68 protein-coding genes are annotated in these 40597 nt (G+C 63.6%); 61 read left to right on the top strand and 7 right to left on the bottom strand.

All coding sequences use genetic code 11. From position 1 onward, the window contains the following. The first annotated feature begins 165 nt into the window (after positions 1–165). From NKI72_RS26610 to NKI72_RS26640, 6 genes are all read left to right on the top strand, one after another. Entirely contained in the window at positions 166–1908 is a 1743-nt protein-coding gene (locus tag NKI72_RS26610; RefSeq protein ID WP_352851245.1) for a portal protein, read from the top strand. Continuing rightward, entirely contained in the window at positions 1905–2225 is a 321-nt protein-coding gene (locus NKI72_RS26615; RefSeq protein ID WP_023675729.1) for a Bbp19 family protein, read from the top strand. Before NKI72_RS26610 ends, NKI72_RS26615 begins: the two co-directional genes overlap by 4 nt. A gap of 37 nt (positions 2226–2262) precedes the next feature. Further along, positions 2263–2544, top strand: a complete 282-nt coding sequence (locus tag NKI72_RS26620) for a hypothetical protein (RefSeq protein ID WP_352851246.1) — start codon at positions 2263–2265, stop codon at positions 2542–2544. A gap of 2 nt (positions 2545–2546) precedes the next feature. Further along, positions 2547–2984: a hypothetical protein gene (locus NKI72_RS26625; protein WP_352851305.1), complete on the top strand. Its 438-nt coding sequence runs from the start codon at positions 2547–2549 to the stop codon at positions 2982–2984. A 202-nt stretch (positions 2985–3186) separates the two neighbouring features. Further along, positions 3187–3504 (top strand): SMI1/KNR4 family protein, encoded by a 318-nt coding sequence (locus NKI72_RS35500; protein WP_352816918.1) that lies wholly within the window; start codon positions 3187–3189, stop codon positions 3502–3504. Between the two features lie 165 nt (positions 3505–3669). Continuing rightward, positions 3670–3984, top strand: a complete 315-nt coding sequence (locus NKI72_RS26640; RefSeq protein ID WP_352816916.1) for a hypothetical protein — start codon at positions 3670–3672, stop codon at positions 3982–3984. Positions 3985–4012: 28 nt separating this feature from the next. On the opposite strand, the gene NKI72_RS26645 is transcribed toward NKI72_RS26640, so the two are convergent. From NKI72_RS26645 to NKI72_RS26660, 4 genes are all read right to left on the bottom strand, one after another. Continuing rightward, entirely contained in the window at positions 4013–4315 is a 303-nt protein-coding gene (locus NKI72_RS26645) for a hypothetical protein (RefSeq protein WP_352835218.1), read from the bottom strand. Between the two features lie 194 nt (positions 4316–4509). Continuing rightward, positions 4510–4827, bottom strand: coding sequence for a YMGG-like glycine zipper-containing protein (locus NKI72_RS26650; protein WP_352453776.1), 318 nt, complete (start codon positions 4825–4827; stop codon positions 4510–4512). 194 nt (positions 4828–5021) lie between these two features. Further along, positions 5022–5423, bottom strand: a complete 402-nt coding sequence (locus tag NKI72_RS26655) for a type II toxin-antitoxin system HicB family antitoxin (RefSeq protein WP_352541138.1) — start codon at positions 5421–5423, stop codon at positions 5022–5024. Between the two features lie 4 nt (positions 5424–5427). After that, positions 5428–5616, bottom strand: coding sequence for a type II toxin-antitoxin system HicA family toxin (locus NKI72_RS26660; protein ID WP_352851307.1), 189 nt, complete (start codon positions 5614–5616; stop codon positions 5428–5430). A 119-nt stretch (positions 5617–5735) separates the two neighbouring features. Here NKI72_RS26660 and NKI72_RS26665 point away from each other — a divergent pair, with 119 nt between their 5' ends. Then, positions 5736–6308: a hypothetical protein gene (locus tag NKI72_RS26665; protein WP_352685218.1), complete on the top strand. Its 573-nt coding sequence runs from the start codon at positions 5736–5738 to the stop codon at positions 6306–6308. 11 nt (positions 6309–6319) lie between these two features. On the opposite strand, the gene NKI72_RS26670 is transcribed toward NKI72_RS26665, so the two are convergent. Continuing rightward, positions 6320–6742, bottom strand: coding sequence for a DUF7674 family protein (locus NKI72_RS26670; protein ID WP_352851248.1), 423 nt, complete (start codon positions 6740–6742; stop codon positions 6320–6322). A 402-nt stretch (positions 6743–7144) separates the two neighbouring features. Between NKI72_RS26670 and NKI72_RS26675 the strand changes: the two genes are divergently transcribed. Both NKI72_RS26675 and NKI72_RS26680 read left to right on the top strand, forming a co-directional pair. Next, positions 7145–7750, top strand: coding sequence for a hypothetical protein (locus NKI72_RS26675; protein WP_352851249.1), 606 nt, complete (start codon positions 7145–7147; stop codon positions 7748–7750). Between the two features lie 23 nt (positions 7751–7773). Further along, positions 7774–8634, top strand: a complete 861-nt coding sequence (locus NKI72_RS26680; protein ID WP_352851251.1) for a Coat protein — start codon at positions 7774–7776, stop codon at positions 8632–8634. 388 nt (positions 8635–9022) lie between these two features. On the opposite strand, the gene NKI72_RS26685 is transcribed toward NKI72_RS26680, so the two are convergent. Both NKI72_RS26685 and NKI72_RS26690 read right to left on the bottom strand, forming a co-directional pair. Then, positions 9023–9361 (bottom strand): hypothetical protein, encoded by a 339-nt coding sequence (locus NKI72_RS26685; protein WP_352452378.1) that lies wholly within the window; start codon positions 9359–9361, stop codon positions 9023–9025. A 364-nt stretch (positions 9362–9725) separates the two neighbouring features. Continuing rightward, positions 9726–10160, bottom strand: coding sequence for a helix-turn-helix domain-containing protein (locus NKI72_RS26690; RefSeq protein WP_352851253.1), 435 nt, complete (start codon positions 10158–10160; stop codon positions 9726–9728). Between NKI72_RS26690 and NKI72_RS26695 the strand changes: the two genes are divergently transcribed. From NKI72_RS26695 to NKI72_RS26950, 52 genes are all read left to right on the top strand, one after another. After that, positions 10159–10377: a helix-turn-helix domain-containing protein gene (locus tag NKI72_RS26695; RefSeq protein ID WP_352452376.1), complete on the top strand. Its 219-nt coding sequence runs from the start codon at positions 10159–10161 to the stop codon at positions 10375–10377. The genes NKI72_RS26690 and NKI72_RS26695 overlap by 2 nt on opposite strands. Positions 10378–10544: 167 nt before the next feature. Further along, a complete protein-coding gene (locus NKI72_RS26700) occupies positions 10545–11378 on the top strand; it encodes a ParB/RepB/Spo0J family partition protein (protein ID WP_352851254.1) in 834 nt (277 codons plus the stop codon). Continuing rightward, positions 11378–11836 carry a hypothetical protein gene (locus NKI72_RS26705; protein WP_352452374.1) on the top strand — a complete coding sequence of 153 codons (459 nt, stop codon included), beginning with the start codon at positions 11378–11380 and terminating at the stop codon, positions 11834–11836. Before NKI72_RS26700 ends, NKI72_RS26705 begins: the two co-directional genes overlap by 1 nt. Before the next feature lie 11 nt (positions 11837–11847). Further along, positions 11848–11979, top strand: a complete 132-nt coding sequence (locus NKI72_RS26710) for a hypothetical protein (protein ID WP_352851255.1) — start codon at positions 11848–11850, stop codon at positions 11977–11979. Continuing rightward, complete coding sequence (locus tag NKI72_RS26715) at positions 11976–12140, top strand: hypothetical protein (protein WP_352571277.1); 165 nt, start codon at positions 11976–11978, stop codon at positions 12138–12140. The genes NKI72_RS26710 and NKI72_RS26715 overlap by 4 nt, the downstream gene beginning before the upstream one ends. A 415-nt stretch (positions 12141–12555) precedes the next feature. After that, positions 12556–12768: a hypothetical protein gene (locus tag NKI72_RS26720; RefSeq protein WP_352453381.1), complete on the top strand. Its 213-nt coding sequence runs from the start codon at positions 12556–12558 to the stop codon at positions 12766–12768. Then, positions 12761–13756 carry a phage Gp37/Gp68 family protein gene (locus tag NKI72_RS26725; protein WP_352851256.1) on the top strand — a complete coding sequence of 332 codons (996 nt, stop codon included), beginning with the start codon at positions 12761–12763 and terminating at the stop codon, positions 13754–13756. The genes NKI72_RS26720 and NKI72_RS26725 overlap by 8 nt, the downstream gene beginning before the upstream one ends. After that, complete coding sequence (locus tag NKI72_RS26730) at positions 13753–14034, top strand: hypothetical protein (RefSeq protein ID WP_352851257.1); 282 nt, start codon at positions 13753–13755, stop codon at positions 14032–14034. The genes NKI72_RS26725 and NKI72_RS26730 overlap by 4 nt, the downstream gene beginning before the upstream one ends. Beyond that, complete coding sequence (locus NKI72_RS26735; RefSeq protein ID WP_352851258.1) at positions 14031–16280, top strand: DDE-type integrase/transposase/recombinase; 2250 nt, start codon at positions 14031–14033, stop codon at positions 16278–16280. Before NKI72_RS26730 ends, NKI72_RS26735 begins: the two co-directional genes overlap by 4 nt. 79 nt (positions 16281–16359) lie before the next feature. Then, complete coding sequence (locus tag NKI72_RS26740; RefSeq protein WP_352453377.1) at positions 16360–17106, top strand: AAA family ATPase; 747 nt, start codon at positions 16360–16362, stop codon at positions 17104–17106. Beyond that, the gene (locus NKI72_RS26745; RefSeq protein WP_352851259.1) at positions 17103–17702 is read left to right on the top strand and encodes a hypothetical protein; all 600 of its coding nucleotides are present in this window, start codon (positions 17103–17105) and stop codon (positions 17700–17702) included. The genes NKI72_RS26740 and NKI72_RS26745 overlap by 4 nt, the downstream gene beginning before the upstream one ends. After that, complete coding sequence (locus tag NKI72_RS26750; RefSeq protein ID WP_352851261.1) at positions 17699–18088, top strand: transcriptional regulator; 390 nt, start codon at positions 17699–17701, stop codon at positions 18086–18088. Before NKI72_RS26745 ends, NKI72_RS26750 begins: the two co-directional genes overlap by 4 nt. Before the next feature lie 2 nt (positions 18089–18090). After that, entirely contained in the window at positions 18091–18411 is a 321-nt protein-coding gene (locus NKI72_RS26755) for a hypothetical protein (protein ID WP_352851262.1), read from the top strand. Beyond that, positions 18408–18689: a hypothetical protein gene (locus tag NKI72_RS26760; RefSeq protein ID WP_352690908.1), complete on the top strand. Its 282-nt coding sequence runs from the start codon at positions 18408–18410 to the stop codon at positions 18687–18689. Before NKI72_RS26755 ends, NKI72_RS26760 begins: the two co-directional genes overlap by 4 nt. Continuing rightward, positions 18676–18996: a hypothetical protein gene (locus NKI72_RS26765; protein WP_352851263.1), complete on the top strand. Its 321-nt coding sequence runs from the start codon at positions 18676–18678 to the stop codon at positions 18994–18996. Before NKI72_RS26760 ends, NKI72_RS26765 begins: the two co-directional genes overlap by 14 nt. Before the next feature lie 2 nt (positions 18997–18998). Beyond that, the gene (locus NKI72_RS26770; protein ID WP_352851265.1) at positions 18999–19646 is read left to right on the top strand and encodes a DUF3164 family protein; all 648 of its coding nucleotides are present in this window, start codon (positions 18999–19001) and stop codon (positions 19644–19646) included. After that, positions 19646–20014, top strand: a complete 369-nt coding sequence (locus NKI72_RS26775; protein WP_352851267.1) for a hypothetical protein — start codon at positions 19646–19648, stop codon at positions 20012–20014. Before NKI72_RS26770 ends, NKI72_RS26775 begins: the two co-directional genes overlap by 1 nt. Continuing rightward, a complete protein-coding gene (locus tag NKI72_RS26780) occupies positions 20011–20358 on the top strand; it encodes a hypothetical protein (RefSeq protein ID WP_352546940.1) in 348 nt (115 codons plus the stop codon). The genes NKI72_RS26775 and NKI72_RS26780 overlap by 4 nt, the downstream gene beginning before the upstream one ends. Further along, on the top strand, positions 20355–20960 hold the full coding sequence (locus NKI72_RS26785) for a regulatory protein GemA (RefSeq protein ID WP_352851268.1): 606 nt from the start codon (positions 20355–20357) through the stop codon (positions 20958–20960). Before NKI72_RS26780 ends, NKI72_RS26785 begins: the two co-directional genes overlap by 4 nt. Continuing rightward, positions 20960–21199, top strand: coding sequence for a hypothetical protein (locus NKI72_RS26790; RefSeq protein WP_352851270.1), 240 nt, complete (start codon positions 20960–20962; stop codon positions 21197–21199). Before NKI72_RS26785 ends, NKI72_RS26790 begins: the two co-directional genes overlap by 1 nt. Next, positions 21199–21639 (top strand): ASCH domain-containing protein, encoded by a 441-nt coding sequence (locus NKI72_RS26795; protein WP_352851271.1) that lies wholly within the window; start codon positions 21199–21201, stop codon positions 21637–21639. The genes NKI72_RS26790 and NKI72_RS26795 overlap by 1 nt, the downstream gene beginning before the upstream one ends. Then, complete coding sequence (locus NKI72_RS26800; RefSeq protein ID WP_352851273.1) at positions 21636–21881, top strand: hypothetical protein; 246 nt, start codon at positions 21636–21638, stop codon at positions 21879–21881. Before NKI72_RS26795 ends, NKI72_RS26800 begins: the two co-directional genes overlap by 4 nt. Beyond that, positions 21878–22252 (top strand): hypothetical protein, encoded by a 375-nt coding sequence (locus NKI72_RS26805; RefSeq protein ID WP_352516687.1) that lies wholly within the window; start codon positions 21878–21880, stop codon positions 22250–22252. The genes NKI72_RS26800 and NKI72_RS26805 overlap by 4 nt, the downstream gene beginning before the upstream one ends. 102 nt (positions 22253–22354) lie before the next feature. After that, positions 22355–22876 (top strand): peptidoglycan recognition protein family protein, encoded by a 522-nt coding sequence (locus NKI72_RS26810; protein WP_352851274.1) that lies wholly within the window; start codon positions 22355–22357, stop codon positions 22874–22876. After that, the gene (locus NKI72_RS26815; RefSeq protein ID WP_352851275.1) at positions 22876–23163 is read left to right on the top strand and encodes a hypothetical protein; all 288 of its coding nucleotides are present in this window, start codon (positions 22876–22878) and stop codon (positions 23161–23163) included. The genes NKI72_RS26810 and NKI72_RS26815 overlap by 1 nt, the downstream gene beginning before the upstream one ends. Positions 23164–23266: 103 nt before the next feature. Further along, positions 23267–23686, top strand: a complete 420-nt coding sequence (locus NKI72_RS26820) for a hypothetical protein (protein WP_352851276.1) — start codon at positions 23267–23269, stop codon at positions 23684–23686. Beyond that, positions 23664–23957 (top strand): hypothetical protein, encoded by a 294-nt coding sequence (locus NKI72_RS26825; RefSeq protein ID WP_352851278.1) that lies wholly within the window; start codon positions 23664–23666, stop codon positions 23955–23957. The genes NKI72_RS26820 and NKI72_RS26825 overlap by 23 nt, the downstream gene beginning before the upstream one ends. After that, positions 23954–24190 carry a TraR/DksA C4-type zinc finger protein gene (locus tag NKI72_RS26830; protein WP_352851280.1) on the top strand — a complete coding sequence of 79 codons (237 nt, stop codon included), beginning with the start codon at positions 23954–23956 and terminating at the stop codon, positions 24188–24190. The genes NKI72_RS26825 and NKI72_RS26830 overlap by 4 nt, the downstream gene beginning before the upstream one ends. Next, the gene (locus NKI72_RS26835) at positions 24190–24555 is read left to right on the top strand and encodes a DUF2730 family protein (RefSeq protein ID WP_292672623.1); all 366 of its coding nucleotides are present in this window, start codon (positions 24190–24192) and stop codon (positions 24553–24555) included. Before NKI72_RS26830 ends, NKI72_RS26835 begins: the two co-directional genes overlap by 1 nt. Then, on the top strand, positions 24552–24851 hold the full coding sequence (locus NKI72_RS26840) for a VpaChn25_0724 family phage protein (protein ID WP_292672625.1): 300 nt from the start codon (positions 24552–24554) through the stop codon (positions 24849–24851). The genes NKI72_RS26835 and NKI72_RS26840 overlap by 4 nt, the downstream gene beginning before the upstream one ends. Before the next feature lies 1 nt (position 24852). Next, positions 24853–25446 (top strand): DUF3486 family protein, encoded by a 594-nt coding sequence (locus NKI72_RS26845; RefSeq protein WP_352851282.1) that lies wholly within the window; start codon positions 24853–24855, stop codon positions 25444–25446. Further along, positions 25443–25661, top strand: a complete 219-nt coding sequence (locus NKI72_RS26850) for a hypothetical protein (RefSeq protein WP_352851283.1) — start codon at positions 25443–25445, stop codon at positions 25659–25661. The genes NKI72_RS26845 and NKI72_RS26850 overlap by 4 nt, the downstream gene beginning before the upstream one ends. After that, positions 25658–25861, top strand: coding sequence for a hypothetical protein (locus tag NKI72_RS26855; RefSeq protein WP_352851284.1), 204 nt, complete (start codon positions 25658–25660; stop codon positions 25859–25861). Before NKI72_RS26850 ends, NKI72_RS26855 begins: the two co-directional genes overlap by 4 nt. Then, positions 25858–26055: a hypothetical protein gene (locus NKI72_RS26860; RefSeq protein ID WP_352851285.1), complete on the top strand. Its 198-nt coding sequence runs from the start codon at positions 25858–25860 to the stop codon at positions 26053–26055. The genes NKI72_RS26855 and NKI72_RS26860 overlap by 4 nt, the downstream gene beginning before the upstream one ends. 310 nt (positions 26056–26365) lie before the next feature. Continuing rightward, complete coding sequence (locus tag NKI72_RS26865) at positions 26366–28060, top strand: terminase large subunit domain-containing protein (RefSeq protein WP_352851286.1); 1695 nt, start codon at positions 26366–26368, stop codon at positions 28058–28060. Then, a complete protein-coding gene (locus NKI72_RS26870; RefSeq protein WP_352851287.1) occupies positions 28060–29631 on the top strand; it encodes a DUF935 domain-containing protein in 1572 nt (523 codons plus the stop codon). Before NKI72_RS26865 ends, NKI72_RS26870 begins: the two co-directional genes overlap by 1 nt. Before the next feature lie 16 nt (positions 29632–29647). Further along, positions 29648–29800, top strand: a complete 153-nt coding sequence (locus NKI72_RS26875; protein WP_352851289.1) for a hypothetical protein — start codon at positions 29648–29650, stop codon at positions 29798–29800. Between the two features lie 4 nt (positions 29801–29804). Then, on the top strand, positions 29805–30605 hold the full coding sequence (locus tag NKI72_RS26880) for a phage head morphogenesis protein (RefSeq protein ID WP_352851291.1): 801 nt from the start codon (positions 29805–29807) through the stop codon (positions 30603–30605). Between the two features lie 385 nt (positions 30606–30990). Continuing rightward, complete coding sequence (locus NKI72_RS26885) at positions 30991–32070, top strand: phage protease (protein WP_352851293.1); 1080 nt, start codon at positions 30991–30993, stop codon at positions 32068–32070. Next, on the top strand, positions 32067–32840 hold the full coding sequence (locus NKI72_RS26890; RefSeq protein ID WP_352851294.1) for a hypothetical protein: 774 nt from the start codon (positions 32067–32069) through the stop codon (positions 32838–32840). The genes NKI72_RS26885 and NKI72_RS26890 overlap by 4 nt, the downstream gene beginning before the upstream one ends. Before the next feature lie 27 nt (positions 32841–32867). Continuing rightward, positions 32868–33761, top strand: coding sequence for a Mu-like prophage major head subunit gpT family protein (locus NKI72_RS26895; RefSeq protein WP_352851295.1), 894 nt, complete (start codon positions 32868–32870; stop codon positions 33759–33761). 99 nt (positions 33762–33860) lie between these two features. Next, positions 33861–34034 (top strand): hypothetical protein, encoded by a 174-nt coding sequence (locus NKI72_RS26900; protein ID WP_352795488.1) that lies wholly within the window; start codon positions 33861–33863, stop codon positions 34032–34034. A 95-nt stretch (positions 34035–34129) separates the two neighbouring features. Continuing rightward, positions 34130–34444, top strand: a complete 315-nt coding sequence (locus NKI72_RS26905) for a hypothetical protein (protein WP_352851296.1) — start codon at positions 34130–34132, stop codon at positions 34442–34444. A gap of 100 nt (positions 34445–34544) precedes the next feature. After that, on the top strand, positions 34545–35231 hold the full coding sequence (locus NKI72_RS26910; RefSeq protein WP_352851297.1) for an HI1506-related protein: 687 nt from the start codon (positions 34545–34547) through the stop codon (positions 35229–35231). 115 nt (positions 35232–35346) lie between these two features. Further along, a complete protein-coding gene (locus NKI72_RS26915) occupies positions 35347–35775 on the top strand; it encodes a gp436 family protein (RefSeq protein WP_352851299.1) in 429 nt (142 codons plus the stop codon). Next, positions 35775–36359, top strand: a complete 585-nt coding sequence (locus NKI72_RS26920; protein ID WP_352851300.1) for a phage virion morphogenesis protein — start codon at positions 35775–35777, stop codon at positions 36357–36359. The genes NKI72_RS26915 and NKI72_RS26920 overlap by 1 nt, the downstream gene beginning before the upstream one ends. Next, positions 36356–36793, top strand: a complete 438-nt coding sequence (locus NKI72_RS26925) for a phage tail terminator protein (protein WP_352795483.1) — start codon at positions 36356–36358, stop codon at positions 36791–36793. The genes NKI72_RS26920 and NKI72_RS26925 overlap by 4 nt, the downstream gene beginning before the upstream one ends. Position 36794: 1 nt before the next feature. After that, positions 36795–36974 carry a hypothetical protein gene (locus NKI72_RS26930; protein ID WP_352851301.1) on the top strand — a complete coding sequence of 60 codons (180 nt, stop codon included), beginning with the start codon at positions 36795–36797 and terminating at the stop codon, positions 36972–36974. Between the two features lie 3 nt (positions 36975–36977). Then, positions 36978–37901: a phage tail tube protein gene (locus NKI72_RS26935; protein ID WP_352571317.1), complete on the top strand. Its 924-nt coding sequence runs from the start codon at positions 36978–36980 to the stop codon at positions 37899–37901. A gap of 57 nt (positions 37902–37958) precedes the next feature. Further along, a complete protein-coding gene (locus NKI72_RS26940) occupies positions 37959–38333 on the top strand; it encodes a hypothetical protein (RefSeq protein ID WP_352851302.1) in 375 nt (124 codons plus the stop codon). A gap of 38 nt (positions 38334–38371) precedes the next feature. Then, complete coding sequence (locus NKI72_RS26945; RefSeq protein WP_352453339.1) at positions 38372–38737, top strand: DUF1799 domain-containing protein; 366 nt, start codon at positions 38372–38374, stop codon at positions 38735–38737. Next, positions 38734–40569 carry a phage tail length tape measure family protein gene (locus NKI72_RS26950; RefSeq protein WP_352851303.1) on the top strand — a complete coding sequence of 612 codons (1836 nt, stop codon included), beginning with the start codon at positions 38734–38736 and terminating at the stop codon, positions 40567–40569. The genes NKI72_RS26945 and NKI72_RS26950 overlap by 4 nt, the downstream gene beginning before the upstream one ends. The last annotated feature ends 28 nt before the right edge of the window (positions 40570–40597 follow it).

The raw sequence follows: 40597 nt of genomic DNA on the forward strand, positions 1-40597 counted from the left end.
ATCCAAACCATCGACCTCAACCTCGTCGAGAGATAGCATGGAGCACTGTTCGCGATGTCCTCGCACACCTGTTCGCGATGTCTCCGGTCCAAACAGTGGGGAGATTGGCAGTTTCGACGTCCCGCCATCTTTCTTTTCCCATTCATCCATCAAGCGAGGCTGACCATGAGCGATTCCCGTGCTCGCGATATTCTATCGCGACAGGCTGAACTGGAGAGCGAGCGCAGCCAATACGAGCATGTCTGGGAGGCGGTGTCCGAATTCTGCGATCCCGATGCTCCCGACATGTGGAGCGGCCGCCGCCACGCGGGCACGGACTCGCAGGCCGAGCGGCAGGAGCGGCGCGGTGCGCGTGTCTACGCCAATACCATCAACTCGGCCGCCAACCGGCTGGCCGCCGGGCTGGAAAGCCTGATCATCCCGCAGTCGGAGAAATGGCATGGGCTGTCGACCGCGGCCATCAACGACCAAGAAACCGACGAGGAGAAGGAATGGGCGGAAGCGCTGCGCGACTTCCTGTTCTCGCTGCGCTACTCCGCCAATTCGAACTTCGTGCCGGCAACGCAGGCCTGCCTGCGCAATGTCGTGCGCTATGGCCCGGCGTATCTCTATGCCGAGGAAGGTTTTGGCGGCACGCTGATCCGCTATGCCTCGATCCCAGTGGTCGAAGGCTATCTCTCACGCAACCGCTGGGGCCAGGTCGATATTTTCCACCGCCGCTACGAGCGCACGGCAAGACAGGCGGCGCAACTGCTCGGCTACGACAGACTGCCGGCGCGGATCAAGATTCTGGTCGACGACCCCGCCAAATGCGAGACGAAGATCTCGCTGATCCAGTGCATCCAGCCGCGCGACGAGCGCAATATGTACAGTCTGAGCGGCTCCTACCAGTATCTCGATACCGCGTTCGCTTCCTATCATGTGATCGAGGACGAGGAGGCGATCGTCAGGGAAAGCGGTTTTCGCTCGTTCCCGGTGTCATGCTTCAACTGGCGCCGCTACGAGGGCGATCCCTACGGCATCTCGCCGACCATCGAGGCGCTGACGACGGTGCGCGAGGAGAACGCCGTGCGGCGCTCCGGCCTGCGCGCCTTGCAGCAGATCACCGATCCGGCGACCGCCTCCAAGGCAAGGCTCGACTATGTGCCGGTGCTCAATCCCGGCGAGAACTATCCCGGGCTGATCGATGATGCCGGCCGGCCGCTGATCGCGCCGATCGCCACCGGCCAGAACCCGACCTATGCGTTCAATTATGCCGACAGCCGGGCCGAGGAGATCCGCGACATGATGTTCGTCAATCTGTTCCAGACGCTGGTGCAGAACCCGCAGATGACGGCGACCGAAGCCTTGATCCGGCAGGAGGAAAAGGGCGCGCTGCTCGGGCCGTCCGGCTCGATCATCCAGGCCGGCTTTGCCTCTAATCTCGACCGCGAGCTAGGTATTCTGGAAGACAAGGGACTTTACGAGGAAGACAGCCGCTTCCTGCCGCCGGCGAGCCTCGCCGGCAAGGCGCTGCGGCCGACCTTCACCGGTCCGCTCGACGTGCTGCGCCGCTCGGCCGAAGCCCGCGACACCATCCAGGTGGTCACCACAGCCATGCAGATGGCGCAGTTCGATCCCGGCGTGATGGATAATATCGACGGCGACGCGGCGCTGAAGATCGTGCAGGGCGCCGGCCGCAGCCCGCAGCGCATTTTTCGCCGCCAGGACGAGGTGGCGGGCATCCGCGATGCCCGCGCCAAGGCACAGCAAGAACAGGCCGGCATGGCGGCGATGGCTGCCGCGGGCAAGGTCGCCAGGGATGCCGTGCCGGCGGCAGTGCAGGCGCGCGACAGCGGCCTGCTCGATGGGCTCGGCGGGCTGATGCCGCAGGCTGTGCAAGATGCTTCGGGCGGGCAGGGCGCATGAGCGGCAAACGCTTCGCCCATTCCAGCCAGGCCGGCGGCCCGGCCAAGGCGCGGGATGCCCTGGCCAAGGCCTATCTCAGGGTGTTCTCGGGCCAGGACGGCGAAATGGTGCTGGCCGACCTGGCGGCCGCAACCGGCTATTACCGCCGCCCATCCTATGGCGAGTGGCTGGCCAAGACCAAGACGCCGAACGGCTTCGAGCTGCACAGCGCGCTGAGCAACGCGCGGGCCGAAGTGGTGCAGCATATTATGGGGTTTTTGACGCTGGACGAGGCGCAACTGGCTGCGCTGGAGAAGGCGGCGAGGCTGGAGGCGTAGGGGCTTTAGGAAAGCGTATGCTCAGGCGAACCCCGACGTGAACATCGAGGATGTAGTAATTCATCATCTGGCTGAGCAGCAATTACTTAAGAGGCTTCTAAATTTCCTATCGAAGAAAAAGATCAATTCGATAGAAAATCTACGCGGGATCCCTAAGGATTTAAATGATATTCTGCATCTTGTTATCATTAGGGGCGAAAATGACAAATTCTATGAAAAGTACCCGTATCCAACGGAGCAGCAGATTCTGGATCATTCTACAATGATGGATAAGAAATATGGCCATCATTTCGTGCCGCCTGTCGGAAAATATAGGTGAAAATGGATTATTATTATGTAGAGCCATTTGTTGCTGGTGATTTTGGCAAAAATACGGTTCTCGATAACCGCGTTCACCCGCCGATTGTGCACAAACTTCACTACGAGATTGACGTTTGGATAGATGATGTCCTGATAAGGAGTTTTCCCTGTTATCTTGTCACCAAAGAAGCCGAGCTGGAGCTGCTGAAGATGCGAGTTTCAGGGGCGACGTTTGCCGACGTCGAGGTTACTGCTTCGGAGTTGTTTCATCGGCTGCAGCCAGAAACAGAACTTCCAACCTTCGTCTGGATGAAGATCCATGGGCAGCCAGGACATGATGACTTCGGCATGGCTTCGAACCACACGCTTGTTGTTTCAGAGCGGGCGCTAGACGTGTTTGAGCGCCTCGGCAATGAGTCGGCCGGGATTCATTCATTCGACGGGCCGGAAAAGGATTGAACGATCCTGGTGACTTCGCACGTCAGAGATTTAGCTGATGGACTGCAAAACCCGAGCTAGGCACGTCATGCGCTTGCCCCTGCCGAAATCAGCACCGGAGACGGCGAGCTCGATTCTGCCCGGCTCGCACTGCCTCGCGATGTTCATCGACAACAGGGTACGCCGTGGTGGAATCAGTTGCTGAACACCTGGGAGGATAGCAGTGGGATATAGTTTAACCGAGGAACAGTTCGACGCACCGGCTGAGTCCGCAGTCGTCGATGGACTGGCCGCACGCTTGGGAGTTGCGCTTCCCAAGGATTACACCGACTTCCTCAAAGAGCATAATGGAGGCGAAGGTTTCATCCGCGATAACTGTGTTATTTTTTTAAAGCCGAAGAATTGGCTGACTTCAATCGAGAGTATGAGGTTGAAAAATATGCGCCAGGCATCCTCTTGTTCGCATCGGACGGAGGAGGTGAAGGCTATGGCTTCGACACTGAAGATACGGCCATGCCAATCGTGCGCATCCCATTCATAGGTATGGATCGGCAATCCGCTGAGACGATAGCGCGTGACCTCGCCGACCTATTTGCTCGGTTGGCGGACTGAAAATGAGCGCCAAAAATAGGTATTTGCGGCCCAGCCTTTCCGCGATCTGTGAAAGACTCATTTATTACGCCACCTATGATGCATGAGAGGTAATATGTCGACTGACCCACGTTATGGTGGACAGCCGCTGCTTAGGCTACTGGAGCTTTATGTGCTCTGGGCCATCGGAGAACTTTCTCAGGAGTCGGAGGATGGCTTGAAAAAGATGGGCCCCAAACTGCAATCTATCTATGGCGGCGATGGACAATGGCATGACGCAATAGCCCAGTCTGTGCACATGCCTGAGGGAATGCCGGCAGCAATCCGGGATATGTGGGCAAGGAACCTCAAAATCGCCCGCGACAATGATGTAACTCTCACACCGCAGAAATTTGCGGAGATGTTCGTGGACGAAAATTTCGTGGGTTGAACGGGTCTTCTCTGAGATTGCGCAGTAGCTAAGTTTCGCTCAAATCCACTGTGATCCGCATTGGACTCGTTTTGACGCCTGCCGGCCAACACCGCTGGACCGATTTCGAAAGCTGCCGGGCCGCCTCCGCTGCCGCTTCCGAATGTGGCTCATAGGATGCAACGGCGACCGATAAGACCTTGCCGGCCTTGTCCAGTGTCACCTCGAAAGTGGCTTTGACGTGATTGTCGACCGCCGTTACCGGCAAGATCAGACAATCGCCGATCCGCTCGACGCTGACAGCCTGTCTGGCGTGTGCGGAAACCGAACAAACAACCAGCAGTGAGGTCATCAAAAATCGCATCGTCGCCCCCTTTGGATAGCCGACGATAGCGCTGACCGCTAATCAGCGGAAGGACCAAATCGTCAGGGAAACGGATGCGCGAGACTGACGCTGCGCCCTCTCCCCGTTCTACGGGGAGAGGATACCGGCGGGCAGGTGAGGGGCGGAGCCGGCATTTCAGAGCTTTCTCCCCATAGAACCACTCAATAATCGCCGTTGTAATAGCGGTCGTCGCAGGGGGCGGTGTAGATGCGGCCGCTGGTGCGATCCTGATAGCGGCAAAGCTGTTCGCTGCGCGGCTGCGGCGTGGTGGCGTTGCCGACGACGGCGCCCAGCAAGGCGCCGGCTCCGGCACCGATGACCGTGCTCTTGGTGTTGCCGCCGATCGCCTGGCCGGCAAGCGCGCCGGCGCCGGCGCCGAGCAGCGCGCCAGTGCTGGTTCTCTGCTGTGCTTCGGTCTGCGCACAGCCTGCCAATGCGGCGGTCACCAGCATGGCGGCAATGGCTCTGGACATGGTCATCGTCTGGTACTCCCTTGAAACCTATGAGCTAATACACGGGGCGATTTTGCCAAGTGCGGTCGCATTTGCGGCGGAACATAGGCACCGTGCCTCACGAAATAAGACATGGTTGTTTTTGTCTGACAGCCTGATCCGCAAAGAAAGTAACCGAACAAGACCCAAAGAGCTTCATCTCCAGTCGACCTTCGAGAGCGCTACGCTGCCTCGATCTGCATTACCTTTTTCGCCGCAGCGGCCAGAAATCCGGATCGGCTGTAGCCGTGGCGCTCCGCATATCGGTCAATCTGATCGAGGACATCTTCCGGAATGGTGACATTGACACGCACGACCTTCGCAGCTTCAGCTTTCAAGGGAACCAGGATGGCGACACCGCTCAGATTGTCCTTGTCCGACATCACTTCCTCCAGGGATGACGGTTCGGGAATGGCCTCGCCATCCTCGACCAGCCCCTCGACATGAAAGGCCAGTGCTTCCCCGGCCATGGCACGGGCATCATCCAGGTTGACGCCGGCTGTCACCAGGCCCGGAAAATCGGGAAAGGAGACGCCGAAGTCGCTGTCCGCTTGCTTGTGGATCAATCCGATATAGTTCCGCATTTCTCTACCTCAGCTTCACGCCGGATTGTTCTTCAATACTCTTGAGAGTGCCGATCGGGATGTCGCGCTTGGGATGCGGAACTGTCAGCTGGCCCGGCTTGGATTTGTGCTTGAACTGGGCGTGACTTCCTTTTCGAGCCACTTCGTACCAGCCATCCGCCAACAGCCTGTGGATGACATCGGCGCCCTTCATGTTGTGTATAAATACACACGGCTGGCCCAAATGTCCATGAGGATTTGCCGCAGTTTGCGTGCGGCGGTCAATCGCTGCCTTTTTCAATCCCCGAAAAATCCCAAAAATGGAGAAATCAAATGACCCGAGGTCTTGCCCGGACGCTTTCGCGTGCCGCCGCCAGAGAAGCCGGCCTTGCCCCGCCCAAGGCGGGGCTCACCGCCAGGACGACCGGACAGGGCGGCGCCTACCGCACCGTCTTCTCCTTCAATGCCATGCCGGTGCCGGTCACCGATGCACTGGCCTATGCCAGCCAGAAGCTGTTCGATTTCATCGATGGCAAGATCCGCATCAGGGGCGGTACGGCCCGGCTGCAGTTCGCGGTGCTGACTACCCGCGCGTCGACCATCAACGACAATGCCGCGCTGACCTGGTCGCTCGGCTCGACGGCAGCGTCGACCCCAGCGCTCGCCTTGACGATGATCAATGTGCTGGCGGCGACCGGCCGCACGCTGGATGGCGCCGGTGCCGCCCTGTCGAGCGCGTCGGTTGCCGATGTCGCCGCCGCGCAGACGCTCGACGGCACCGTGACGCCGGTCGACCTCTATCTCAACCTGGCGTTTGCCATCGGCACCGACATCGATGCCGACGGCACGATTGCCGTTACGGGCACGATCACGCTGCTCTGGGAGAACTGGGGCGACAATGCCTGAGGCCGGCCGGCTTAGACCAGTGGCGTTCCGTCGGACCAGAATGCGTAGAGTTTCGCCCACCAGAAAGCCGACTGAGGCCGCAGCCATGGCTTGAAATGATCGGGGTGTGTGCTGCGATGCAGGCTCGGGTTCTGCAGATCTTCGAGCAGCCCGACGATCGCGGCTTCCCGCACGTGGCGATTGCCTTCGACGATCCAGCGCTCGACGACATCGAAAATGTCGCTGAAGCGATCTGTCTTTCCAGCTTCGAGATGGTGAATCAGGTGGAGAGCCAGCTCCGACAAGGCAAGATACAGCGGCTCTTCCGCCTCATCGCGCCATTCATCGTGGAATCTGTCCCATTGCCCACGGAACGACGGATCGGCCGCCATGAGCGGCTCGAACATGTTCGAGCCGTCGAAGGCGAAATCTGCGGCCTCGTTCTCTCCGGTCATGCTGCCTCTTTTCGCGCGGCAGCTCCGGACTGGCAAGCTTTAAGCCCGGCTGAACCAGCCGGCACTTTTCATTGAACCCTAAGTAAAGGAATCTTCTCATGACAGATCTGGCAGACGCCGGGTCCGTGGTGGCGGCGCCACCGGCGGGCAACCCTTGCACGGCCACCGGCCAACGGGGACAACGGGTCCGCCCCGCCTGCGGCCAAAAGTTGGTTTGACGGTCTTTCCGAAGGCAACCGCAAGCTTGCTGAAACCAAGGGCTGGACCAAGCCTGAAAGCCTCGATCGGGTCTTCGCCTCCTATGCGGAGCTGGAGCGGCAGCAGGGCGAGAGCCTGCGCGTTCCGGCAGCCGATGCAGCCGCGGAAGACTGGGACAGGTTCCATGCCCGGCTGCCCGAGGCGATGCGTCCGCTGACCTCACCCGAGAAGGTCGAGTACCGGCGCCCCGACGGGCTCCCCGAAAACTTCGCCTATTCGGACGAGCTCGCCAATGCGTCCAAGGCCTGGGCGGTCGAGGCAGGTGCTACCCCGAAGGTCGCACAGGCCTATCACGACCGCTTCGTCGGCTACATGGCCGAGCAGGCCAAGGCACAGCAGATCGCCCTTGCCCGCTCGGTCGAGACGACGCATGACGACCTCGTCAGGGATTGGGGACCGACCGGCAGCGATGGCTTTCGCCAGAAGCTCGAGGTCGCCAACCGGGCGATGAAAAAGCTCGGACTGGTCAATGCCTACAAGGCGAAGGGTATCCTTCTGCCGGACGGCGCCTTGACCGACCCGCAGATCGCCAAGGCGTTCCACGCCATCGGCGAGGCGATGTTCCGCGAAGACACGATCGACGGCAATGCTGCCTTGAGCGGAGGCAATCCCTTCAAGCGCAATGCCGCCGGCGAGCGCAACCTGACTGGCATCTCGGCGCTCGTCAAAAGCGACCCCGCCCGCGCCCGGCGGCTGGCACGCGAGGCCGGCGAAAATCCCGACCTGTGGATGCCCAACAATCCTCTTTAACCCAAACCTGAAGGAAGACAAAAATGGCAGACGCCTATACCCGTATCGCGGACGCGATCGTTCCGTCCGTCTATGCGCAATACTCGTTCGAGGAGCACGTCCAGTCGCTGGAGATTTACCAGGCCGGGATCCTGTTTTCCGACCCGTCGATCGCCTCGAAGCTCAGCCTGGGCGGACGTTCCGTCGACATGCCCGGCTGGAAGGACCTCGGCAACGATCCGTCCGAGCCGGTCAATGACGACCCGGCCGACTCGATCGAGATGAAGAAGATCGGTGCGCGCCGCGAAGTCGCGGCCCGCAATGTGCGTGCGCAGGCCTGGGGCATCCCGGATCTGACCTCGATCCTTGCCGGCGACGATCCGCAGAAGCTTATCGTGCGCCGCCAGACCGACTACTGGCAGCGCGCCAACAAGCTGACGCTGCTGGGCATACTGAAAGGCGTGCTGGCCGACAACATCGCCAATGACGGCAGTGACCTGGTGCGCGTCACCGGTGCTTCCATCGTCGACACCGACATCATCGAGGCCGCCTACCTGATGGGCGACCGCGCCGACAAGTTCAAGACGATCTGGATGCATTCGAAACAGATGAAGGCGCTGAAGCTCGCCGACCTCATCGACTATGTGCCGTCGTCCGAGCAGGGCGGGCCGCTGATCCCCTATTACATGGGGCTCAGGGCCGTCGTCGACGACGACATTCCGGTTGCCGGCGGCGTCTACACGGCGTTCATGTTCAAGGACAAGGCGATCCTTTGGAACGAGCTGCCGGTCAACACCGAAGGCGGGCCGCTCGAGTTCGACCGCAAGCCGCGGCAGGGCCATGGCGGTGGTGTTGTAACGCGCAAGATCAGATGGCATCAGCCGCCTAATCCTGGGAAAAGGTGATAATTGCCGGGAACAGCCGCGAGAAGCCCGGAAAACAAGGCGTTCAGCGGTAACAGGCGGGGCCAGAAAGCCCGGTGGCCAGAAAACGGCCGCGCAACTTCACTTGGCACCAAAACGGCCGGCGGGCCGACCGCGCGCAAGATCAGATGGCACCACTTAGATCGGGCAAACGCCCGGACAACAAGGCGTTCAAACTTCATCTGAGGGGCGGAGCGCCGGCGACAAACTCCGAAACGACTTCGGAGTTTTGAAAACAACGTCCATCAGCCGGAAATCGGTAACGAGATCAGAGAGTTGCCCCGAAGCCGCAGCTCAGGCCGAGGCGACCGAACTCCGAAAGCCCCCGCGCCCGAATTTCCCGCTCGCTGGGAGAGCCCTCGGCTACGCGTCATCTAGCCATAGCGGCAATCAAGTCCGCAAACTTTGCCTGATCGTCCTCGTCGAGCTTTTGAAGGAGCGGCAAGATCACTGCAGCGATGCGTTGAGCCGAGTCGTCGAATGTCGCTTCCAGGCGGGAATGAATTTCGCCATTCATGCTGTTGCCGCTCTTATTACGCGCATCGGCCAGACGTGCCTTCAGTTCCGGCGTCATATGAAGATTGTGGCGCTCGCGCTCCGGGCTCGACTCGTCTGTTTGCTTCGGCGGCATGGCGCCGATTTTATGGCGGAAACCCAGGCGACTCGATATAGTGCAAAAAACATCGAAAAATGTGCAATTGATCCCCACTATCCACAGCCGATCGCTAAAGGTTGAGGGAAGCTGTTAAGCAGATACAGATGGTTGTAAGCGTCTCGTATTGGGACACCTCGGAGGCGCCCTAAGGGTACCTCGGCGAGGAATATCTTCCTGTATGGTTCTAAAATAATAACTAGGGCGGGTCACGGAAATTGGACGGGCAAGAAGCGGCGGGCAGTATCAACGTCAATCGGCGGGTAGCACTATCGGGGCTCTTGCTGGCGGCGGCGTCGATGGCAGGGAGCGAGGTAGGGGCTGCGGCGCCGCTGGACCGAATTCAGCGATGTGCCGAAGCGCTCGCTGAGGCCATGCATGCCGCTTATGGCGGCGAATGGGCCATCGATCATCAAAGCGCTTACGTAGCGGTCTCGCGCGACTTCTTTTGACGTTCGAACTGCTCAAGCTGAAATTCCGCGAAACTGATAACTCGATCCTGAAGCAGTAGTGGCGCTGCGGCTACGCGCGCGAACACGCTCTGTAGGCGACGTTCGTTCGGATCCTGAGGGGATCCGCGAAGCGTAGGATCTTCGAGGACGCCGTGCTCAAGGGCCAGCGTTCGAATCGCTTCCATTGCGTTCCCGCGTGGTTCCCGCCCCTTTAACCATCGCGAAATGTCATTTTGATTGACGCCCAAACGTCCCGCCAACCGGGCCTGCGTCCAGCCGGTAGCCTTCAATAGCGCCCTCAGAACGACCGGAACATCCATCGCCTCAATATGCCAGAAGGGATAATTAAAACCTAATCCCAATAGGGATTGACTTTTATCCCTGTTGGGATGAAATGCGAGCATGAACCAACTCCATCACATTCGATGCAACATATTTGCCATCACTCAGGTTGAAATGGCCGCCTTAGCGGGCGTTCGACAGAGCCAAGTCTCACGCTGGGAAAGTGGTATCAGGCGCCCTTCATTGCGCGAGATGCAGCGCATTCGTGCGGCGGCGATCGGCCGTGGCCTGTCCTGGGATGACAGTTGGTTCTTCGAGATCCCCGGCGAGGCTGCCTGAGCCATGCCGAGCGCCCTTGCACGCATGCCGGAAATCCGGCGACCGTCAATAAACCCGTTCGACATCACGCAACTCCACCCAGCACAGAACGCCGAGATTATCAGCGCCGATTTTGGGCCGACTAGAGCAAATCGCAGCGCTGCTTTTGACATCGGAGGCCGCTTCTGATGGCCAATCTGTCCAAACCGGCCGTCATTTCTGCCATTGACGTGTGCCTGATCGATGTCGCAGCCGGCCGGCGCAAGCTTGATCCTGCATGGGTCGAAACGCTGGCTGATCTGTTTCGGACCCAAGGCCAGAAGACACCGATCGAGGTGATCGCCACCGGCGAGCGCTACCGGCTGGTGTTCGGCCATCACCGCCTAGCCGCCGCGAAACTTCTCGCTTCGCCCGCGATTGCAGCCGTCGTGAAGAGCCCCGAGGACTTCGCGTCCGAGGCTGAAATCGCGCTGGCCGAAATTACCGAGAACCTCGCGCGGCGGGAGTTGAGCGCCCTTGATCGCGCCGTCGACATCGCCCGCTGGCGCGAGATCTACGAGGCTGCGCACGTTGCAAATCGTGGGGGGCGGCCGAAGAAGATTACATTAGAAGAAACTACTGCAAAGTTTGCAGTTAGTTTTTCGGAGGCCGCTCGGAAGGCGTTCGGCCTGTCAGAACGCAGCATCTTCAACGCCGTGAAGATCGCAACGATTGCCACAGACGTCCGCGACCAGATCGCCCTACACGGCATCGCCGACAACCAATCCGAGCTTCTGGCGCTAGCAGCCGAACAGCCAACGCGTCAGGCCGATATTGCCGCGCTGCTGACCAGTGAGCCCCCACAAGCTGGCTCGGTAGCCGATGCTATCGCCATCCTCGACCGGACGCCCAAACCGGCGACCGAGCCGCGCTGGCAGAAGCTCGCAACCGACTTCTCGAAGATGAAGACAAGCGAGCAAGACCGGTTCTTCGAGCTGCACGAGGCCGCCATCCAACGGTGGATGAAAGGCCGGCAGAGCTGATGGCCAGGCCACCCCGCAACAACTCGACCCTGGATCTGTTCCGCGACTACCAGCCGGCGCCAGTGGTCGAGCGTTTCGATGCGGAAAAGGTCCAGGCCTGGTCGATGGCGGGACGACTGTCGAAGGCCGTCAGCCTGACGCTGACGGAAGCGGACAAGAGCCGGGCCGATATTGCCCAGGCAATGTCCGACTACCTGAAGGACGAGGTCTCCAAGCCGATGCTGGATGCCTACGCCAGCCAGGCCAAGGAGCATTCGATTTCGGCGCTCCGCCTGCTCGCCCTGATCGCTGTCACCGGCGACGTACGCGCGCTCAACACCCTTCTGGAAGAGGCCGGGATGATCGTCGTCCCCAAAAAATACGAGGCGCTGATCATGCGGGAAATGGCCGACGAGGCCATCCAGCGGGCGACCCTCGATAGGCAGGCGTTCGATGCACAGTGGAAAGCGAAACGATGAAAGGCTTTCACATGAAACGCGATCTTCTCGACCTTGCACAAGACTGTTTGTCGCTGCTGGCGGTGGCCGGCTTTGTCGCCTTCGCCACCTTCGGCAGCGCCGGCATTTCGGCGGCTGTCATCGCCTGGAGGCTCGGCCAATGAGCTTCCTCGCAATCGCCCTCGCCGGCGCCTTGCTCTACGCCGTCTTTCTGTACGGCCTGCACGTGTTTTTCACGCGCCAGCAGGGTGCCCGTCTCGCGGCCGGCGCGGCATTCCGGCGCCGTGTCCAGAAGCATGTCCATGGCGGAGGTCTTTGGTCATGAGCCACTGCGCCATGCCGGCATGCTCGAACGCTGCGACAGGCATCTTCTGCCCCGATCACTATTTCAGGCTTCCGGCCTCGCAGGCGCACTGGCTCGTCCGCTGGCAGTTCAAAATGCTGCGCTGCGAGGATGCTGACACCAAGCAGCACATGCGCCAGCAGCTGCACGGCTACACCCAGGAAGCCATCCGCACCCTTCAATCCGCCGAGGCGATCTCCCAAGCCGCCCCGGCCAGCAGCGCCCCCCCCCCAGGCCCGGCGGGGGGCCCCCCCCCCCCCCCCCCACCCCCCCGCCCCCCCCCCACCCCCCCCCCCCCCCCCCCCCCCCACAACCCCCCGCGGCCAACCCCCCCCCCCCCCCGGCCCCCCCGCCCCCCCCCCCGGCCCGGGGGGGGCGCCAACCACCAGGCACGAGCATGACAGGCATCGTCATCGACGGCGTTCGCCTTGGCACGATCGCCAAATTCGCCGGCAACAAGCGCGCGGAACGATGGGTCGCCTATTCGATCCACCGGATTTCCGTCAGCGAAGCCAACAGCGCCAAGTTCTCGACCATGCACGCGGCGATCGACTGGCTGACCAGCGAGCACGACCGTGTGAAGGCAAGCGAGGCTGCATCCAATGGCTGACGGCACAAACATCGAATGGACGGACGCGACCTGGAACCCGATCACCGGCTGCCAGATCAAATCGCCCGGCTGCAAGTTCTGCTACGCGATGAAGCTCGCCGGCACTCGGCTGAAGCATCATCCGAGCCGCGAAGGCCTCACCGTCGGCACCAAAAATGGCCCGGTGTGGACGGGCGAGGTTCGGTTCAACGAACAGTGGCTGACCCAGCCGCTGCATTGGACCAAGCCGCGCATGATCTTCGTCTGCGCGCACGCCGACCTGTTCTATGAGGCTGTGCCGGACGTATGGATTGACAGGGTTTTTGCCGTCATGTCGATGGCGCCGCAACACGCCTTCCAGGTGCTGACGAAGCGACCCGGTCGGATGCGTGACTATCTGGCCCGTGTCGAGCAGGAGCCCTTCCGAAACACAGTGAAGCGCTTCGCTGATGCGATGCCGCCGTCGCCCTGGCCGAGTTTCGACGGCATGGCGTTTCCCTCGCCCAACATCTGGCTCGGGGTCTCGGTTGAAGACCAAGCTCACGCCGACGAACGCCGCGAAAGCATGCGCCGGCTCTCGGAAATGGGCTGGAAAACGTGGGTCAGCTACGAGCCCGCCCTTGGCCCGGTCGACTGGACCGGCTGGGAGTTCCTCGACTGGATGGTATCGGGTGGCGAGAGCGACACGGACGGCAAAAGCGCCCGCCCGAATAGTCCGTATTGGCACAGGTCGGCCCGCGATTTTTGCGTCCGGAACGGCATTCCTTACCTCTTCAAGCAGTGGGGCAGCTGGATCGGCGGCGAATGGCTTGATAGTGGGGACGCCGGCTGGTTTTGCCCGGCGGATGGATCCGGCGCCGATTGGCCTTACCGGGACACCGGCAAAGAGCATTGGTTCAAGCCTGAGTGCTGGCCAGAAGGGCCTGGCGCAATGCGCGTCGGCAAGAAAGCAGCCGGCCGCATGCTCGACGGCCGCACCCATGACGAATTCCCGGCGGTGCTGTCATGATCGAAGCGCGCCTCGGTCTTCTCGAACAGTTCCGCCCCGACATCATCAACAACCTCGTGTGGTTGTGGTGGAAGGATGATCTCTGCCAGCCGACGGACTTCTACCTTGCCGTAGCGCACGCGCCCTCCGTCACGAAGGACGCACTCAAAGCCGGATTGCTGAGCGGTCGCCTGAAATACCGTGGCGGCGGCTTGACCGGCCGGCTGGAGCTGACCGCTGAGGGCCGCTACCTCGTCCGCCGGATGCTGCGGCGCATGGGTGCCGAGGTGGCCGCATGAAAGACTGCCTGACCGCCCGCGAGATCGCCGCGGAGACATTGCCGGATATGCCGTGGAGCGAACGCGGCGTCCAGCTGATGGCTGAGCGCGAAGGCTGGGACGAGCGAGCCACACAGGCCCGGCAGCGCGCCGGTCGGGGTGGTGCGACCGAATATCACGTCTCGCTGTTACCGGTGCTTGCCCAGGTCGCCTATCAGCAGAAGCACCTCGTCATCGAACGGCCGGTCACGCCAGCGAGTGCCGCGCCGGACACCAGCCTGACCGCCCGCGCGCAAAAGGAGCGTGACGCCCGGCTGGCGATCGTCGCCGCCTTCGAGAAATTTTCGCGCGGCATGCAGCTCGGCTATGCCACCCGCGCCCAGGTCTTCACCGATCGATACAATGTCGGCTCGCTCACCATCGACGAATGGGTGCGAGAGATCGTGCCTACCCTGTCGAAGCGATCGCTTGCCCGCTGGCAGTCGCAGAAGCGCGACGGCAAGGTCAACGCGCTCGCGCATGATCCCGCCCAGGCGCGCAAGGGCACCGGCATCCTCGAAACAGCAAATGGCGGTGCGGTCAGCGCCTTCATGCTGGCCCTGATCGCGCAGCAGCCACATCTGTCCGGCCACCATGTCCGTACCCTCTGCCGGTCGGAGTTCGGCGACACTTTGAAAACGGTTTCAAGGGGCGTTGAAACCATCATTCCGATGCCGCCGGTACGCACCTTCCAGCACGCGCTGAAGGGCCTGAAGGAAAGCCGTAAGGTCGAGCTGATCAAGCTTACCAACCCCGACCGCTATCGCTCGCACATGGCGCCCGCCGGCGTAGGCATGCTGCGCCACATTACCGAGCCGAACCAACTCTGGCAGATCGACGCCTCGCCGGTCGACGCGCTGTGCACCGACGGCCGGCATTCAGTCTATGCGTGCATCGACATCGCCACCCGCCGTAGCATCTGGCTGCTGTCGCGGACGCCACGCGCCTCGGCCGTCGCACTGCTCATCCGAAAGGCGATCATCGCGTGGGGCGTGCCCGATGTCGTCAAGACCGACAACGGCTCCGACTTCGTCGCCCAGGACACGCAAAGGCTGTTCGTCTCGCTCGGCATCGAGGCCGAGACGTCGGACGCCTACTCGCCCGAGCAGAAGGGTCATGTCGAGCGCGTCATCAAGACGTTTCAGCACGACGTCGGGCCGCTGCTGCCGGGCTTTGTCGGCCATTCGGTCACCGACCGCAAGGCGATCGAAAGCCGCAAGAGCTTTGCGCAACGTCTAGGCGAGAGCGACGCGGAAGTCTTTGGCGTCACGCTCACAGGCCCGCAGCTGCAGAAGCACGTCGATGATTGGGCAACCACCGTCTATCAGCACAGGCCGCATGCTGGCCTGAAGAACGCCACGCCCTTCGCCACAGCGCTCGCCTCGACAAAGCAACCGCGCAAGGTCGACGAGCGCGCCCTGGACCTGCTGCTGATGCCGGTCGCCGGCTCGAATGGCCAGCGCATCGTGACCAAGCTCGGCATCCGCATCGACGGCTATCACTACATGACGCCGACCATTTTGCCCGGCACCGCCGTGTTCGTGCGGCAGGACCCGAACGATGCCGGCCGCGCCTATGCCTTCGCCCAGGACGGCGCCGAGTTCCTCGGCGACGCGATCTGCCCCGAGCTTTCCGGCATCCACCCCGAAACTTTGGTGCGCGCCGCGAAGGAGATCCGCAGCGAGCTGGTCAATGAACTGACCCGCGACTTGAAGGCGGACATGAAGAAGATTGCCAAGGGCGCGCCGCTGATCGAGCGCGCCTTGGAAGTCGCTCGCCGCGACGCGCCGAACGTCATACCGCTGCCAAAGCGCGACCAGGCGCATTCGACACCGCAGATCGCTGCGGCGATCGAGGCGCTCGGCGAGCGGCTCAATCCCAGCCAGCCGATCGACACTGCCGCCGCTGCCGCCCATCGCCGGCTGATCGACGAAATGCAGGCCGAGGACGAGCAACGCCTCTTTGCCGAGACCGATGCAATGATGAAGCGCCGGCAGGCCGAGATCGAGGCGGCGCGCACGGCCCATCTGCCGAAAGACGAGAACGTCGTCGCGCTGCCGGAGACCCCGAAGGAGCGCTATCGGCGCGCGGTCGGCTTTCGCAAGCAACTCGACACCAACACGCTGCCGGCGGCCGACGCGGTCTGGCTCGGCGGCTACGAGCTGTCGGCCGAGTTCAAGGCCCATCAGTCGATGCATGAGGATTTCGGTGAAGCGTACCTGTCCTGAGTAACGGAAAAGCCCGGTCTGCAAACCGGGCTCTCCGCAAGAACAGCCGCCGAAGCGGCACAGCACAACGAGGAAAATGATGACAGAAATGCTCAAAGTCAACCGGCCGGCACCGCTGAAGAACGTTGCCGCCTTTTCGACCCTGCTCGCAAAGATGGTCGATCGCAATCCCGACGATCCCGGTCTCGCCGTCTTCTCCGGCCCATCCGGCTGGGGCAAGACGAAATCCGGCATCTATGGCGCCAACAAATATCGGGCGGCCTATGTCGAATGTGGCCAGTTCACCTCGGCGCGCTCGCTGCTCATGCAGATTCTGATCGAGCTGGGCGAAACGCGCCCGCGCGGCTCGATCGAGGATCTGAAAACCAACGCCATTATGCTGCTGGTGGCCGACCCGCGCCGGCCGCTCATCATCGACGAGGCGCATTTCATCGCCAAAAAGCGCTTTGTCGACCTGCTGCGTGAGCTTTCGGACAAGTCCGGCGCCCCGGTTGTCATGATCGGCGAGGAGATGCTGCCAAAGCATCTGGAAGAGTTCGAGCGGGTGCATAACCGCGTGCTCGAGTGGCTGTCGGCCGTGCCCTGCGACGCCGAGGATTTTGGCCTGCTGGCTGCCAATCGCTGCCCCGGCATCGAGATCACAGACGACCTGGCAGCCGCCATTCTCGACAAGACCAGGGGCAACACGCGTCGCATCGCCGTCAACCTCACCAAGGTGGTCGAAGCCGGCCAACTCCTCGGCATCAAGAGAGTCGACCTCGCCGCGTTTGGCGGCGCCAACGCGATCTTCAGCGCCCCTAAATTCACCCCGAGGAAGTTCGCATGAGCGGGCGATCCATCCTCGACATCGTGCAGATCAGCATCGCAGTGCCGCGCGGCGAGGCTGGCTACTGGTCGATCGTCCGCGATCTCGATCTCGGCGGCCCCTGGACGGTGCGGCAGATCTGCGATCGGACGAACGTCAAGACGCAGGCGGTCGGCAGGTTCGTTCGGAAGCTTCGGCTCGCGGGCATTGCTGAGGTCGTCGAGCAGAAGACCGCCAGCCATGGCGGCGGTGCCAATCTCCCGGCCACCGTCGTCTATCGCCTGGTCAAACGGCCTCTCGTAGCACCGCGGCTGACGCCGGACGGCAAGACCCCGCCCGAGACAGCCATCGAGCAGGTCTGGCGCGCGATCAAGATGGCCAAGGTGTTCAGCCTTGCCGACGTGGCAGAAGATTGCCCTGACGTGCCTCGGCGGACCGTGGAAGCCTATCTCTACGCGCTGTCAACCGCTGGCGTCGTGGCCGGCAGCCCAGGGCGCTATCGGCTTGTGCACAATCTCGGCCTGCAGGCACCGAAGATCCTCGCCACAAAAATGGTGTTCGATCCGAACAGCAAAACGGTCATCGGCCGTCCCGTCGCAAGCGAGGCGAAGCCATGAACCGGGGGCCCGTCAAGCACAGCCGGCCGGACGGCAAGTCGTTTGTCGAAAAGGCGATCGATGCGCACGGCTCGCCGCTGCCCGACTGGCTGGACGAGCTGGCCCGGCTTGCCGACGCCAGTGACCTCGGCGTCGCCGGCCAGCGTATCGGCTACAGCCGCTCCGCCGTCTCGACCATTATCAGCGGCAAGTATCTGGGCGATGTCGCTCGCGTCGAGCAGATGGTGCGCGGCGCCCTGATGGCCGCCACCGTCGAATGTCCGGTGCTCGGCGAGATCGGCCGCGACCGCTGCCTGACCGAACAGAAGGAGCCGTTTCGCGCCACCTCGCGGCACCGCGCCCAGCTTTTCCACGCCTGCAAAACCTGCCCCCAAAGGAGAAAATGACCATGGGCGAGAGACTGTCCCTGGCGCTTTCGGACGGACTGTCCGAACTGCGCGATTTGATTTCCGACTACCAGCACGAGCCCCGCATCCTCGATCCCGAAGACGCCCGTGTCCTCTGCGAGTGCATCAAGGAACTTCGTGGCAAGGCCCGCGACATCGAGAACCGGTTGAGCTGCAAGGTCTGGAACGATCAGGCGCAGGCAGAGCGCGAGGCCGAGGCCGACCGCATCGCCGAAGCGGCGTGCCGGCCGGGGTCGAATGTACGGCTGTTTCCGGTTATCCCGCGGCCGTTTTCGGACGGCCGGCCGGGAGGTGCGGCATGACGATGGCGGTCCCGCCCAAGGAGGCCAAGTCGCGCGCACAGCGGCTCGCTGACCTGATCATCCCGTTGATCGATGCCGAGATCGAAGCGTCCAAGCCTGCGAAACGGTCGACACGCGACCAACTCATCATGCGGGCCTGCCGGGACGTTGGCGCGTCGGTCGATCAGCTTGAGCAGGCGAAATTCGGACCGGGCGAGATACCGGCCCGCAAGGCGCTGGAGCGCTCGGCCAAGCGCCTGAGGACCATTCTGGAAAGGCACTCCAATGGCCGCAAGTGAAGCGCTGCTGGCCGCCGTCGCCAAGCTCGACATGATCGACCTGTGCGGCCGCATTGTCGCCGACCCCGAGCGCAACGGTGTCCGGGCCACCACGGCCGAGGTGCTTGCCCTTGCGATGGCCACCGAAGGCCTGTGGGCGATCGCGCTGGAGACCAGGCTCCTGATCTCAGCTCTCGACCAGGGCGCTTGGGCCAGCTTGGCCGGCGTCGAACATCAGCAGCATGTCGCACACCAGCTGGCTCACGTCCGCGACCTGCTCGCCTTCATGCCGAGCCCTATCCCCTACCACCGCCCAACAGGAGAATGATCATGCAAGCAGCAACTGAAGCCCGCGCAACCGGAAAAGTCCTGGTCGGCGACAAGCAATATATGCCCGACGCCAAGGGCAATCTCGTGCCGGTCGAAATGATCAAGCCGTCCGAGATGCTCGAAGACGAAACGGTCCGCACCATCCTCGGCTACGCCACCGATCTTTCGGCGCAGATCGGCCGCTTCAAGGAACATACGTTCAACGACCTCGGCGCCTTCGAGGCGCTGCTCGCCCAGGAATACGGAGCGAGCAAGGGCGGTGCGAAGGGCAACAAGACCTTCATGACCTTCGACGGCATGAAGATGGTCAAGGTGCAGGTCGCCGACACGATCGACTTCGGCGCCCAGCTGCAGATCGCCAAGAGCCTGATCGACGAGTGCCTGACGGAATGGTCAGCCGACAGCCGGCCGGAGATCCGCGCCATCGTGACGCGCGCCTTCAACACCGACAAGGAAGGCCAGATCAACCGCGCCGCGATCTTCATGCTGCTGCGCCTCGATATCGGCGACGAGCGCTGGCAACGCGCCATGGCGGCCATCCGCGACGCCATGCGCGTGGTCGGCTCGAAGATCTATGTCCGCTGCTACGAGCGCGACCGTCTCGACGCCGACTGGCGGGCGGTCACGATCGACCTGGCGAAGGCGTGATGGCAATGACGCTCTGGATCGAAACTCTTGAGCGCCTCGTCGCGCTACTCGACGAGAAGCTGGCGGTCGCCAAGGCCGAAACCGGCGAATTCCGGCACGCCGACTATTCGGCATGGCGCGCCCGCCACGAAATGGCAGAGGCCAAGCTGGTCGAGTTCTTCACGAACGAGGAAGGCGCAAGGTTCAACCCGCGCCCGGCCAGTGAACATTCGGTCATAATGGCTGGCCTGCGTGCCAGCTCGACCAGCGGGACAACCGGCGCCCTGACGAACTGGCGCACGGCCGCCCGCAAGAAAATCGCGGTCGATGACGGTTTCAATGCACACGGAAGCGGCCCGGTCCCAATCGAGCGGAGGGACGAGCCATGAGCAGCGCCAAGCCGACCCTTGGCTATCCGAGCCGCACCGCTGCCGTGGCGGCGTTCCGCGCCCAGGGCATGGAGATCAACGCCATCGCCGAGCGCATCGGCATATCTCCGTCGACTGTCTCAGCGCTCGAATGCTCGGTTCGCCGATACACGCCGAAGTCCCAGCGCGGCGATAGCACCTGCCGGACCGTTCACCTGCCGGTCGGCCTCTTGCAGCGCCTCGCGCCCCACGCCAGGAGGCGTGGCCTCACTCGCGAGACGCTCGCTTGGATGATCGTCGACGCGGTTGCCGAAAGCGACCTGGTGGACGCCGTCCTGGACGATGCGGAGGAATTGGCATCATGAGCACTCTGTCCGCCATCCACGTCGCCAACAAGCAGCTCGGTCTCGACGAAGACACCGCGCGCGATCTCTACCAGCGTGTCACTGGCAAGCGCAGCCTGCGCGAGATGAACGAGCGCGAGCAGCTGCGCATTGTCGAAGAGCAACGCCGGCAGGGTTTCAAGCCGGCTGAAAAGGGCCTTCAAGGGCCTTTCGCCAAGAAGCTGCAGGCGCTCTGGATCGCCGCCTGGAACCTCGGCATCATCCGTGATCGGCGCGACGCCGCCATGCTGATCTTCGTAAAGCGGCAGACCGGCATCGAGCACACCCGGTTTCTCCTGGATGCCGAAGACTCGGCCAAGGCGATCGACGCGCTCAAGGCATGGATGACGCGGGAGGCCGGCGTCGACTGGCATCAGTCGGTTAGTATGGCCGATTGGCTGCGTCTATCCGGTGCAAAGATTGCAGTCGCACAGTGGCAGCTACTCTCGGTCACCAAGGCGGTCGACCCCAAGGGCTTCCGTCAGTTCGTTTGGGACACAGCGAAGCCGCTCGACCAGATGACCGATCGCGACTGGCCGGCTGTGATGAACGCGCTTGGCGACATGATCAGGAAGGTACGCTGATGGCCGAGAAACACTCCACTTTGGCTGTCGAAATGGCCCGCGTCGTTCTGGCAGAGACCCCGCAGAATATCGAAATTGACGCTGCAAGATTCCTAGCATCGGCGGATCTCTTGGTGACGCGCTTCGATGGCGCAACCCAGGCTGAATACGATGCGGCAATCCAACTCGTCGAAGAGCACAGAGGATCGATGATCCTTGATGCCATCGCCAGCGGCGTCCACAAGGCGAGGGTTGGTTGATGGTCGCCTACAGCTTCAAGGCGATGTTCGGCCCTCAGGTGTCGGGTCTCATCAAGCGCCACACAGTGCGCGCCGAACGCAAGCGGCATGCCCGGCCGGGTGAACCGGTGCAGCTCTACCAGGGCATGCGGACCCGAAACTGCGTCAAGCTGGTCGATCCTGACCCCATCTGTGTCCGCGTGCTGCCGATCGCCATCGTGACCACGCCACTCCTGGACGAGTTCATCGGCTCTATCGTCATCGACGGCCGATCGCTCCACCGCGACGAAATAGAGGCCTTCGCCGCTTCTGACGGCTTCGCGATCGAGCACGTTGGCGACTGGCGCTGGAAGCGCATCGGCAGGCCCGGATCGGCCCGCTGGAACATGGGAGCCTTTTGGGAAGCCGAGCATGGTGCCGGTCTGTTCCAAGGCGTCCTCATTCAATGGGAGCCAGCATGAGCGTGCGTCGTCGTCACACAGGTCGGGTCAAGATCGAGTTCGCTAAGATCGAGGCCTTTGCAGCCTCGGAGCTGGCCAGCAATGCCCTTGCGGCCGCCAAGGGCTGCGACTGGGCGCTGACCAAGCATTCGGCCCTCTACCGCTGCCGCAACGGCCTCTACACGCTCTGCCTGATCTGGCACGGGCCGAACCGCGAGACGCTCACCACGACCATGCGCAATCTGCGGCTGGACGTGGCGTGAGCGACGAACTGCGATCCGCTGAGCTGCTCAGCCTGATAGGCCTGGCGGACTTCGTGCGCCTCGCGGAAACCTATGGCGGACGCCGTCTCTACGTGCCGGCGTCCGGCGACGACACAGCCCTTGTCAGGAGCCTGGGCGCTGCGGCCGCCCAGAAGCTTGCCCGCCGCTACTCCGGATCGTATATCCGCGTGCCTCTTGCCCGCGAGCTTCGCGCACGGCAGTATCGCGCGAACGGCGCCTCGAACGGCGAGATCGCCGGACGGCTCGGCATCACCGAGACCGGCGTCGACAAGCTCTTCCGGCGCATGCCGGACAAGCCCGTCAAGGGCAGCCGAGATCCGCGCCAGACCGACCTCTTTTCCAGCAACTGACAGACCGCCCGCTTTGGCGGGCATGATTGCCGCCTGCCGCCGAAGGCATGGTGTTGCGAAATGGCCGGGGCTCTCCCGGCCGATTTCACAGGCGGACACTCAATGACCATCCCTAGCGGCTGGCTGCCCAATGCGACCATCCAGCGCGTCATCCTCCACTGGACGGCCGGTAGCCACAAGGCGACGGATTTCGACCGGCAGCACTATCACCTGCTGATCGAGGGTGACGGCAAGCTGATCCGTGGCGTCCCGTCGATCGACCTCAATTCGCTACCCAAGGCCAAGGCCGGCTATGCCGCGCACACGCTGAACTGCAACACCGGCTCGATCGGCGTTTCGATGTGCGCGATGGCCGGCGCGATCGAGCGGCCGTTCAACGCTGGCTCGCAGCCGCTCACGAAGGCGCAGTGGGACGCCGCCTCGACTGTCGTCGCTGAGCTTTGCCGGCGCTACACGATCCCTGTAGGACCACACACAGTGCTGTCGCATGCCGAGGTGCAAGCCAATCTCGGCATCCAGCAGCGCGGCAAATGGGACATCGCCAAGCTGCCGTTCGATCCCGCTTTCGATACGGCGCGCGAATGCGGCGACCGCTTCCGGGCCGAGGTGAAGGCGAAGCTCTGATGCCGCTTGTTCAGAAGAGCCGCCGTTTCTCGAAGGGGCTGGTCATCGTCAATTGCGCCTTGGCCTGGGCGGCGGTGTTTGCCTCGATCGTCTATGCCCAGGCGGCTTACGTTGCCGCGACGGCGATTGGCCTGATCCTGGCGGTGAGCGGAGCCTACATGGGCATCGGCCACTTGGACCTGAGGCAGATCGTCCGCGCTATCGTGTCCGGGCAGTCCACCACACCTTTGTCAGTGACAGACGGCGGCGAGCCGGCCGAGCCGTTGAGCCAGGGGAACGTACAATGATCGATCCGCGCATCTTCTGGTCCAGCTTCGTGGGCTCGGCATCGGGGACCGCGACGGTGTTCGTCCTGGTGGGCGTGGCGCTGCTGTGGTGGTGGTTGGCGCAATGACCGGCGCAGCTATTGGCCTCTTCTTGAAAAGATGGGTGCTACCGGTGCTGGCGTTCGGCATCACGCTACCGGTGTGGTTCTTTCTCGGCGCCGGGATCTGGCTCCGCTTCGACAAAGCCTCGGCCGTGCGCCAGGCGGTCGACAAGGCCGTGACGGAACTCGTGGCCGGTGCCAGGCTCGACGCGCTCAATGCCGAGCTGGTCGAACAGCGTCGGCTGCGCGCCTGGAGCGAAGGCAAGGCCGACGAGGCCAGCAAGATGGCGAGTGATGAACGGACGGCCCGCGTCCACCTGGAAACCACGCTCACACTTACCGACACCGAAAAAAGGAAAGCAGAAGATGAACTCGCCGTGCTTCAAGCCCGCGTTGACGGCCTTGTTGATCAGCAGCTGCTTGACAGCCTGCACAACCGATAAGGCCGCCCTGGGCAAAGCCTATGCCGACAAGGCTAAGGCCAGCGTCGTCGTAGAGGCGTTGACGCAAGCCGATCGCGCGGTCGCGGAAGCGCGGCGCATGCCCGACTATCCTTCGGAATGCCGCCGCCATCACCGGAGCGGCGTGAAGCTCGGCGATAAGCTCGGCGTTGCCAACAAGAAGGCTGATATCGCCTTGGGCAATGCCAACGACCAGATCGACGGTTGCGCCGGCTGGTATGACGAGCGCAAGGCCGCGAGGGAGCCGAAATGACGGCCGGCAACGCAGCCATCGACTTGGCCGAGCGGCGCGTCGAGCAGGAGTGTGCCGCCGGCGTCGCTCGCATCCAGGCGGCGATCCGGGAGCAATACGCCGCCGTCGAGGTTTCGCCGTTCTGCGACTGCGGCGAGCGTATCCCCGATGCCCGGCGTCTCGCGGTCCCGAACTGCACCAGGTGCATCGACTGCGAAACCTTCATCGAACGACAGAGCCGGAGACGAGCCTGATGGACATTACGCCCTTGATGCCTTGGCTAGTCGCCATCTCCACAATCCTATCGCTGGGAACGACGGTGTTCACCTTGGTGACATCCGGCGCCAAGAAGACGGCTACCGATCTGTCGACGCACAAGAAAGAGACCGGCGAACGCTATGCCGAGCTGGAGAAGACGCTGGACGGCCATGGCGCTCGCATCCAGTCGATCGAAAGCGAAATGAAGCATCTGCCCGATGCGACGGCTTTCATGGATCTGCGGCTCGCGGTGTCCGAGATCAAGGGCGATGCGGGCAAGCAGGCCGAGGTGGTCAATGGCATCGCCCGCACCGTCCACCGCATGGAGAACTTCTTGCTATCAGGATCGAAGAGCGAATGACCGATTTCGACGCCTACCTGACCTACGATGCCCGGCTGGTCATCCTGCGGGAACTGAACAAGCAGACCGACGGTCGCCTCAACGAGGCGCTGCTGACGAAGACGCTCGACACATTCGGTCACAACCGCTCGCGAGAGTGGGTCCGCACGCAACTGCGCAAGCTCGACGAGTTGGGCGCGGTGAAGGTGACTGAGGTCGGCACCTTCATGGTCGCGGCCATCACGCGCGCCGGCGTCGACCATGTGGAACGCCGCGCGATCATCGAAGGCGTGGCCCGACCCTCGCCGGAGGCCTGACATGGCGCGCAAAGGCCGTGGTCAGCTTTCGGCGATCGAGCGCCTGCCCGAGGAGTGCGGCCCGATCATCACGTGGGCGGCCACCGCCCTGCAGGACCGCGCTCGTACGCAGAGCGAGATCTACGAGGAATTCTTCCTGAAGATGCAGGCCCTTCAGGCTGAGCACAAAGGCGAGCTGGAATTCGTCATCCCCTCATTCTCGGCGTTCAACCGCTATTCGATAAAGCTGGCGATGATGACGCGCCGGCTGGAAGACACCCGCGAGATCGCTGCCACCATCTCCAAGCGGTTCGATGCGCAAAGCTCTGACGATCTGACACTGATTGCAGCCGAGGCGATCAAGACGCTGGTGTTCGAGCTGCTGACCGACGCCGGCGAAAGCGGGCTGGCGCCGATCGGCGCCATGCAGCTCGCCACGGCGCTGAAGATGGCGACCCAGGCGCAGAGCGTTTCCAGCGATCGCCGGACCAAGGTGGCAAAGGAATTCAAGGCCGATGTTGAGAAGGCCGTCGACACCGTGGCCAAGGCCAAGGGCATGTCGGCTCAGACAGCCGAAGACATCAAGGCGCAGATCCTGGGCGTGAGGGCATCATGACCAAACCGACCGTGACAGTCACATTCTCGGCGTACGACTTCGGCTGCCTGCGCGGCCTGCTCACTCACGAGATCGACAATGTCGAGCGGCGCCTTACGGTCGTCGGCTATCCCTGCGCCCCGGCCGACAAGGAAATGACCGACGCTTATCTTAGGCAGCTCCGCTCGTCCCTGGCGACGGTTGAGGAGGTCTATGACGGGATCGGCGCGACATGAACGAGCGCCAGAAGGTCGCGACCATTGCGTTGCCACTCACCACCGCGCCGGGCGACAGCGGCACGACGACGGTGATCTTCGACGGCAACGGCATCCCGATCGGCGGCACGACCGGAGACAACCATCCTGCGAACGCCGAGTTGCTGGTGCACACCTTCAACTTCGCCTGGTCGGACAGAACTGATGGAGCGCTGCATTGAGCGCCAAGCGGGTCCAGATCGAGCTTTCGACCGACGAGGCAGCGTGCCTCAACAATGCCTTGCGGCGGGAGATGCAGGCCGCCGAAAGGCAGCGAGGACAGTCGGCCTGGATCGGCGTCGACGAATACATCCGCCGGCTTGAGGCGTGCGTCCAGGCAGTCGCCAAGGCGTTTGAGAAGGCGATCCGCACATGACCGGCCCAATCTCCAAGGAGGAACCGGAGAAGGTCCGCCGGTTGCATTGCGTGGTTCCCTTCTGCCGACGAACGCGCAAACCCGGTTGCAGCGAGTGGATTTGCGGGCCTCACTGGCTCGGAATTTCCGTTCATCTTCGGCGTCGCAAATCCAAGCTTGATCGACGCTATCGCCGGCTGTTCGGGAATAATGGGTTCTGGATTTATCCGCCTGGTTCGCCCCCTCGGCTCCAGGCTGTGAAGCTCGATCGGCTTTGCGGCCTTGCCTGGTATCGGTGCAAGCGGGCAGCAATCGAAAGGGCCGTAGGGATATGACCGGCCCGATCTCCAAGGAGGAATGGGAAAAGGTCCGCCGCGAGAGCATGGCGAACCTCGACCATGTCATCGACAGCGTCGGTCTGCCCAGCGTGCTGCTGGGCTATCAGAGCCGTACCGTCTCGCTGCTCGAAAGCACCGCCGTCCGCGTCCTGTTCATCGAGAAGAGCCGCCGTATTGGCGAGACCTGGGCACTGGCTTCCTATGCCGCGCTGCGCGCCGGCCGGGCCAAGGATGCCGGCGGCATGGACGCCATGTACATCTCCTATTCGCAGGAGATGACACGCGAGTTCATCGACGCGTGCGCCATGTGGGCGCGCGCCTTTGCGCAGGCGGCACTTGCGCAGGAAGAATTCCTGTTCGACGACACGGACCCGGCCCATCCGGGAGAGACCCGCCAGATCAAGGCGTTCCGCATACAGTTCGCCTCCGGCTTCGAGATCCTGGCATTGTCCTCGGCGCCACGCACCCTTCGCGGCAAACAGGGCCTGGTCATCATCGACGAGGCGGCTTTCGTCGACAGCCTGAAGGAGCTGCTGAAGGCGGCACTAGCCAACCTGATGTGGGGCGGCCAGGTCGTGGTCTGTTCGACCCATAACGGCGCTGACAACGAATTCAACGTCCAGGTCCAGGACATCCTCGGCGGCCGATCGAAGTACAGCCATCTCAAGATCGATTTCGACCAGGCGCTGCTGGAAGGGCTTTACGAGCGCATCTGCCTCGTCACCAGCCGCGAGTGGTCGCCGGCAGCCGAGGCGCAATGGCGCCAGGACATCATCGACTTCTATGGTGACGGCGCCGACGAAGAGCTGTTCTGTGTCCCATCCATGGGCTCCGGGGCTTGGCTGACCAGCCCGCTTATCGAAGCGCGCATGACCCTGACGCCGGAAGAGGCGCCGGTCATCCGCATCGATCTGCCGCTCGACTTCCTGCACCGGCCCGAGCTGGAGCGCCGCCACCTGATGGCGCCGCATCTGGACGCCATCAAGAAAGTGCTCGACGGCCTGGACGAAAAACGCCAGCACGCCTTCGGCTACGATCCGGCCCGAAAGGCCGACCCGGCGATCATGTCTCTGCTGTCGATCGACAAGGTGCTGCGCCGCCAGGCGGCGCTCACCGTCGAGTTGCGCAACGTGCCCTTCCAGGAACAGAAGGAAATCGCCACCCTAATCTTGAAGGCGTCGCCGCGCCTATGCGGGGCAGCGGTCGACGCAACTGGCGTGGGCATGAACCTCGCCGAGGATCTCGGCCGCATTTTCGGCTTGCACACCGAGGAGACGCCCGGCGGCCTGGTCTGGTCGGTCACGCTCAGCCAGAGTTGGTACAACGAGAATTTTCCGCCGCTTAAAACGGCCTTTGAAGACGCGAACATCTCGCTCACCAGAGACGCCGAGCATGCGGTGGATCTTCGCTTGGTCAAGATAATCAGGGGCATACCGTCAATTCCGCCGGAGCGGGTTGGCACGGCCGGCGCCAAGCGGCACGGCGATTTCGCGGTTGCCCTGGTGCTCGCCTATTTCGCCAGCCGCATGCAGTGGCACGAATACGACTATGTGCCGGCGCCGATCGCCAAGAGCCGGTTCGAAGAACGGGTAGGCACCGACCAGGGCCGGAGCTGGCGCGACCGCGCGGACCAAGGTGGCGGTGGCTTTCGCATGGCGTCCACTCGCCGCAATCCGGGGATCTATTGATGGCCGACGTTTTCAAAGGGATCGTGGACCGCTACGGCCGCCCGATCGAGAAGGCCTCGCTGAAGGTCGAGCAGGCCGCGCCGACCTCGACCGGCGTGCGCCGCCACGATGCGCTCCATCCAGCCGCCGGCCTCACGCCCGGCCGACTGGCCCAAGTCCTACGCGCCTCCATCGACGGCGACCCAGAAAACTATCTGGCGCTGGCCGAGGACATGGAGGAGCGCGACCCGCACTATGCCGGCGTGCTCGGCGTCCGCAAGCGACAGGTCTCGGGCCTCGACATCACCGTCGAGGCGGCCGGCGACGATGCGGTCAGTGTCGCGGCTGCCGACTTGGTGCGCGAGGTCATCGAGCGTGACGGCTTCGAAGACGAACTGTTCGATATCCTCGACGCGGTTGGCAAGGGCTTCTCCTGCACCGAAATCATCTGGGATACGTCGGAAGGTCAGTGGCGGCCGAAGCGGCTGGCGTGGCGCGATCCGCGCTGGTTCGTATTCGACCAGGTCGACGGCGAGACGCCGCTATTGCGCAATGGCGGTCTGAACGAGCCGCTCGTGCCCTATCACTGGATTTATCACTCGGCCAAGGTGAAGTCCGGCCTGCCGATCCGGGGCGGCATCGCCCGCGCCGTGGCGTGGACGTTCCTGTTCAAGAGCTTCACCATCAAGGATTGGGCGATCTTCTGCGAGGCTTATGGCCAGCCGCTTCGCCTCGGCAAATACGATGCCGGCGCCTCTGAGAAAGACAAGCAGATCCTGCTTGATGCGGTGAGCAATATCGGCGTCGACTATGCCGCCATCGTGCCAGCGTCGATGATCGTCGATTTTGTGAAGGCCGATATTTCGGGGTCTCACGCGCTTTACAAGGAGCGCGCCGACTGGCTCGACCAACAGGTTTCCAAGGTCGTGCTCGGGCAGACCGGCACGACAGACGCGATCGCTGGCGGCTATGCCGTTGGCAAGACGCATGACGGCGTGCGCGAAGATATCGAGAAAGGCGACGCTAGGCAGATCGCCGCGACGCTGAACCGTGACCTCACCCGGCCAGTGGTCGACCTCAACTTCGGGCCGCAGAAGAAGTACCCGAAGATTTGCATCGGCCGGCCGGAACAGGTCGACATCAAAGCGCTGGTCGAAAACGTCGTCTCGCTCGTACCGCTCGGCCTGAAGGTCGGCATGTCGACGATGCGCGACCGCATCGGCCTGCCTGACCCGAAAGACGGCGAGGAATTGTTGGTTGCGCCAAAAACGCAGGCTCCAGGCGTTCCGCCCGCCGACCCCACGCTGAAGCTACTGAAGCCAGGTGAACGGCCGCCAGCCCTATCTGCTGACGGTGTGAAACGTGACGCGATCGACCGGGCCGCCGATGACATGTTGGCGGACTGGAAGCCGCTCGTGTCGCCGCTCGTCGCCGGCCTCGAGGCCGAGATCGCCGCGGCCTCGTCCGTCGAAGACGTAAAGGCCTTGCTGGCAAAGCGCTTCGCCGACCTCGACGCGGCGGCGATCACAGAACTGCTCGCACAGTCGGCATTCGCTGCCCGCCTGGCGGGTACGGTCGACGATCAGCTTTGATAGAGGAAGATTTCCGATGACGTACCTTTTCCTGTTTTTCGCATTCGGCGCGCTCGCCGGCATCCTCCACAATTCGTTACGCCGCAACGGGCATGGCATGGCCTACAGTGCCGTGATGCTGGTCATCTGGATAGTTGCGGCGCTCTGGTGGTCTGGCCGTGTAGGCTGAGGGCGTGGAAGCCGATCTTACGCCGCTCCCGCCGCGCGAGGCGATCGCGGCGCTGTTCGCACGCGGGCAGCTCCTTGATCCCGAGTTCTCCTGGCTGGACACTTGGCAGGAAGCACATGCCCGCAGCTTCACGGTGGCGAAGTCGGCCGGTTTCGACATCCTGGACGATATCTACCAGGGCCTGCTGAAGGCGCTGTCCGAAGGCAAGACGTTCCGCCAGTTCGCGGCCGAGCTGACGCCGCTGCTCCAGGACAAGGGTTGGTGGGGTCAGCAGCCGGCCTTCGACCCGCAGACGGGAGAAGCGCGCTGGTCGCAGCTCGGCAGCGTCCGGCGCCTCGGCACGATCTTTGACGTGAACATGCGCGTCAGCTATGCGGCCGGCCACTGGTCATCCTTCGAACGCAACAAGGCCACGCGCCCATTCATCCGCTACGTGCACCTGGAAGGCCAGGAGCATCCGCGTCCGCTTCATGCGCTCTGGCACAACACGGTCCTGCCGGTCGATCATCCTTGGTGGAATACCCATGCGTGTCCGAATGGCTGGAATTGCCACTGCACTCTGCAGAGCCTTTCCCAACGCGACATCGATCGGCTGCAGCGTGAGGGCGAGGTTCTGAAATTCGAGCCGGTATCCGGCACGATGCGCAAGTTCGTCAACAACCGGACCGGCGAGGTCTCGACCGTGCCTGACGGCATCGATCCGGGCTGGGCATACAATCCCGGCAAGTCGGGCTACCTCTCTGTCGTCGAGCGGGATCTGGCGCGAAAGTCCGGGGCGTCCGACTGGCTCTCACCTGCATCCTGATCGTCCTCACAGGATCGCCGCACAGCCGCACAGGAGACCCTTGGGGCGTGGCACTGGTGCGCGGAGGGCCGTTTGCCGCTGTAGACCCGTTCAAAACCGATTTTAGGGGCTATCTGACCTCTGAACGAGATGGTCGTAACGCAGCCTTGCCGGTTGACCCTGGCTCGGCTACCGTGCCTTACTTCGGCGGCGGACCTGTCATCACTACGTCCCGTCAGTTCGATCCCCCAAGAGCCGACCACCGCCCGCCATGGCGGGCATGATTTAACAGCATCGGCCGGGCCAATGTCCGGCAATGAAATCCGCTATCACTTCCTTCCTGTCGACCGCCTCGGTCGCCGCTCTCGCGGTGGCCGTCATCGCGCCTGAAGGAGCCGATGCCTGGATGCGCCTGGTGCCATCCGGCAAGTTCGAAGCACGCGACGGCCGCAAGTTCGACAGTGGCAACAGGGCCAATCAGGAAGCGATCGTCGCCCGCACCCGCCAGTATCACGCGACCACAGACATGGTGGTCGACTACGATCACCAGTCGGTCTTCGGCGTGAAGGACGGCGTCGGCGGCACCGCCAAGGCGGCCGGCTGGGTCAAAGAGCTTCAGGTTCGCGACGACGGCATTTGGGGTCGTGTCGCATGGACCCCCTCTGCAGCGGCCGCAATCAAGGCCGAGGAGTACCGCTACCTCTCCCCCGTCATCCCGCACCGCAAGGCGGACGGCCGCGTCCTGCTCATCTTGAACGTGGCCCTGACCAACACCCCGGCGCTCGATCTCGAAGCGGCAGCGGCGAGTGCAGTTTTTGCAAACCTGTCCGAAAAAGGAACTGAAATGGATAAAATCCTGACCGCCCTGGGCTTGCCCAAGGGCACCGGAGAAGACGCCGTCCTTTCCGCGATCCAGGCGCTGCTGACATCCAGCACCGCACTGGCAAGGGCCGCTGGCCTGACCGAGGACGCCCAGCCGACCGCCGTGCTCACGGCAGTGACAGCAGCAGTCGCCGACCGTGCCAAACTGGCCAAGGCGGCGGGCCTCAAGCCTGAAGCTGTCACCGACGACATCGTTGGCGCTGTCCAGTCGGCGCTGAAGGCCAACAATCCTGACCCGGAGAAGTATGTGCCGATCGCGGCGCTCACCGAGCTGCGCGACCAGTTGAAGGAGCTTCGCGACGAGACTTCGGCCGACAAGGCCGAGGACGCTGTCACGGCAGCGCTCACGGCCGGCAAGCTGACACCGGCCATGAAGGAGTGGGGCATTGCCCTGTTCAAGTCGAACAAGGCGGCGTTTGAAAAGTTCGTCGAGACCCAGCCGGTGCTGACGAAGCCGCAGCTCGACAACCCCCGGCGCGAAACCAAGACGGGCGATACGCTCGACGAGGCCCAGCTCGCCGTTTGCACCGCGATGGGCCTCGCGCCCGACGCCTACAAGAAGATCCTCGCGGCCGAGGCCGCCGATAAGGAGGCAGGCCGTTGACCCTCTCAGCAGATCGCAACACGCCGCGCGCCGAACGCGGTTTCGTCAAGATGGTGCCGATGGCGGCGGCGCTCATCTATGCCGGCGCTCTCGTCTGCCGCAACGCAGCCGGCTTCGCGGTCAAGGGATCGACCGCGCTCGGCCTGCAGGCGATCGGCCGCGCCAACGAGCGCGTCGACAACTCCGGCGGCAATGCCGGCGACCTGAAGATCAAGGTCGAGGAAGGTATCTTCCGCTGGGCCAACTCGGCGGCCGCCGACGAGATCACCGAGGCCGAAGTCGGCAAGGCTTGCTTCATCGTCGATGACGAGAAGGTGGCCAAGACCTCGGGCTCCGGAACGCGGTCGCTGGCTGGCATCGTCATGGCGATCGACGCGGTCGGCGTCTACGTCCTGATGGGCGAGGACGTACTCGCCGGCTACCTGGAAGGCCGCAAGATGTTCGTTCCGCTTCGGGTTGCGACCCTTGTCGGCGCGAATGTCTACCGGGCGCTGTCGCCCTATCCTGGCGTGGTCAGGAAGATCCGTTCCGTCACTGAGGGCGTGCTGACCACCGGCGATGCGACGCTGACCGGCAAGATCGACGGCGTCGCCATCACCACCGGTGTCATCACCATCGCCCAGGCCGCGTCGGCGGCTGGCGACAAGGACAGCTGCGATCCGACCGCCGCCAACTATGTCGCGGCCGGCGGTGAACTCTCGCTGACGGTCGGTGGCACCAACGCTACGGCAACCGCCGCCAACTGCGTCTTCGAAATCGACCGCGATTAAGCGCGGCTAACCGTCAACGGAGCTTCCATGAAAATCAATAGCGCCAACCTTGATGCCATCCGCGTCGGCTTCAAGACTTCTTTCCAGGGCGGCCTTGGCCAGGCGGCGTCGCAGTATCCTCGCGTCGCCACCACCGTCCCCTCGACGACGCGCGAGGAAAAGTATGGCTGGCTTGGCAAGATCCCGAACATCCGCGAGTGGATCGGTGATCGTCTTGTCCAGAACCTGATGGAGCACGACTATTCCATCAAGAACAAGGACTACGAGCTGACGATCGGCGTCGACCGCAACGACATCAAGGACGACACGCTCGGCATCTACGCGCCTCTGTTCACCGAGATGGGCATGTCGGTCGCTGCTCACCCGGACATGCTGGTCTGGGCTCTGCTCAAGGCCGGCTTCTCGACGCCCTGCTACGACGGCCAGTATTTCTTCGACACTGATCACAAGGTGCTCGACGAGACCGGCGAACCGGTGTCGGTTGCCAACACCGACGGTGGCGCGGGCGAGCCGTGGTTCCTGCTCTGCACCAAGCGGGCTCTAAAGCCGATCATCTACCAGGAGCGCGAGAAGTTCGAGTTCGTCTCCAAGGACGATCCGAAAGACGAGAACGTCTGGCGCAAGAAGGAGTTCGAGTATGGCGTGGACGGCCGCTGCAACGTCGGCTTCGGCTTCTGGCAGCTGTCGTGGGGCTCCAAGCAGGCCCTCGACCCGACACACTATGAAACGGGCCGTGTAGCCTTGACCGGCATGAAGGGCGACCACGGCCGGCCGCTGGGCAACGTTCCCGACCTGCTCGTCTGCGGCCCGACCAACGAGGGCGCTGCCCGCGCGGTCGTGGCATCGCAGCTGGTCAACGGCGGTGAAACCAACAAGTGGGCAGGCACAGCCGAGGTGCTGATGGTTCCGTGGCTGGCCTGATCGGGCCGCAATTCCAAAGCCCCGCCGGCAATCAAAGCCGGCGGGTTTTCCGGAAGCAGCCGAGCCCGGCTCCTTCCGCAAGACCCAAGAGGAACCCCTATGACCACGACAGTTAAAGTCCACGTGAACGGCAACTTCCGCGCCACCGTCAAGCAGGACGACCGCGAACCGGTCGAAATCAACCCTGGCGAGGAGCGGTCGTTCTTTCTGCCCCACCCGGCAAGCAGCACCTTTTCTATTACGGAAGTCCCGGTCGATTCCAACGCCGGATAGGACGCTGCGGAATTCGCCCTGCCGGCTTCGGCCGGCGGGTTTTTCGGAAGCAGCCGACACCCGGCTCCTTCCGCAAGACCAAAAGAGGAAATCCGATGAAGCTTTTCCGACCTCTCTTATTCCTATGCCTCGCTTCTGCAGTCGCTCTCGCCGCCGTCGTGGCGGTCGACGTCTTCAACTCGCCGTTGCCACTCGCCAATGCCACCTCCGCCGACATGCTGACGGCCGCTGTGTTCACCTACGTGATGAAGACCGTGGTCGGCGCCCTGGCACTCCTCGTCGTGGCGCTCCTGGCGGTCGCGATCGTCGCCTCGGCGCGCAGATGGTGGATCGCTGCCCGCGTCGATCGCAGCCTCGTCTACTACGACCCCTGGCGTCTGTCCGAACCGTATCAGCGGCCGCCTGGCTGACACCCGACTGCCGAATTCGCCCCGCCGGCGTCGGCCGGCGGGTTTTCGAAAAGCAGCCGCCAAGGCTCCTTTTCAAAGACCCAGAAAAGAGGATTGAACGATGGCGAAAGCCCTAACAGCCCGCAATCTACGTCAGACCGCGAACGCGGCGCCGGTCTCGGCCGCTGCGGCCGAGACCACCAATTCAGAGGGCGTAACCGCTTCGGCGGCCAGCCCAACCACGGCAGCGCCGACAAACGCTGCCGTGGAACCATCCGGCCCGGCGGTTGTCGAGCATGGGTCGGGTGCCCCGTCGCCACAGGCGGCGGGGACCATTTCCGAAGCAACGAAGCCAGTAATCGCGGATCAGAATGTCGCGGTGAATGCTTCGCCTGCTGCCGGTGCCGCGCCCGCAGCGGCGCCACCGGCTGCCCCGTCGCTGGGGGCAGCGACGGGGACCATTTCAAGCATACCCCCGGAGAGCGTCGACCAGGGCGGAGCCGGCAATACGGCCGGCTCCGCCGAGTCGCTCACGCTGGAGGACTTGGACAAGCGCCTCGGCACGGCAGAGGACGAGTTCCGCTCCAAGTTCCCGCGCCTGGCCGCCGCGATCGACGCCTGGCAGGCAGCCAATGCTGAGGGAGATGTGCCGACGGGCGTTCGCATCCGGTCGAAGGTCGACGGGTTCCGCCGTGCCGGCATCGCCCACTCCAAGGCGCCGGTCGAGCACGCCATGGAGGCGTTCAAAGGCCCCGAGCAGCTGGAGGCCCTTTTCGCCGAACCGAACCTGGTCGTGGAGCTGATCTGACCGTGCATGTCTTCCTGCCCATCTGGCTCGTGCCGCTGACGCTTACGGTCCTGGACTGGGCCGGGGCGCTCCTAGTGTGGCCCGCCTTCATCTGGCTTTTCATGGTGGGTGCCTGATGTACGCCGTCCAACAGGATCTGGTCGACCGCTTCGGCGCCACTGAGCTGATCCAGCTCACGGACCGGACGAACATGCCGCCGAGCACGATCGACGGCGTCGTGGTCGGCCGCGCGCTTGCCGACGCCGACGGCGTGATCGACGGCTACATCGGCAAGCAGTTCACTCTGCCGCTTAGCGTTGTACCGCCGGTCCTGGTCAAGGTCGCCGCGGATCTGGCGCGCTACTATCTGCATGGCGAGGCGGCCGACAAGGAGAGCATCGTCTCGCGCAACTTCGCCAACGCGATCTCCTGGCTGAAGGATGTCTCGAAGGGTCTCGTCCTGATCGAGGAGGAAGGCGAGACGCCCGAACAGGCCGGCGGCGGCGCCATCAAGACCAGTGCGCCGAACCGCGTGTTCACCCGCGACAAGCTGCGGGGCTTCTGATGGCGACCGAAGGCATCCAGATCCGCCTCGTCGACCAGGCCGTGCTGGCGACACTCGACCGCATCGAGCGCCTGGCCGAACATCCCAGGACGATCATGTCGGCGATCGCCGCATACCTGGTCACCTCGACCCAGCGGCATTTCGAGCGCGAGACCGGCCCGGCCGGCAAGTGGCAGCGGCTCAGCCCGCGCACGGCCGCCAAGCGCATCGGGCGCGGCCAGCGCGGCTATGGCCACATGCTGCGCGTCACCAACCGGCTCTACAGCTCCATCACCGGCGAGGCGACGGAAACCGAAGCGGCGGTCGGAACGAACCTGCTCTATGCCGCTATCCAGCAGCTCGGCGGCGAGGTGAAGATCCCGGCGCGCGAGCAGGATCTGCATTTCGGCAAGACCAATCGCGGCCGCCGCTTCGTCAAGGCCTCGCGCAAGCGCAAGGAAACGGTCCGCGTCTCGATCGGCGCGCACTCGATCACCATCCCGGCGCGGCCCTATCTCTATGTCGACGAGCAGGACCAGGCCGAGATCCTGCGTCTAGCCGAGGACGCCTTTCGCGCCGAAGCCGATGGCGGAGCCCGGCCATGACGCTGTCCGCAGAATTCCAGCAGCGCCTGCGCGATATCGACCCGCCGCTCTTTCGGCTGATCGCAGGCGCCGCCGCCTGGGCCTCGCTCAGTGGCGAACCGAAGACGACGCCCGCGGCCTTCGTCCTGGTCGAGGAAGAGCACAGCGGTGAAAACGAGCGCATGACCGGCAACGTGCTGCAGCGCACCGAGGCTGATGTCGCTGTCATCATCGTCACCCGCAACGTCTCCGATGGCACCGGCGGGGCCGCTGCCGACGACATCGAAATCCTCAAGGACGCGGTACGCGGCGCCTTGATCGGTTTCGAGCCGACCAGCGTCAACAATGCCGACGTTGTCGAGCACATCTCGTCGAACCTTCTCAAAGCCAAGAACGGCCACGTCTGGCAGCGCGAGCTGTTCGGCGCCGGCTACTACCTCGTGGAGAAAAGCTGACATGGCAAAGATCGAAACGCCGATCGCCGGCGGCGCGTACAACCGGCGCAAGGATGGAACGCTGGAGCGGATCGAGGGCACCGAGCCCGCGCCGCCGCCCGGCAGCGAGGCCGAGCCGGTACCGGCGGGCACGGACGAACCATTGGCGGCCGAAACCGGCGCGCCCAGGAAGGGGAAATAAACGATGATCCGTCGCTGGAAGAAGCTGTCCGCCCTCATCAAGATGGATGCCACCTATGGAGTTGATGCGGTACCGACCGGTGCTGCCAACTACATCCAGCTCTCCGACGCGGCCTTCACGCCGCTCGCCGGTGACGAGGAGGCGCGCAATCTGATGCAGCCGTTCCTCGGCCACCAGGGCGTCTTGCTGACCGGCGACTATGGCCAGTTCAATTTCTCGGTCGAGATCGCCGGCGCCGGCGCCCTCGGCACGGCGCCGGCCTATGGCCCGCTGCTGCGCTCCTGCGGCTTTGCCCAGGTGATCTCGGCCGGCGTCGACGTCCAGTATGATCTGATCCACGACGCCTTCGAGAGCAGCGGGCTCTATTACAACTCCGACGGCGTCAAGCATGTGCTGCTCGGCATGCGCGGCAGCGTCTCGCTCGGCTTCACACCCAAGCGCATCCCGCGCTTCCAATTCTCGATGAAAGGCCTGGTCGGGACCATCACCGACGAAGCCTTGCCCGTCGTCACCAAGACGATGTGGATCGATCCCGTCGTGGTCTCCAAGGCCAACACCGTGATGGCGCTGCATGGCTGGACCGCGATCGCCGAGAGCCTCAACATCGACACCGGCTCGCAGGTCGTGCCGCGCCACCTGATTGGCGAGGAGAGCATCGAGATCACCGACCGTTCAGTGACTGGTACCGCCGTCGTCAAGGCGACATCGCTTGCCACCAAGGATTGGTTCTCGATCGCCCGCGCCCACACCAAGGCCGCGCTGGCGCTTACCCACGGCACCGTGGGCGGCAACACGGTGGCGATCGACAGCGACAAGGTGCAGATCGGCCGGCCGGCAGAGGGCCAGAGCGACAACATCCGCAACTATTCGCTGCCGCTGATGCTGACCAGCCTCGGCTCCACCGAGCTGAAGATAACCGTCAAATAAAGGCGGCTTCAACGCCTCTTCAACTGCCGTTCAAAACCTCAGGAAAGTGCCCCCGCAATGAAATTCGTTCTCGCCAAGGAATATCTCTACTGGTGGCCGATAAAGATCGAGCTTCCCGACCCTGCCAACCCCGGCAAGTGGAAGACCATGAGCTACACGCATCAGTTCGCCGGGGTCGACGAGGACGCGGCAATCACGCTCGGCAATGAGATCGCGGCGCTGCCGACACAAGAAGAGCGCAAGACGCGTGAGCACGATCTGCTGATCCAGGCCAGCCGCGGCTGGCGCGACGTGGTCGACGAGGACGGCAACGAGGTCGCCTATTCCGAGGAGGCGTTTCGCCAGGCGCTGCAGCAGACCTGGTACCGGGTCGCGCTCTACGGCGCCTACGCCAACTCTCTCGCCAGCCCGGCGGCCCGAAAGGGAAACTGACAGAGGCCGCTCGCGCCTGGGCGCTGGCACGGGAAGGCTTGACCGACCCGACGCGCCCCGTGCGGCCCGACGACCAGGCGCGGCAGGATGCCGAAGCGTTGGGCGTCCCGCCGGAAAACCTGCCCGATGCGGATGACGAAGAGAGCGACGACGTGTTTGAAGTGTGGGACGTGAACATGCCATCCATGGCGCTGTTTCTCGGCTGCGAGACGCAGTGGCGCGTCGTCGCGCGCGGCATGGCAGGTTTCCTCCACTACATCGGCATCGACTATGCGGCGGCCGCCGTGCTGCTCGAGGCGCGGCCGAAGCGCGAGAAGAAGCGTCACCCGGCCTGGCGGCTGCTCGACGATCTGCGCGACATGGAGATCGAGGCCCGCGCAATCATGAACGAGGTGCGCGAGTGAGCCTCAATCTCGCGCTTATCATCAGCGGCGACGCTTCCGGCGCCAAGGCGGCGGCCGAGGAAACGAGCGCCGCCGTCCGGACGATCGGCGTCACCGCGACCAACGCCGCCAACGCCCAGGCGGCGGCCAACGACGAGGCTGTTGCCGCCGCCAGCCGCGTCACTCAGGTGCTGACAGGCCAGGACGCGGTGCTGCGGGCGCGCGGCGCCGCCGCCGCCGCCAGCCTGACCTCGGTTGCCGGTGCAGCCAGGCTCACATCGTCGCAACTGCTCAATCTGTCGCGGCAGGGCAACGATGTCGTGACCATGTTTGCGCTCGGCGTCCCTGCCATGCAGATCTTCGCCTCGCAGGCCGGCCAGGTCTACGACGCGCTGGAGAGCGGGCCGAAGGGTCTGGGCGGTTCGCTCACGGCGATCCGGAGCTCACTCGCCTCGACGGCTGCCTCCTTCCTTGGTTTCGTGCCTGGCGTCGGCCTGGTCACGACCGGCCTGGTGGCCGCCGGCGCGGCGGCCATAGCCTATGCGCTGCTGACGCGGACAAACATTCAGTCGGTGGACGACGTTCTCAAAACCCACAAGAAGATCATCGACGAGATCGCCGCCGCCTATCCGCTCGCCGCCGCGGCTGCCAAGGCCTATGAGGACCAGGCGACGAAAGTGCCGCTTTCGGTGGCACAGGCCGACGCCATCAAACAGGCCGAAGACGAGAAGAACACGCTCGCCGCCACGCTCAACAATATCCGCCGGCAGATGTCGATCGCGACGACGAACTCGCCAACGGACCCAGCCGGCGCGGATTTCGCGAAACTCGGCCAGGCCGGTGTCGTCGCGTTCCGGCAACTGGCGGCTGAGATGCAGGCCGGCCAGATTGACGCCGCCGGCGTCCAGAAGCGGCTCGGCGAGCTGCGGATCGATCCCGGCCTGAGCAAAGTCGCGCACGACTTCGCCGAGCAGCTCCAGGACAGCGCCAACCAAGCGGCGGCGATCGAGCTTCATCTGCGCGGCTCGAGCGCCGCGATTGCGACGTTCCAGGGCGTCACCGTCGGCCGGGGCGATGAAGGCGCCAATCTGACGAAGTGGCTTGCCGGCAACCGGGCGGCACTGGTCCAGCTGCAGCGCGACCGCGAGACCGCGTTCCGCTCGCTCTATGCCAGATCGCCGGAGGAACAGGCCAGGGCGGCGCGGGCCACCGAGGACGCCAGGCCATTCGACCCGAATGAGGGCAAGGGTGTTCGCGACTATCGCGCCGACACGGCGGCCGCGCTTGCCTACGCCAGAGCGCAGCAGACGCTGGACGAGGCCCAGAAGCAGCGTCTGCGCTCGCTCGACCAGACGATCGCCGCCCAGCAGCTCGACATTGGCCTGATCGGCAAGACGGCGGCCGAGGCGGCCAGTTTGCGCATGGCGTTTCAGCTCGAGCAGGCGGTCCGCGAGGAAGCCGCCCGCAACAATGTCCCGGCCGACGAGGCCGAGATCCGGCGCATTAGGCAAAAGGCCGCCGAATATGGCCGGCTCAGCGCCATCCAATCCGCACGCACCACGATCGTCGGACAGGGCCAGACCATCGAGACCCAGCGCGCCGAGCTTGCCCTGGTCGGGGCGAGCACCGCCGCCCATGACCGCGTCATCGCCAGCCTGCAGGTGGAGCAGCAAATCCGCCAGCTCGGCATTGCCCTCTACGGCACGGAAGCCGAGGCGATGCGCGCCAACGCTGCGGAGCTGGCGGCGCTGGCCGAAGCCCGGTGGGCCGCCCCTAAAGCGGCCGGCCGACGGAGAGCCGCGCGCCAGCGCGGCCCCGCGACGGTGCCCCCGGGCGGTTGGGGCCCGGCGTGATTCCCCCCGGGGGGCGGCGGCCCCAAAT

The organism is Mesorhizobium sp. M0437 (assembly GCF_040321335.1).
In the GTDB taxonomy this organism is placed as follows: domain Bacteria; phylum Pseudomonadota; class Alphaproteobacteria; order Rhizobiales; family Rhizobiaceae; genus Mesorhizobium.

Excerpts from the sequence above, each read along its gene's own strand:
- NKI72_RS26610 (WP_352851245.1), top strand. The coding sequence starts at position 166 with ATGAGCGATTCCCGTGCTCGCGATATTCTATCGCGACAGGCTGAACTG.
- NKI72_RS26615 (WP_023675729.1), top strand. The coding sequence starts at position 1,905 with ATGAGCGGCAAACGCTTCGCCCATTCCAGCCAGGCCGGCGGCCCGGCC.
- NKI72_RS26625 (WP_352851305.1), top strand. The coding sequence starts at position 2,547 with ATGGATTATTATTATGTAGAGCCATTTGTTGCTGGTGATTTTGGCAAA.
- NKI72_RS26640 (WP_352816916.1), top strand. The coding sequence starts at position 3,670 with ATGTCGACTGACCCACGTTATGGTGGACAGCCGCTGCTTAGGCTACTG.
- NKI72_RS26645 (WP_352835218.1), bottom strand. The coding sequence starts at position 4,315 with ATGACCTCACTGCTGGTTGTTTGTTCGGTTTCCGCACACGCCAGACAG.
- NKI72_RS26650 (WP_352453776.1), bottom strand. The coding sequence starts at position 4,827 with ATGACCATGTCCAGAGCCATTGCCGCCATGCTGGTGACCGCCGCATTG.
- NKI72_RS26655 (WP_352541138.1), bottom strand. The coding sequence starts at position 5,423 with ATGCGGAACTATATCGGATTGATCCACAAGCAAGCGGACAGCGACTTC.
- NKI72_RS26660 (WP_352851307.1), bottom strand. The coding sequence starts at position 5,616 with ATGAAGGGCGCCGATGTCATCCACAGGCTGTTGGCGGATGGCTGGTAC.
- NKI72_RS26665 (WP_352685218.1), top strand. The coding sequence starts at position 5,736 with ATGACCCGAGGTCTTGCCCGGACGCTTTCGCGTGCCGCCGCCAGAGAA.
- NKI72_RS26670 (WP_352851248.1), bottom strand. The coding sequence starts at position 6,742 with ATGACCGGAGAGAACGAGGCCGCAGATTTCGCCTTCGACGGCTCGAAC.
- NKI72_RS26675 (WP_352851249.1), top strand. The coding sequence starts at position 7,145 with ATGCGTCCGCTGACCTCACCCGAGAAGGTCGAGTACCGGCGCCCCGAC.
- NKI72_RS26680 (WP_352851251.1), top strand. The coding sequence starts at position 7,774 with ATGGCAGACGCCTATACCCGTATCGCGGACGCGATCGTTCCGTCCGTC.
- NKI72_RS26695 (WP_352452376.1), top strand. The coding sequence starts at position 10,159 with ATGAACCAACTCCATCACATTCGATGCAACATATTTGCCATCACTCAG.
- NKI72_RS26690 (WP_352851253.1), bottom strand. The coding sequence starts at position 10,160 with ATGCTCGCATTTCATCCCAACAGGGATAAAAGTCAATCCCTATTGGGA.
- NKI72_RS26700 (WP_352851254.1), top strand. The coding sequence starts at position 10,545 with ATGGCCAATCTGTCCAAACCGGCCGTCATTTCTGCCATTGACGTGTGC.
- NKI72_RS26705 (WP_352452374.1), top strand. The coding sequence starts at position 11,378 with ATGGCCAGGCCACCCCGCAACAACTCGACCCTGGATCTGTTCCGCGAC.
- NKI72_RS26710 (WP_352851255.1), top strand. The coding sequence starts at position 11,848 with ATGAAACGCGATCTTCTCGACCTTGCACAAGACTGTTTGTCGCTGCTG.
- NKI72_RS26715 (WP_352571277.1), top strand. The coding sequence starts at position 11,976 with ATGAGCTTCCTCGCAATCGCCCTCGCCGGCGCCTTGCTCTACGCCGTC.
- NKI72_RS26720 (WP_352453381.1), top strand. The coding sequence starts at position 12,556 with ATGACAGGCATCGTCATCGACGGCGTTCGCCTTGGCACGATCGCCAAA.
- NKI72_RS26725 (WP_352851256.1), top strand. The coding sequence starts at position 12,761 with ATGGCTGACGGCACAAACATCGAATGGACGGACGCGACCTGGAACCCG.
- NKI72_RS26730 (WP_352851257.1), top strand. The coding sequence starts at position 13,753 with ATGATCGAAGCGCGCCTCGGTCTTCTCGAACAGTTCCGCCCCGACATC.
- NKI72_RS26735 (WP_352851258.1), top strand. The coding sequence starts at position 14,031 with ATGAAAGACTGCCTGACCGCCCGCGAGATCGCCGCGGAGACATTGCCG.
- NKI72_RS26740 (WP_352453377.1), top strand. The coding sequence starts at position 16,360 with ATGACAGAAATGCTCAAAGTCAACCGGCCGGCACCGCTGAAGAACGTT.
- NKI72_RS26745 (WP_352851259.1), top strand. The coding sequence starts at position 17,103 with ATGAGCGGGCGATCCATCCTCGACATCGTGCAGATCAGCATCGCAGTG.
- NKI72_RS26750 (WP_352851261.1), top strand. The coding sequence starts at position 17,699 with ATGAACCGGGGGCCCGTCAAGCACAGCCGGCCGGACGGCAAGTCGTTT.
- NKI72_RS26755 (WP_352851262.1), top strand. The coding sequence starts at position 18,091 with ATGGGCGAGAGACTGTCCCTGGCGCTTTCGGACGGACTGTCCGAACTG.
- NKI72_RS26760 (WP_352690908.1), top strand. The coding sequence starts at position 18,408 with ATGACGATGGCGGTCCCGCCCAAGGAGGCCAAGTCGCGCGCACAGCGG.
- NKI72_RS26765 (WP_352851263.1), top strand. The coding sequence starts at position 18,676 with ATGGCCGCAAGTGAAGCGCTGCTGGCCGCCGTCGCCAAGCTCGACATG.
- NKI72_RS26770 (WP_352851265.1), top strand. The coding sequence starts at position 18,999 with ATGCAAGCAGCAACTGAAGCCCGCGCAACCGGAAAAGTCCTGGTCGGC.
- NKI72_RS26775 (WP_352851267.1), top strand. The coding sequence starts at position 19,646 with ATGGCAATGACGCTCTGGATCGAAACTCTTGAGCGCCTCGTCGCGCTA.
- NKI72_RS26780 (WP_352546940.1), top strand. The coding sequence starts at position 20,011 with ATGAGCAGCGCCAAGCCGACCCTTGGCTATCCGAGCCGCACCGCTGCC.
- NKI72_RS26785 (WP_352851268.1), top strand. The coding sequence starts at position 20,355 with ATGAGCACTCTGTCCGCCATCCACGTCGCCAACAAGCAGCTCGGTCTC.
- NKI72_RS26790 (WP_352851270.1), top strand. The coding sequence starts at position 20,960 with ATGGCCGAGAAACACTCCACTTTGGCTGTCGAAATGGCCCGCGTCGTT.
- NKI72_RS26795 (WP_352851271.1), top strand. The coding sequence starts at position 21,199 with ATGGTCGCCTACAGCTTCAAGGCGATGTTCGGCCCTCAGGTGTCGGGT.
- NKI72_RS26800 (WP_352851273.1), top strand. The coding sequence starts at position 21,636 with ATGAGCGTGCGTCGTCGTCACACAGGTCGGGTCAAGATCGAGTTCGCT.
- NKI72_RS26810 (WP_352851274.1), top strand. The coding sequence starts at position 22,355 with ATGACCATCCCTAGCGGCTGGCTGCCCAATGCGACCATCCAGCGCGTC.
- NKI72_RS26815 (WP_352851275.1), top strand. The coding sequence starts at position 22,876 with ATGCCGCTTGTTCAGAAGAGCCGCCGTTTCTCGAAGGGGCTGGTCATC.
- NKI72_RS26820 (WP_352851276.1), top strand. The coding sequence starts at position 23,267 with ATGACCGGCGCAGCTATTGGCCTCTTCTTGAAAAGATGGGTGCTACCG.
- NKI72_RS26830 (WP_352851280.1), top strand. The coding sequence starts at position 23,954 with ATGACGGCCGGCAACGCAGCCATCGACTTGGCCGAGCGGCGCGTCGAG.
- NKI72_RS26835 (WP_292672623.1), top strand. The coding sequence starts at position 24,190 with ATGGACATTACGCCCTTGATGCCTTGGCTAGTCGCCATCTCCACAATC.
- NKI72_RS26840 (WP_292672625.1), top strand. The coding sequence starts at position 24,552 with ATGACCGATTTCGACGCCTACCTGACCTACGATGCCCGGCTGGTCATC.
- NKI72_RS26845 (WP_352851282.1), top strand. The coding sequence starts at position 24,853 with ATGGCGCGCAAAGGCCGTGGTCAGCTTTCGGCGATCGAGCGCCTGCCC.
- NKI72_RS26850 (WP_352851283.1), top strand. The coding sequence starts at position 25,443 with ATGACCAAACCGACCGTGACAGTCACATTCTCGGCGTACGACTTCGGC.
- NKI72_RS26855 (WP_352851284.1), top strand. The coding sequence starts at position 25,658 with ATGAACGAGCGCCAGAAGGTCGCGACCATTGCGTTGCCACTCACCACC.
- NKI72_RS26865 (WP_352851286.1), top strand. The coding sequence starts at position 26,366 with ATGACCGGCCCGATCTCCAAGGAGGAATGGGAAAAGGTCCGCCGCGAG.
- NKI72_RS26870 (WP_352851287.1), top strand. The coding sequence starts at position 28,060 with ATGGCCGACGTTTTCAAAGGGATCGTGGACCGCTACGGCCGCCCGATC.
- NKI72_RS26875 (WP_352851289.1), top strand. The coding sequence starts at position 29,648 with ATGACGTACCTTTTCCTGTTTTTCGCATTCGGCGCGCTCGCCGGCATC.
- NKI72_RS26885 (WP_352851293.1), top strand. The coding sequence starts at position 30,991 with ATGCGCCTGGTGCCATCCGGCAAGTTCGAAGCACGCGACGGCCGCAAG.
- NKI72_RS26895 (WP_352851295.1), top strand. The coding sequence starts at position 32,868 with ATGAAAATCAATAGCGCCAACCTTGATGCCATCCGCGTCGGCTTCAAG.
- NKI72_RS26900 (WP_352795488.1), top strand. The coding sequence starts at position 33,861 with ATGACCACGACAGTTAAAGTCCACGTGAACGGCAACTTCCGCGCCACC.
- NKI72_RS26905 (WP_352851296.1), top strand. The coding sequence starts at position 34,130 with ATGAAGCTTTTCCGACCTCTCTTATTCCTATGCCTCGCTTCTGCAGTC.
- NKI72_RS26910 (WP_352851297.1), top strand. The coding sequence starts at position 34,545 with ATGGCGAAAGCCCTAACAGCCCGCAATCTACGTCAGACCGCGAACGCG.
- NKI72_RS26915 (WP_352851299.1), top strand. The coding sequence starts at position 35,347 with ATGTACGCCGTCCAACAGGATCTGGTCGACCGCTTCGGCGCCACTGAG.
- NKI72_RS26920 (WP_352851300.1), top strand. The coding sequence starts at position 35,775 with ATGGCGACCGAAGGCATCCAGATCCGCCTCGTCGACCAGGCCGTGCTG.
- NKI72_RS26925 (WP_352795483.1), top strand. The coding sequence starts at position 36,356 with ATGACGCTGTCCGCAGAATTCCAGCAGCGCCTGCGCGATATCGACCCG.
- NKI72_RS26930 (WP_352851301.1), top strand. The coding sequence starts at position 36,795 with ATGGCAAAGATCGAAACGCCGATCGCCGGCGGCGCGTACAACCGGCGC.
- NKI72_RS26935 (WP_352571317.1), top strand. The coding sequence starts at position 36,978 with ATGATCCGTCGCTGGAAGAAGCTGTCCGCCCTCATCAAGATGGATGCC.
- NKI72_RS26940 (WP_352851302.1), top strand. The coding sequence starts at position 37,959 with ATGAAATTCGTTCTCGCCAAGGAATATCTCTACTGGTGGCCGATAAAG.